This window comes from Methyloglobulus sp. (assembly GCF_964779595.1).
Genome location: NZ_CBAROL010000020.1, coordinates 1 through 41,029, shown reverse-complemented (window position 1 = coordinate 41,029; position 41,029 = coordinate 1). Strand labels below are relative to the sequence as shown.

Here is a 41,029-nt window from a genome sequence, read left to right as displayed (position 1 = left end):
CGGTTAAGGATAGGGACGTAGACGACGCGATAATTAAGCTACGCATGAGCGACGAGTGCGCCCGCATGGAACGCAACTTGTTACAGCTCACGGCGGACAACGCCATCGAGGAAGGTAATTTGCCGTTGTTATACCAGGCTTACCTGGCCAGTTTGAAGACGCACAGTGACGCGGGGACCCTTATAACGGGCATAGATAGAATCGACATTGACTTATCGAATGTTGAAATCCCGGAACAAAAAGAGGCACTTGACGCGATACGGGCATGCTTGCAATACCCTGCTAAGGCGGAACTTATTGCGGGGCAGTCCACCACGGTGAGTATGACAGCACTAAGAAAATTGCAGCTTGGCAGACAGGCCGCCGCCTAAAATTGTTGATTAATCAGGAAAATAACAATTATGTCATTCGAGAAAGGTAAGAGCGGCAACCCCAGCGGGCGGCCGCGAGGTATAGGCATACAGGGGCAGTTCAGGGCACAGATAGTCGAAATCATGCCGTTACTTATCGAGCGGTTGAAGGACGCGGCACTGGGTGGCGACGTAATGGCCGCCAAGCTGCTTATAGACAAGGTGCTTATCAACGCAAGACCTGAGCCTGAGAAGCTCACCAAAGGCTTTAAACGTGGCGACTTGACACCCGCCGATACTGCAAAGCACATCCTTGAATCGACCATGAACGGCTTGATGACGGTAGAACAATGTCAGGCCGTTATGGGGGCCTTGGCGAATTATTGCAAAATAGTTGAGACCGACGAACTTACCCGCCGTATCGATGCGTTAGAACAAACCAACAATAATTCACAATGAGAAAGAATTAAATATGTCTGCTCCAATGCCGGGGTAATACCCGGCTTTTTTTTGCCTGAATTGTTGGCAAGTGTTGCGGGTGTTTTGTATCAGCTAACTATTGGCGGTTTGGCCGCGCCATTGAAGAAATGCGGTTACAAATTGGTTACATTTTAGAAAATATAAAACATAAAAAAGGCCTGTAAATCTGCAACCCATTGAATTAATTGGTGGGGTGTCGGGGGCTCGAACCCCGGACCTATGGATTAAGAGTCCACTGCTCTACCAACTGAGCTAACACCCCTGACGAAATTATCAGGGCGATAGTAAAGGATTTTCCACTTAAAACCAAGCTCAAAGTGAATAAGATAAACTTGGTTGTTATTGCTGTACTTGAAAAGAACGCCTAATGTATTTGAACTTACGATGTAATAGCAACAATATCGGCGTTTAACTCGAATATGCTTGGTAATGGCTAATAGGAAACAATTTAGTGGTGGTGAATATTTCCGGTATTTGGTAGTTCAGTCCTGTAAAGTTGAGACTAATTACCCGACACCTAAACGATTAATCCGGCTTTAATGCGAATTGGTTCAGAAGTTTTATTTTTCCTAGCCTTGTTAAGTCATACTCCTGGGAGTAAACATGTTCCATATTGCTCTCTTTGAGCCTCAAGTCCCGCCCAATACCGGCAACATTATTCGGCTAGTCGCCAACAATGGTTGCTGCTTGCATCTGATCGAGCCGATGGCTTTCGATTTAGAAGAAAAGAATCTCCGGCGGGCGGGTCTTGACTACCACGATCTTGCCCAGGTTTTTAAATATTCAAGCTATTTGGAATTCGCTTCGGCCATGCAGGGCAGGAGGCTTTTTGCGTGTACGACCAAAGGCGGTCAAGCCTACGATAAAATAATTTACCAGCCCGATGATGTGTTGCTTTTTGGCTCTGAAACGTCGGGTTTGCCCACTGAAATATTAAACGGCATAGCTCCTGATCGACGCTTAAGAATCCCGATGATGCCGAATAATAGGAGCATCAATCTATCAAATGCTGCCGCCATCATCAGCTACGAGGCTTGGCGTCAACAAGGGTTTTATGGTGGAAAATAATGGTCAGCGGTTCTTGCCTTATCGTTGGGCTTTTTTAGAAATAAAATCAACCGGATGCAGAGTGCTTGGTTGTAATAAGGTTCTGGATAGTCGTGGTAATTCCTCACAGATCGCCCGATTTTTAGGCTTTAACATTTCAATGTGTTGAATGAAGCCATTCGCGTCATCATGGCTGATTACCATACATTGCACTTGCCGCCAGCGGCGTACGTTTTGCACAGTGTGGGTAGCAGAGTTTGGTGCATTTTCTTGCTGCTTCTGTAACGCCTCGCGTCGATAGCGTTTGCCCACCCATTGCAATAATGACCAAGCGAAAAATGCCGCGATCATGATAACGACTGTTGAGGCATGGGCGGTTAAGGTTGCCAACAGTGCGAGGATTGAGTTAGATGCAGCGGAAGTTGCCTGCTCTGGGTGTGAACCTAAGAGCAGGGTGATCGCAGCAAACAGCGGCAACCAAAGATAAATCCAGAACCCCCAGCCCAGTCCGGTAAGCGTATTCCATAGAAAGCGTTTAAGTAGCGATTGTTGATTGTATCGATCAAGTATTAAAGTACGCATAAATATTCCTCGGTTGAAAGTAGCTTGATTATAAGTGGGTGGTAACACCGCGATCTGGACTTACCCAACGAGCCCGCATACCACGTTTGCGGAACAAGATTTTCGGTATGGCAACAATGATGGTCAGCATATTCACCAGCCAAAAGCCGAACGGATACCAGATTGTCCAGACGTAGTAGCGCATGAGTTGGTGGTCGTATTGGCAATCCAGAAGTAAGCTAATCAGCATTTGCAGTAGGCAGGTGGTGCCGATAATCACACCACTATATTCCGGCAGGAGTGAAGTCAGTGAATCAACTGAAGTTGCTGCGATGGCTGGTGTTGCTGAAGCTATATGATAAATAAAGGTGATTAAATCAAGGCAATAACTGGCTAACACCACCGTAACAGAACACGCCCAGAGTACGCTCAGGATATGCTCAAAAAACAGCGGCCAAACCGGATAAGTGCGCCAATCACAGAAGATGCCCTTGTACTTGCTGATGATTTGTAAACCACCCATTGCCCAGCGCAGCCGCTGATCCCAAAGCCCCCTCATCGTTTCCGGCATTAGAATCCATGCCAATGCCCGTGGCTCAAACCGGATATCCCAGCCGCGTAACTGAAGCTTCCAGGTAATATCCATATCTTCGGTCAGCATGTCCTGACTCCAGTAATCGACATCCCGAAGAGCACTACGACGGAAGGCGGTAATCACCCCGGATGCGGTGAAAAGTTGCCGATAAAATACCCGTTGGGCGCGTTTAATCAAACCCACCAGGGAGGAAAACTCACCGACTTGAAGTCTACCCAGCAATGTTGAACGGGTGCGGATACGCGGATTACCGGTTACGGCACCGACCTGTGGCCCTGTGAGAAAATGGTGTAGAAACCAGGGAATGGCATCATGATCGAGGAGCGCATCACCATCTATGCCGATAATATAATCGCTATCTGCCAGATAAGCGGCGGTGTTAAGCGCAATTGACTTACCCTGATTCTTGGCTTGGTGGATCACCCGTATCCGAGGATCGTTACGCATCATTTCGTCCAAGATAGCACCGGTGTTGTCGGTGCTGCCATCGTTGACTGCGATAATCTCATAGTTTAAATAATGCATACCCAGCAAATGACCAATCACTTCCCGTGCATGATCTTCTTCATTGAAGCAAGGGACGACGATGCTAACCTTGGGGCAAGAAGTTAATTGTGCTAATTTCGGTTGTCGAAACTCGTAACGTAGATAAAACCACAAAGCGCCGATTGTCCATAAATAAGCCATAAAGAGTGGATAGTAGTAGGTGAAGCCAAGCAATAATTGGACGACATGCAATGCGTTTAGACTTAATTCTTCAATCATGGCTTTATTCCTGGATTGGTGTGCAGCGATAAGATGGGTTGAATGACAGCAAATGCTGGATGCTCATGAGTAACTTGGTCAGGGTAATAACCGAAATTACGTGCGCCATTTTGCTGTAGTAACCGTAGTTGGGTAGCAAGATGTTCGCTGGAGTTGCGCTCCGATCCTGCCGTCGTGTGAATTAAAAAAGTGGTACTGTTAAGCGCACCAGGGATTTGCGCTACTTTGTCCGTGAGAGCTTCCAGCTTATTTTCTGTTTCATCAGAACTGTCCCCAACAAGTGGTATCGAAACCGTGACAAAATCATATTGCTTAAGAAGACTAGCAAAAGCTGGTGCTACAGCTATGTCGCCTTTGTCAATGAAGGCAGGGACAAGCCGTGCAGTAAACGCATAAGGCTGATGCACTTTGAAGGCAGCAATGAGTTCCTGGGTAGATGCGGTCAGATCATTGCCTGCTAAGGCGTTTGAATTGTTATCATCACCTAATAGCAAACCACTGATACGCGGTGCATTTTTTGCTGCGTCTTCGTAAATTTCCTTAATAACCTGACGACTAGTGGTACGTCCAGAAGGTAACTCAAAGCCATTTACAGGTAGCCAAGCATAAACATAGAAAGTTTCGGTCGGATTTGCCGCACGAGTGAGTAATTGCCAAGCAACACGATTAAACAGATCGGCTCGCACGGGTAAATGGCGATTAGGGAAAAATGCAGTATCCGCATTGCCATCATGATCCAGATCAGCTAAGGCACGTAGATATACCGTATTGATTCGTAGCTGATGAATGCGCTCCATTAGATCGCCGACATTTTTCTCTTGCTTCACCGGATTGGGATCATAAAGCCTATCGAGATCAATCGCGACTATGCGAGAAAGCGGTTGTTCAATACCATCATAGCTAGCAGGCTGAAGTAAATCCCGTTTGAGATCGCTAACCTTATCGTGGAAAACCAGCATATTGCGACGTACTCGCGTTAACGGTTGATCTGGCGTATTCGAGCCAGCTTCCAAGGTCATTACGATTGGCATCCCTTCTGCTTGAGCAGCTTGAACCACCAGCATGTTATAGGCACCGTAAGGCCAGATCATGGCGCGTGGTTTTTTGCCTGTTTCGTGAGCTATTAATTCAGAATTTTTGGCAAGATCGGCGCGTAGGCGAGCCACATACTCCGCATCGGTTTCATAATGTTTGGTTTGGGGATTATAAATTCGGGTAATTGCCGAAGAAGGCAAACTGCCTTGCGGATTACTTATTTCGCCTTTATGCAGGCTGTGCGAATGCGATGCCACCTCAACCAAACCTGAAGCTGCCATTTCCCGCACTTGCGGCCAGGTAACAAAATTGCTGCGCGGTATCCAGTGGTTGCCGTAAAAAACCTTACCTTCTTTCGATTCTTCCAGCCATTCGCCCACTAAACCGATAACCGCTGGGTAATTAAATAGCTTTAGCAGCGGGAAAACCCGTGTGTACATGCTGAGATAACCATCATCAAACGTCAGCAATACTGGCTTGGACGGCAACCTAGCACCACCGTTACGGGCGGCGAGAATGGCATCCAGACTGACCATGTGATAGCCGTTTTCCCGCAGCCACTCGAATTGTTCTATTAATGTAGAGGTCTCTAATGCCCAGCGTTCCGGCCAAGTTTGGAAACTATCCCGTAAATTGTCACGGGCATCGTGGTAACACAGCACCCTAAAACTTTGCCCATCATCGGCGTAAGGATCTTCTGGAAATGCGGTTTTAAGTGCGAAATCCAACGATAGTTTGGCAGGGCAGGGCAGACTAAACACGGAGAGTAGCGCTAACAATACGAAACAGGATGATCGAGGTGGTTTTATGATTAACATCATTAACTGCTTCATAAGTGCCAGGTCAGATTAAGAAATACTGATGTGGTTTCATTAGTTACCCCATCGTAAGGATGCCTTTCATACGCAACGCCATAGCTCACGGTACGAATCGGATCAAGATTCCATTCATGTTCGTAGCGCATAACGCTTGTCATCCCTGACGCGAATCCCTGTTGCCAGTATTCTCCTGCGCCCAACACAAGTCGATTTTTGAAGCTGCGTTGGTAGTCCCGCCATAATGTCCATTCATTGTTGATTTGGGCTTCAACGGAATAATCACGACGCGGGTTAAAATACACAGCGTTAGCGAAAGAATTATCAGACGAGAAAACGCCGACTGTAGTATCCAGTTTGTAAATTGGGTCACTCCACCAACGTTCCTGCCAATTCGCGCCAACTTCAACACGCCGATTACTATCGCTTAACCAGGAGTAACCCACGCTTGCATTCAGGCTGCGAGCTTCGTTATGGATATAATTTATGCCTAGCTTTATCGACTTCATAGAAATGCCAACGGCACTGGCTTGCAAAGGAATATTGTTACTGTTGGATTCAAACTCCAGATCAAGCCCCCAGTGGTCGTTCGGCAACCACGATGTATTCAGGCTGAAACCGTAATTATCCAGTTGAGTCTGATCCTGGTTGATTTCTCCGCTAATACGCCAGGCAGGTGAGCGGTAATCCGCGCCAATACCCGCACGACGACGAATTCCAGTGGCATCACCGAAATCCGCTTCTGCATTAAAGGTATGGGTAAACACCCGCCATTGCTGATTGAGCAGCGGAGAATGCAACATCGTATCAACCTGCCAATTCTGATTACCGCGATTACCGCCACCAGTCGGGCTTTTTCCCCAGCCTGAAATCACCGTGAGCAGCGGCTGGCGATAGGCATCAAATAATTTTTGAAGACGCTGAACTTCACGATTTTCTGGATAATACTGAGTTAATGTACTTAATTGATGTTCAGCGGTTGCGCCATCATTTAAGGTAATAGCGGCTTCTGCGATACCCGCAGCGGCGGAACTATTGCTCGTATCATCAACGAGAACACTGGCATATTGACGCAGGGCGGCACGGGGTTGTTCACGAAGCTGCAAAAGATCACCATACGCAAGCCGCGCACCTGTACTAAAAGGCGCAGTTTCTAGTGTCTTATCTAGCAAAGACTGTCCTTCCTCGTATTGGTCAGCATTAATCCGTGCATTCACCTGATTGATTCGTGCTTCTTCATAAACCTCATTGTCAATTTCAACGCCGCGCAAACCCTTGTTCAAAACGGGTGGAATATCAGCCACGAGTTGGTCGATAAGTTCACGAGCGGCATCAAAGTCATTCGCGTCGATATAAGCATTAAAAAGGTTTAGTTGCCATTCCCGATTGGGGTAGTCCCGATCATGTTTGCTCAAATTTAATGCCTGCAAGTACAGGTCACGCGCCAGTTTCGGTTGGCGCTGGTATAGATAGGCATCTGCCACCGCTACGAGTGCGTAAGCAGGAATGTCAATCTGCCGTTGCTTGAGGTTTTGATACAAGGCAATGGCTTCTTGCGTCCTCGCCCGATCCCGCAAGGCAACTATGCGGTCAAATTCGGTGTAACGACCCGATGGGCTATCGCTTTTGTGGTCTCGCGCATGGTAGTTTCGTACCGTATCATTTCGTAGTAGTGCCTTATCCGTGGTTTGAAATCTTTGCTGCCCAATTCCAGCCTTTTCTTCCACAGCCCCCCATTTGACACTTCTCCCTGCGCTAGCCTGGTGAAAATCCAGCAATTCAGCCTGAGAAAAAACGTCGGGATGTTGTTCGGCATATTTGACCGCCAAATGCGGCGCACCCATACGTAATGTCGCAAAGGCACGACCACGCAAAGCGACCCTATCGTTCGGAATTAGTTGCAAAATCTGATGATACGTCTCAGCCACATCGACAAAATTGTTTTTGCGCTGGTAAAGTTCAGCTCGCACACGAAGTAAGGGCAATGATTCCTTTCCATACGGCCAGTGCAGATGCTGATTCAATAACACCTCTGCCTGCTCAAATTGACCGTGTTCAGCTAGACCAAGCACACGTTCCGCGACTTGATGGTGTGTTATTGAACTCGCCTTATTCATTTTAACCTTGGCTTTATCTGTCGTTAACGACATAGCGTCAGTGGCAATAAATAGCGTACAGAGAATCATCAAATATCCCCTCATAAAGCCAAATGTAATGAGCTTGCCAAAGATTTTTTCTTAAGTTTTGAATACATAAGATATAGTCTTATCCGTTTGCGAGGTTATTGGTTTTTGTGTTGCTACCTGATACTGGTTTCTGCTTCTTCACCGAACCCCTCAGGTATGAATTCGGACATGCAGTTAAGCTGGTTTGAACGTATATCCCAAAATAACAGGGAAAGGTTCATTCTGGACTGTGCATAATTACCATTAAGCTGTCTTTATGGTAAAGTGTAAACATCAAAGCTAGTTGATTTATATGATTAGTTTCTATTAAACGAAGCCGGATATTATTTCCAATTAATTTCAATAGTACAATGACACTACTGTTGAAAAAACAACGGACATCCTTATGAAAGTAACAATTTTTTTAATTTTACTGTGTTTTTTTTCTACCATCGAAGCCCAAACTGATGCCCGTGCTTGGACAAAGGTCGAGAAACCAACGACAGCCAGAATCGCCCAAAGTATCGGTAAATACACATCGGGTTGCTTAAGAGGGGCGGCCACATTACCCCAGAATGGCAACGGCTACCAAGTGATGCGATTGTCCAGGACACGTTATTACGGTCATCCTGATCTCGTTCAGTTTATTCAAAAAATGGGGCAGACTGCACAAAATCAACATTTAGGAACCTTGCTTATTGGCGATATGGGGCAAGCACGAGGTGGGCCAACTCTGACGGGACATCGTAGTCATCAGACAGGTCTTGATGTCGATATCTGGTATCTGCTCGCCAAAGAAGCCGAAAAAAGGGAACTCAGTTTTAACGAGCGCGAGTCTTGGGGAGCGCCTTCGGTTTTGACTGTCAGTGCAAATGCTGTCAATCCTGTCCAATGGTCGTCAGCCAACGAACAAATTCTTGAGGCGGCTGCACGGTTGCCCGAAGTTGACCGCATTTTTGTTAACGCACGCATTAAACAAACACTGTGCGAACGTAAAACAGCCCACGACTGGCTACAAAAAATCCGTCCTTGGTTTGCCCATGCTGATCACTTTCACGTCAGGCTAAAATGTCCTGCCGGAGATATTCACTGTGAAAAACAAGAACCTGTTCCTGCGGGTGATGGCTGCGGTGCTGATCTTGCTTGGTGGTTTTCGGTTGAGGCTCAAATGCCATCCAAAAAGCTCCCCGCAAAAAAGATACTGCTACCCGCAGCTTGTGATGCGGTACTGAATGAGGAGTAAATAAGCAATAAAAAGGGGTCGTTAGACCCCTTTTTGCTGTAGCTTATTAGAATCGAGAAGATAAAACTATTCTTTATCGACTTCTTTCATGCTTAATCTAACACGACCTTGGCGGTCGATTTCCAGTACTTTAACCCGGACGACATCGCCTTCGGTGAGTTTGTCGCTGACTTTGTCCACATGGTCATCGGAGATTTGCGAGATATGTACGAGGCCGTCTTTGCCTGGCAGGATGGTGACAAACGCACCAAAATCCATCAGTCTTGCGACTTTGCCTTCGTAGATCTTACCTACTTCGACTTCTTCGGTAATTTCTTCAATCAAGCGGCGTGCTTCTTCACCAGCAGCCTTATCGACGGATGCAATCTTGACTACGCCATCGTCGGTGAGGTCAATGCTGACCCCGGTTTGCTCGGTGATGCCACGGATCGTCGCACCGCCTTTGCCGATGACTTCGCGGATTTTGGCTGGGTCGATCTTGAAGCTTATGATGCGTGGGGCAAAGTCAGACATCTGGTCGCGGGTTGCGGACAAGGCCTTGTTCATTTCGCCCAAGATATGCAGACGGCCTGTTTTGGCTTGGTTTAGCGCTGTTTTCATGATTTCAGCGGTGATGCCGTCAATTTTGATGTCCATTTGCAGGGCGGTAATGCCGTCTGCTGAACCAGCCACTTTGAAATCCATGTCGCCCAGGTGATCTTCATCGCCCATGATGTCAGATAGCACAGCAAATTTGTCGCCTTCTTTGATAAGTCCCATAGCAATACCAGCTACGGGGGTTTTAATAGGCACACCTGCGTCCATTAAGGCGAGACTGGTGCCGCACACGGAAGCCATCGAGCTTGAGCCATTGGATTCGGTAACTTCTGATACCACGCGTAGCACATAAGGGAATTCTTCCATATTGGGCAGAACAGCTAACACTCCCCGCTTGGCTAAACGACCATGCCCAATTTCGCGGCGTTTTGGTGATCCGACCATGCCGGTTTCACCTACGCTATACGGAGGGAAGTTGTAGTGCAGCATAAACGGGTCTTTATATTCGCCTTTTAAGGCATCAATAATTTGTGCATCACGTTGCGTACCCAAAGTTGCCACGACTAAGGCTTGGGTTTCACCGCGTGTAAACAGGGCGGAACCGTGGGTTCTAGGCAATACGCCAGTGCGGACGGAAATAGGTCTGATAGAATCCAGAGCGCGACCATCGATGCGTTTGCTGTCGTTCAGGATTGCGCCACGGACGATTTTATATTCCAGGTTTTCGATGATTACCCGAATGTCTTTTTCGCCATATTCGCCGGTAGCGGTCAGTTTTTCCACGACTGCTGACCTAATTTCTTTCAGCTTATCTTGTCTGATGAGTTTTTCAGCAATTTGGTAAGCTGCTTTGATGTCAGCTTCGACGTGGCTTGCGACTTGTTTTTCAAGTTCGGCATTGGCGACTGATGCTGACCATTCGACTTTTCCTGTACCTGCGGTCTTAGCAAATTCATTGATAGCGTTAATCGCGGTCTGCATTTGCTCGTGACCGAATAACACTGAACCTAACATGATTTCTTCTGATAAGCCTGCGGCTTCGGATTCAACCATGAGTACGGCTTGGGCTGTTCCTGCAACTACTAGGTTTAATTGAGATTCTTTTAAAATAGCAGGGGAGGGGTTAAGTAGATATTCACCATCTTTGTAACCCACACAGGCCGCACCAATCGGACCGTTAAACGGTAATCCAGAAACCGCCAAGGCGGCAGAAGCACCTAATAAAGCAACCACTTCGGTGTCTACTTCAGGATTAAGAGACATCACCGTAGCGACTATCTGGGTTTCGTTGGTGTAACCTTCAGGGAAAAGTGGACGTATAGGACGGTCTATCAAACGGGAAATGAGGGTTTCCTGTTCGCTAGGACGACCTTCGCGCTTGAAAAAACCACCGGGAATTTTACCCGCCGCATAAGCTTTTTCCATATAGTTGACGGTAAGCGGGAAAAAATCACCGCCACTTGGCTCTTTTTTACCAACGACTGTCACCAACAGCGTTGTGCCTTCAACATCAATAATGACAGCACCATCGGCTTGACGGGCTATTTCACCCGTTTCTATGGTAACGGTGCGGTCGCCGTATTGGAATTGTTTCCTGATTGGATTCACTACAAGATTCCTTATGTGTTTAAAGAATTAATTAAGGGCGTTCACTACAAAAAGTGAATCGGAAACGGCCTGTTTGCTGGATTTAACAAAAAGCGCAATCAAGCCGTTCCAGGCATGAACTCTACAACGATTTATTTACGTAAGCCGAGGCGTTCAATCAATGAGCGGTAACGCGTAATATCTTTATTTTTAAGGTAATCCAGCAGTTTGCGGCGTTGATTAACCATACGCAACAACCCCCGACGGGAATGGTTATCTTTTTTATGTGCGGCAAAGTGCGGTGTTAACTGTACGATGTGTGCGGTCAATAACGCGACTTGCACTTCAGGTGAGCCAGTATCTGTTTCTGATAAACGGTAGGCTTCGACAACGGCTTTCTTTTCTTCTGTGGAGAATGACATTAAGTAATCCCTATTAAGATTAATAAAAAATAAAGCACTTGCTTGAATGTTGATAAATAGCAAGAGCCAGTAACAAACAGTTCCACGATAGGGTGTAGAAATGTTTAGAGTGGTTCATTTATTGAACCTAATCGTTCATATTGAACAATTTTTTCGGTGCTAGTTTACCATCCAAACGCATTTCTCCCAACCCTAAAAACTCAGTTGCATGGTACATGCGTACCGGGCCCAATAAGTTTTCGGCAAGGATTAATGATTGTCCCTGTTTGGTGCTAGCGGCTTGCTGGTTATTAAGATGCACAGCAGGCAAGTTTTGTAAGGGCGTATCAACAGCAATGAGGGCTGCCAGCAATTGTTGTTCGTCCAGTTTTTGTAATTGCTCTAGCGACACGGCTTGTTCTATGTGGAACTGTCCTGCTTGTAATCGGCGTAATTCCTTAACAGTTGCACCACAACCTATTTCTTCACCTATATCTTCGGTAAGCGAGCGGATATAAGTGCCTTTTGAGCAGTAAACTTCAAGCTCCAAGGTATCCTTTTGGACAGCCAACAACTTCAATTCAAAGATCGTAATGTGCCTAGCTTTTCGCTCAACGGTTATTCCGTTTCTAGCCAATTCATACAGCTTTTTGCCATTTTGTTTTAATGCTGAATACATGGGTGGAATCTGGTCGATTTCACCGGTAAATTTTTCCAATATGGCTTTTATACCCTTAATGGTAAATTCGGGGACAGTCCGCGTTGCAATAACACTGCCTTCCAAGTCCCCAGTATCAGTCTTAATGCCAAGCTGGACAGTAACCTGATAGCGCTTATTGTCATCCAGCATCATCCCAGATACTTTGGTGGCCTCACCAAAACATAGCGGTAATAAACCCGTAGCTAAAGGATCTAAGCTGCCTGTATGTCCTGCTTTATTGGCATTGAACAAGCGTTTTACTTCCTGTAATGCCCGGTTTGACGAGACTCCCAAGCGTTTATCCAGTAGCAATATTCCGTGGACATTGCGTTTGGGATGGCTTTGAATCATTGGCTTTCGTTCTCACCTTTTTCCGTCGGAACGGTTTTGTTCACTTCGCTTAGTAGCTCTGCAACCCGCATGCCGGTATCAAATGAATCATCATAGAGAAACTTTAGTTCGGATATGTGCCGTAATTGCATTTTCTTAGCCAGGAGATGCCGAATCATAGGTGCTAACTCATTTAGCCATTTAATATGATTTTTCTTGTTTAGATCATCAGAGTTAAGCACGGTAAAATAGATTTTGGCAGACGCTAAATCTTTACTCAGCACAACTTCGTTGATGGTGATAAAACCGAATCTGGAATCATCAATGTCGCGTTGCAGAATTAACGCAAGTTCTTTCTGCATTTGTGACGACACACGGGCGCTACGACCAAATTCTTTAGGCATCAGCTTTATAAAACACGTTTGATTTCAGTGCGTTCAAATACTTCGATTTGATCGCCCGGTTTGACATCGTTGTAATTTTTTACGCCGATACCACATTCCATACCCATTTTGACTTCGGCGGCATCGTCTTTAAAGCGGCGTAAAGACTCTAGTTGCCCTTCGTAGATCACCACATTGTTCCGCAATACACGGATTGGCAGGTTACGTTTGACAAAGCCGTCAACGACCATACAGCCAGCAATGGCACCAAATTTTGGCGATTTGAACACATCACGCACTTCGGCAAGACCAACAATTGTTTCCTTAATTTCAGGTGCTAACATGCCGCTGATTGATTTCTTGACTTCATCAATAGCATCGTAAATGACACTGTAATAATGCAGGTCAACGCCTTTTTCTTCGATAATTCTTCTGGATGTCGCATCTGCTCTTACGTTGAAGCCCATCAAAATTGCCCCAGAGGCCAGGGCAAGGTTAACGTCACCCTCATTGATGCCGCCAACGCCGCCAAAGATAACTTTGACTTCCACTTCCTCGTTCGACAAATCAATTAAGGAGCCACGTAAGGCTTCCAAACTGCCTTGAACATCGGTTTTGAGAACCAAATTGACGCTGGCAATTTCACCGGTAGCCATTCGTGAGAACACTTCATCCAGTTTTGAAGCACTTTGGGCAGCATGTTTAGTCGAGCGTTTGCGGTCTTCACGGTGTTTTGCCAAGTCTTTGGCAACGCGCTCGTTTTGAACCACCAGGAATTCATCACCCGCAAAGGGTGTTCCAGACAAACCAAGAATTTCGACTGGAACGCAAGGCCCAGCTTCTTTAATGGGTTTCCCGTTTTCATTGAACATGGCGCGAACCCGTCCGAACTCATGTCCACATAAGACCATCTGACCGTTCTCCAATGTACCTTTCTGGATCAATACCGTAGCCACCGCACCACGACCTTTATCCAGCCTGGATTCGATGACGATACCGGACGCTGCGCCTTCGATTGGCGCTTTTAATTCCAGGATTTCAGTTTGGACAATCAACGCTTCGATAAGCTCATCAATGCCTTCTCCCGTTTTGGCGGAGATTTTGAGGAATTGGACATCGCCGCCCCATTCTTCGGGAACAACGTTGATATTAGACAATTCTTGCATGACTTTATCAGGGTTGGCATCGGCTTTATCGATTTTGTTCATGGCGACGATAATCGGCACATTTGCCGCTCTGGCGTGTTCTACCGCTTCTTTGGTCTGCGGCATTACGCCATCATCTGCTGCCACCACGACGATAACTACGTCAGTGACATCAGCACCACGGGCACGCATTGCCGTAAATGCGGCATGGCCTGGGGTATCGAGGAAAGTGACCGAGCCGTGGTCGGTTTTTACCTGATAAGCACCGATATGCTGGGTAATACCGCCCGCTTCACCCGCAGCAACACGGGTTTTGCGGATGTAATCCAGCAACGAGGTTTTACCGTGATCGACATGACCCATGATGGTAACAATCGGCGCTCTCGGTACAGGAATACGGTTATCTTCTTGTTGCGCTTCGACGAGCATATCTTGTTCAAAATCATCATCGTTCTGCATGATGGCTTTGTGACCCAGTTCTTCCACCAGAATGGCGGCGGTGTCTTGGTCGATGCTTTGATTTATAGTTGCCATGATGCCTAGCTTCATCAAATGCTTGATGACTAACGCCGCTTTTAAGCTCATTTTTTGGGCGAGATCAGAAACAATAATCGTTTCCGGTATCGTCACTTCCTTTACCATCGGGGCAACTGGCATTTCGAATTGATGTTTGCCGTCAGATTGGTTAGATCCGCGTGTCGGTGTCTTGGGTTTCTTTTTGCCCTTTCTAGCATAATTGACTGATCGACCATCGTCGTCAGTCTTTTTTCTGTGCAGCGTTTCTTTTTTGCCTTCTGCTTGTTGCTTTACTCTCTCGGAATTTCTTTTAATGGATTCTTCCAGACGACGTTCTTTTTCGTCCATCTTCTTTTTGGGAGCTTCTACTTCCTTGGTTTTTAGTGACTTTTCTTGCTTATCCGATTTTGCTTTCGTATCATCTGGTTTTGCATCCACGGCCGATTCGACCACTGTGTTTGCAGTCGTATGTTCTGGTATTTGTGATGATGGCTCGATAGCCGTTAGCTCAGGTGTTGGTGAAGCTGATGCTTTTGGCTCGTGTTCGGCTGATTTCGTAGCATCTTTGGCAATTGCTTGTGGTTCGGGTTGTGCGATTATTTCAGGAGTAGGTGCTTGTTCAATCTGTTCAGGTTGAGCCGTTTCTTGCTCTTCCTTATGTTTGATATTGACATAGTTTTTCGATTTACGGAATTCGACATTGATGGTTTTGGTGGTGCTTCCGGGTAAAGCTGGCTGTTTTATCTCAATGTGCTTTGTTCGCACTAGCGTGACGCGTTGTTTTTCGGGTTCTCCAGCGGGTTTTCCGTGTCGGCTACGCAAGTGGGTCAGTAATTTGGTCTGGTCATCATCACTAATCACCTCATCAGCCGTGCTGACAGACAGCCCTGCTTCCTTAAGCTGCTCTAATAATCGCTCGAGAGGGATTTTTACTACCTCGGCTAATTCACGTACTGTTTTATCGCTCATATACTACTCCTTCCTATTCACCTGAGGCTTCAGCAAACCACGGCTCGCGGGCTTTCATGATTAATTGTGCAGCCCGTTCTTCAGTTATGCCTTTAATACCCAGCAAATCGTCAACCGACTGTTCCGCTAAATCTTCCATGGTGATAATGCCTAAGCCTGCCATTTCATAAGCTAATTCTTTGTCCATGCCTTCCATTTCGAGCAAGTCATCAGCAGGTTCGGCCGATTCAATTTTTTCTTCCGCCGCAAGAGCTCTGATGAGTAGGGCATCTTTAGCTCGACTACGCAGCTCATTGACCAAGGCTTCGTCAAAGCCTTCGATTTCAAGCATTTCGCTGGCGGGAACATACGCAATTTCTTCGACGGTATTGAAGCCTTCTTCTACTAGAATAAGGGCAATATCTTCATCGACATCCAGTTGGTCAACAAATAGCTGCTTGATTTTAGCACCCTCGGCTTCGCTTTTTTCTTCTGCTTTGGTGGCATCAAGTACATTTAATTCCCATCCCGTTAGCTGGGTAGCCAAGCGCACGTTCTGGCCGCCTCGGCCTATAGCTTGAGACAGGTTTTCAGAGCTGACCGCCAAGTCCATGCTGTGTTTGTCCTCATCCACCACGATGGACTGGATTTCCGCAGGTGCCATAGCGTTGATAACAAACTGCGCCTCACTGGGATTCCAGAGGATAATATCGACACGTTCGCCCGCCAGTTCATTGGTGACTGATTGGACTCTTGAGCCACGCATACCAACGCAAGCACCGACAGGATCAAGCCTGGGGTCGTTGCCTTTGACGGCTATTTTCGCCCGTGAGCCGGGGTCGCGTGCAGCACCCATAATCGAGATCATGCCTTCATTGACTTCAGGCACTTCCAAGCGGAACAAGGCAATCAACAGCTCTGGTGCGGTACGGCTTATAAATAGTTGGGGTCCACGCGCTTCTGAACGGACATCTTTCAAATAACCACGAATCCGGTCACCAATGCGGACAGCTTCCCTGGGAATCATGTCCTCTTTGGCGATAAAGGCTTCTACATGACCGCCTAAGTCTAAATAAATATTGCCTTTTTCAATGCGTTTGACGATGCCTGTGATGAGTTCACCAACTCGGCTTTGGTAAGCTTCAACTATTTTTTGGCGTTCGGCTTCTCGTACTTTGTGGATAATGACTTGTTTGGCGGTTTGCGCGGCAATGCGGCCAAAGTCAACGGAGTCAATTTCTTCCTGGACTATATCGCCGACCTGAGCATCTTTGTCGTCTAAACGGGCGACTTCCAATAATATTTGCGAGACAGGGAATTCTACATCACCATCAATATCTGGGTTGGCATCCACCACATCCCACTGCCGATAGGTGGTGTAATCGCCAGTTTTTCTGTCGATGACGACACGAACCTTGATTTGATTGGTATGGCGTTTTATCGTTGCCGCTTCTAAGGCGGACTCAATAGCTTCAAAGACAATTTCCTTATCAATCTCTTTTTCATTAGAAAATACCTCGGCTACTAATAAGATCTCTTTATTTGCCATGTTGTCCTCCTTTTTTGTGTAAATAGTCAGGCACCAAACGCGCTTTGCTCATTGCGTCGAATGGCACCTCAAAAATCTGCTCTGCTTCACGCAGTGTGATAATGTCGTCTACAACTTTTTCAATTACGCCGGTAATTTTTTTCCGTCCGGCGATAGTTTGGTATACATTCACCAAGACCGTGCTACCAATAAATTGTTCAAACTGGTGTACATGGAAGAAGGGTCTTTCTGTGCCTGGCGAAGAAACTTCCAATTGGTAGTTGTCTGAAATAGGATCTTCAACATCGAGTACGCCGCTGATTTGGTGGCTGACTTTAGAGCAATCATCCACCAAAATACCATTAGGGCTGTCGATGTAAATCCTGAGCAAGCCATGTTTGGGGTGCGGATTATAGTCGATGCCGACGCATTCATATCCTAAACCTTCAACAATTGGTTCGATTAAATTCACCAAATGCACAGGAGCTTGCTTCATTGTTTCCTCATCAAATCTTCGCACATAAAAAAAGAGCCAGCGGCTCTTCCATTAAAACCATAGTAAGCTTTTAAGTCCAAAGCCCCTAAAATAAAAAACCCCAAACTGGGGCTTCCTTGTAACTGGTAGCGGGGGCAGGATTTGAACCTACGACCTTCGGGTTATGAGCCCGACGAGCTACCAAGCTGCTCCACCCCGCGATTAAGACCGCCAATTATAATGCTTCTGGAAAAATTAGCAATGGTTTTATTAATCAAAAGCTAAAGGAAGAGGGTTTTAAGTTGATGACCTAAATTAGGATTAAGTAATTTGTACTGCCTGACAACATAGCAGACTTAATAATACTTAAGTTATGATGCGATTAAATGACAGTTAAAAATCACCAGCTACCAGCTAAAAAAACCAGCGACAATTGATTTTAATGCGGGTCACTGTATCTTAGTAGATAGGATTTGGCAGAGTAGCTGTTCCAAAAACAGCTAGCAGAATAAATTCTATTTAAGCATAACGACACAAATACATAGCAATGGGCATCATATTCAGGGAATACGGACGGGTCGTCTGGCAGAAGAAGTGGTATTTTATCCTGGCGTTACTGTCGCTTGCGGGTGCGACTGGGCTAGATTTGCTTGCACCGACGTATTACAAAAACATCGCTAATGGACTTGCCGCACCTTATTCTGAAGCGGTCTTAGCATCGTTAAATGACAATTTAAAGCAACTCGGTCTCGTCTTTGCTGGTATTTGGGTTTCGTGGCGTTTACTTGAGCTGGCGATTGTGCCTTTGGATGGCGGCGGCGTTAATCTCCTGGAAAAACGCTGCTTTGATGTGTTGAAAAAGCAGAAAACCACTTTTTTTGAGAATAATTTTTCGGGCAGTCTAATCAAGCAGGCCAATCGTTTTTCGCGGTCTTTTGAAATCATTATGGACTGGTTTTTATTCCAGTTTTATATGAATCTGCTGGCGGTTTCCATTTCATTCAGTATTTTCTACCAGCATCAACGCCAGTTTGCATTGTACTTTCTCGCTTGGGTTGCCTTACTCATTGCCTGGAATATTGGTTTTTCAATGTGGAAAATGCGCTTTGATAAGGCCGTCGCAGAAGGTGACAGTAAAGTCGGCGGCGTTGTCTCGGATGCCATCAGCAATATTTTCATTGTGAAAACCTTTGCGTTGGAAGATAACGAACAAAACCGGGTAAATAGTGCGTCAAACGAGGTTTATCGCCGGAAAAAAATCGCTTGGCTGATGACCTTCATTTCCTTTGCCGTGCAAGGGGTGATGACGTTCGGGATGGAGTTGCTGCTGATCTATTTGATGATAGAGAAATGGAAAGCAGGGCATTTTGAGGTAGGTGAGTTTGTCTTATTCCAATCCATCATGATTATGCTGATCCAGCGCTTATGGGAATTTGGCCGCAATTTCAGGAATTTTTTTACTGCACTTGCCGATGCCTCTGAAATGGCGGAGATATTTCGCCAGGACGACCTGGAACGGGATGCTCCCAATGCCAAATCCATCCAAATAACGCAAGGAGCAATCCGATTGCACCATCTTGGTTTTACTTACAATGAAACCAATCCGCAGCAAACGCGGTTGTTTGAGAATTTTAATCTGGATATTAAAGCTGGCGAAAAAATTGCCCTGGTCGGGCAATCCGGCTCAGGTAAATCGACCTTAACCAAGCTGTTGTTCCGGTTTCTCGATCCTCAACAAGGTTACGTTACTTATGATGGAGCTGATGCCAAGTCTTTTACCTTAGAATCGTTAAGACGGCAAATTTCCATGGTTCCCCAGCAGCCCGATTTATTCCATCGTTCCGTGCGGGACAATATCGCGCTGGGCGAAGACATTTCTGATGCCGAGTTAATTGAAGTGGCAAAAAAATCATGCAGCCTGGATTTTATCAATGACTTACCGGAACAATTCGACACCATGGTGGGTGAGCGTGGAGTCAAGCTGTCTGGCGGCGAAAAGCAGCGCATTGCCATTGCTAGGGCATTCCTTGAAGACGCGCCCATCGTGGTGCTGGACGAAGCGACCAGCGCGTTAGATTCACTCACCGAACAGCAAATCCAGGTCGCCATTTTCAATCTCATCAAGGACAAGACCGCCATCGTAATTGCACACCGTCTCTCAACTATCTTGAAAATGGATCGTATCGTCGTGCTGGAATACGGCAAAATCATTGAAGAAGGCACGCATCAACAATTGCTGGATAAACAAGGGAAATACTTCGCTATGTGGCAGCACCAAAGCGGGGGGTTTTTGCTTGATTGATTTTGATCGAGACCTGCATCCGATTAAAAATAACCGTCGCGTTAGCGACACATTATTCAAATATCTACGCAACAGCTATCACAAAAATCCAGTAACTAACTGAACAAAAACCATAATTTCAACCCTCCACAATAATCTTTCCTAAAAAACAAATAATTCCCCACAAACACAATATATTGTGCTAATATTTCATAAAACCACAATATGTCGTAACAAACTAAGTTAGCCCTATTACGTTATCGCTTGTTTTACCAAGAATTTTACGTAAACAGCAAAGCTCAGGCGATATCAAAAGCATCGTCAAATCATTAGATGTACAAAACATAAGTGTCCTAACACCTTATAACGCTCACAACCGGGGAGATCATCCATGCCAGCACAACTCCATGTCATCGCCAATAATGTCACTGAAATTCCGTTTCAGGATGCTTCAATGGACATTTGGGACACCAAATACCGCCTGAAATCCAAGGACGGCGTTGCACTCGATGCAAACATTGATGAAACCTATCAACGTGTTGCCAAAGCCCTATCCGACGTGGAAAAAGGTAAAGCGCAGCAGGAACTGTGTTACAAGGATTTTTTATGGGCATTACGCCAGGGTGTTATTCCCGCAGGGCGCATTATCTCGAATGCTGGCGCACTGGAACATAAACCCGCCACTTCCACTATCAACTGTACGGTGTCCGGCACGATTGTCGATTCGATGGACGACATCTTGGGCAAAGTGCATGAGGCCGGCTTGACGCTGAAAGCGGGCTGCGGTATCGGCTACGAATTTTCCACCTTACGCCCTAAAGACGCTTATGTATCTGGGGCAGGGGCTTACACATCCGGTCCCTTATCGTTCATGGACATCTACGACAAGATGTGTTTTACCGTCTCATCTGCTGGCGGCAGGCGCGGCGCGCAAATGGCGACATTCGATATTGGGCATCCTGATGTAGTCGAATTTATCCGCGCTAAACGCGAAAATGGCCGCTTGCGCCAGTTCAACCTGTCCTTGCTCATCACCACCGAATTTATGGATGCGGTCAAGAACAACCAATCGTGGTCGTTTTCGTTTCCCGTCACCGAAAAAGAAGCCAAAGTTGACCAGCTTAATCTCACCAATAACGAACAAATTGTCTGGCGCGAATTTCCGGTGCATACAGGTTATGTGGTCAATGCAGACGGCCTGGTCGCCTGTAAAATATCAAAAACTATGCCTGCTCGTCGCTTGTGGGACATCATCATGAGTTCCACCTACGACTACGCCGAACCGGGCTTTATCCTGATCGACAAGGTCAACGAGATGAACAACAATTGGTTTTGCGAAACCATCCGCGCCACCAACCCGTGCGGCGAACAACCTTTACCGCCGTATGGTAGCTGTTTGTTAGGTTCAGTCAACCTCACCCGTTTCATCAAAAAACCATTCACGGCAGATGCCCAGTTTGATTGGGAAACCTACCGCAAAACCATCCGCATCTTTACCCGCATGTTGGACAATGTCGTCGAAATCAATGGCTTGCCGCTGCAAAAACAACGCGATGAAATTACCAGCAAACGCCGCCACGGCATGGGTTATCTGGGCTTAGGTTCAACCGTGACCATGCTGGGTATGAAATACGGCGATGATGCCTCCGTAAAATTTACTGAAGAAGTCACCAAAGTCATGGCAGTCGAAGGCTGGAAAGCCGCCTTGTCGCTCGCCAAAGAAAAAGGCGCTGCGCCGATCATGGAACAACTGTTCACCGTGACGGGTGAAATGTTGCGTAAACGTCCAGGAATGGCGGCAGATGGTTATAAGGTCGGCGACCAGGTGGCAGGAAAAATCCTCCACGCCAAATACAGCCGCTACATGCAGCAAGTGGCGAAAATCGAGCCGGAACTGGTTGCCGAACTGATGGAAACCGGTGCGCGCTTCACCCACCACAGTTCCATTGCGCCCACGGGCACGATTTCCCTGTCGCTCGCCAACAACGCCAGCAACGGCATCGAACCCAGCTTTGCCCACCATTATTCGCGCAACGTCATCCGTGCGGGAAAAAAATCCAAAGAAAAAATCGATGTTTTCTCCTTTGAATTACTGGCTTACCGCGAACTGGTCAACCACAACGCCATGCCTTACAGCGACAAACCGGAACAGCAACTGCCGGACTGCTTTATTTCCGCCGAAGATGTTACACCTAAGCAGCATGTGGACATCCAGGCTGCCGCGCAGATTTGGATCGATTCCTCCATCTCCAAAACTGCCAACGTGCCGACTGATTACCCGTATGAAGATTTCAAATCCATCTACGAATACGCCTACGACAAAGGTTTAAAAGGCTGCACCACCTTCCGCTTCAACCCCGAAGTGTTCCAGGGCGTACTGGTTAAGGATAAGGATTTAGAAAACACCACCTACCAGTTCACTCTGGAAGATGGCAGCATCGTCGAGTTTAAGGGCAATGAAGAGATTGAATACGATGGGGAAATCCATAGTGCGGCGAATCTTTTTGATGCGCTGAAAGAGGGTTATTACGGGAAGTTTTGAGTTGTTGTTTTATATATGTTGGGGTTCGTAAACTCAACGGTACTTTGGAATAAATATGAGTGTAATTGATAAGATAGATAAAAAAAATTCGGACGATGTTAAAGTGACTTTTCTTAATATCATGAATAAATATCTGAATCCTGCATTTGGATCAATGTCAAAAAGAGATTTTGATATTTTTCTATTTATGGAGTTACAAAAATTGGGCGTGATTGAAACAAACCCAAATATTTATAATCTAGTGTCAGAACTTAAAGTAACTCGATCTAAAGCAAGAAGTTTACTTTATGAAGCAAAATTAAGGATTTCTTCCGAAAATGACCTTAATGAAGAACTTAAAAATTTATTGCAAAATCCAGTTTTCCTAAAAGACAATGACAAAATTGGTATTGAAATAGATAATCCTTATTTAATTGATTTTCTTCGGTTTAAATTAAAAAATCTTAATTACATAACTGATGGTTCGTTTTCTCCAGAACTTGTTAAGTTATCTGTTGATGCTTATTTATCGGTTTTTGAAACATATCTTTCAGATAGCGATAAAAGTAAGGTAGTTGATAGCTTAGTTAAATTAGGGGCAAAAGGAGACAACAGCTTCAAGGGGGTAATGAAAGCAGCCCTAAAAAAACTGGGAACAAAAGTTGCTGATAATGCGGGTGGAGAAGTAGCCGAATCTGTGTCTGATTATTTAGGGCCATTGCTAAATGGTGGGATCGATGAAGTAAAAGACAAAATTAAGACCCTATTGGACTGAACTGCAACAATCAAGAACGCGATCAATGCGCCTCGTTCCTTGGCAGATCCTGCTTAAAGCGCATCTTACGAGTTAAGTTCAAATTATCCGAGAGAGATATGAAACCAGAATTGTCGATTGAAATATTACAAGAAGAAGCGGCAAAATTTGCAGAAATTGAGACAACTTACGATGAGCCGTCTCTCTATGGCATTACTGACGGGAAAGCAGTAGGCACCTATCTTGAACACAAATTTACTACATTTCTGGCGGGTGCATATAATTATAGGCAAGGCAATTCAGCTACGGGCATTGATATTCCTGGTCTTGGGGTAGATATAAAAGTAACCAGTGTTAAACAACCTCAGTCATCATGTCCTTTTAAGTCGGCATCCCAGAAAGTTTTTGGCCTGGACTATCACTTATTGGTATTTGTTTACGATAAGTATGATGACCATGAAAATAAGACAGCAAGATTAAATATGCAACACACAATTTTTGTTGATAAGCAACGTACCGCTGATTTTCAAACAACAAAAGGGTTGTTGGAAATTCTTGATAGAGATGGGAATCTCGACGATATCATCGCCTTCATTGCCGAGAGAAATCTTCCTGTTGATGAAATAGGCGCATATCAGCTGGCCGAGAAAATTATACAAACGCCGCCTTTGCAAGGCTACCTAACAATTTCAAATGCCCTCCAATGGCGGCTTCAATATGGCCGAGTTATCCAAATGGCTGGAGAAATTACTGGCATATTCAGAGTTCGCTAACATGGCAATCAAATCTATTGACAAGTGGCAATACGGTGACTTTCAAACACCTGATATATTGGCTCATGCCGTAATAAAAACTCTTAAGCAAAATCATAAGCTTACACCATCAGTTATTATTGAGCCAAGCTGTGGTAAAGGTGCGTTTATTAGAGCATCCATAGATGGGTTTGATGGTGCAAAAGTATTAGGTTTTGATATAAATGATAGTTATATCAGTGAAGCCAAATTATCTTTGATCAAGCACCGTGATACAAACCAAGTATTTCTTGAAACAGCAGATTTTTTTGCTGTAGATTGGGAAACAATAATTTCTGATCAATCTGGATTTGTTCTTGTCATTGGAAATCCACCGTGGGTTACAAGTAGTGAACTTAGCGTCCTCAATAGCGAAAATACTCCAGACAAATCAAATTTTCAAAATCGTCGAGGTATTGAGGCTATCACAGGCTCAGGAAACTTTGATATTTCAGAGTGGATGTTATTGCGTCATGTTGATTGGCTTTCAAAAAGAAAAGGCGCAATAGCAGTTTTATGCAAGTATGCTGTTGCGCGTAAAGTGATGCGCCAAATAATGAGTAGTTATAAACCATTATACTTTGGTCATATTTATCCGATTGACGCGAAAGCATACTTTAATGCTTCTGTAGAAGCGTGCCTTTTTGTGTTAATTACAGGTAGTGGAAATGCTGATTGCGATATTTACAAAGGATTAGATTCAAAAATACCTTCCCGTGTTATAGGAGCAAGAGCTGGCTTTATCGTAAATGATATAGTGGCGTACGAACAATCGAAACATTTGTCAGGACAAGATCATAAATATATTTGGCGCTCAGGTATCAAACATGATTGCTCTAAGGTTATGGAATTAGAGCGGATTGATAATGGATTCAAAAACGGTCTTGGTGAGTGTGTTGATCTTGAAGATGTTTACATATATCCGCTATTAAAAAGCTCAGATATTGGAAATGGAAGAACTGATTTTTATCGAAAAGTAGTTTTAATCACTCAAAAATCTGTCGGAGAGGACACATCCGTTATTCAGACAATAGCACCAAAAACATGGAAATACCTTTGTGAGCACAAAGAGTTTCTAAAAAATAGGCAAAGCTCTATTTATAAAAATAAGCCGCTATACTCGATTTTTGGTGTAGGGGGCTATACATTTAAAAAATGGAAAATTGCCATATCTGCTCTTTATAAGAAATTAAATTTTAATCTTATTGGTCCGCTAGATGGGCAAATAGTAGTATTTGATGACACTGTTAATTTTTTATCTTTTGACAAGGAAGATGAAGCAAGATTTGTTTTTTCATTGCTTACGTCAACTTCATCATTGAAGTTTCTTAATGCAATAATTTTTTGGGATGAAAAAAGACCAATTACGATAGATATTTTAAGGCGTTTATCATTAAAGGCTGTTGCAGAAGAGCTTGGATTGAAAGATACATATTTATATTGGGCAAATTCAAATCAGCTTTCTGAAAATGGTCAGTTAGCACTTGAAATAGCGGAAGTTAGATCGCATTACAAAACCAAGGTTAACGCGTAACACATAAAAGCTGTACGGTGATACATAAAATGCAGTAGCCATGTCCACCCCATTCCCGTTATGCCGCGCCGAGCACTGGCGGTTTTATAGGGATTATCCCGAAGGGGTGCGGCAGGGATGCCGCACTTTGCTGGAGGAGCAGGAGTCCCTTCCAGCAAACCTCGATAAAATCGACGGCGCGCAGGAAGCAAGCGGTATCGGGCGGATTTCTTTTGGATACTTTTCTTTGACGGAAAATTGCTCCTGCATTTTCCGCATTCGCCACATCCATGTGGCTTTCCGAGCAAAGAAAAGTATCTCGTCCGTGGGTACGAGAACCCATATTCAAACAACCGTCGCGTTAGCGACACCTTATATATCCCTCACCCTAACCCTCTCCCACAGGAGGAGAGGGAACAAGATGGGATTCACGACGAACGGTAAAATATAAACAAATAAGCATTTACACATACATAAGCATTCCAAAAGGAGACAAACCAATGCCCCATAAACTAGACAAAAAAATCATCAGCTACAAAGTCTTGACCGAAGACGACAAAAAAGTGGCTGAAACTCAGGCTGAATATGTTGCTAAAGCCATTGATCGGGAAAGCATGCACGAAAACCTCTCGCGCCCAGAAATCTTGTACGGCTCGACGTACAAGATCAAAACGCCGCAATCGGAACATGCTTTGTATATTACCATCAACGACATGATCCTGAATGCGGACACGGAACACGAGGAACGCCGACCTTATGAGGTGTTCATCAATTCCAAGAACATGGAACACTTCCAGTGGGTGCTGGCGTTGACGCGGGTTATCTCGGCGGTGTTTCGTAAAGGCGGCGACGCTTGTTTCCTGGTGGAAGAATTGAAAGCAGTGTTCGATCCCAAAGGCGGTTATTTTAAGAAAGGCGGTGTGTTTATGCCATCACTGGTAGCCGAAATCGGCTGCGCGATTGAATCGCACATGAAACGCATCGGCATGTTGAAAGACCGGGATCTGGGCGATCATCATAAGAAATTCCTGGATGCCAAACGCAAGGAATTTGAAGCCATGCACACGGATTCTGCCGAAATCGACGAAGACGGGGCTTTTCCGGCGAAGGCTCTTTTGTGCGGCAAATGCCAGACCAAAGCCGTTGTGTTGATGGATGGCTGTATGACGTGCCTGAATTGCGGCGAGAGTAAGTGTGGTTGATGGGTAGTTGGTATCGTCTTGCAGACCTTGCCAAAAACCCTGATTGAGTCCTTCGACAGGCTCTCGGCAACTGCTGAAGTACAGGACGTACTGAATGCAGCAAACGCAGGAGCAGTTTGTCGTCCATGCGTTGCCCTACCTCCTGCATAAACCACAGGGATGTGGTGAATGCAGATATTGCAGGAGCAATATATCTGTCCATGCAGTCGAGGACGAACGGAAACTTGTTTTAAGCGTGGTTCAGGGCTTGGTTTGGAACTCACCCACACAAATAACGCTTGTTAAGCATAAAAACCTAAGAACCCTAAGCCATGCGACTTGATTTTTCTTTACACCAAATTTTGGTGGTTGCCGTGCTGTTTGTGTGGGCGGGATTTGTCCGTACTGGTTTAGGGTTTGGTGGCGCGGCATTGGGTTTGCCGTTGCTGCTGTTCGTCCATAATGATCCGCGTTTATGGTTGCCGATTATCAGTGTGCATCTGTTGTTTTTTTCCGGCTTGACCCTGCGTACTCGATTGCACAATGTTGATTGGCGGTATCTGCGGCGATCTTCGGTTTATATTATCCCACCCGCTATTATTGGCGTGTTCGGGTTGTTGAACCTGCCTGTGTTATGGCTGAATTTTTTTATCTATACGATCACCCTGTTTTACGGATTCATGTGGTTACTCAATCGTAACATTGAAAGCCAAGGCAATTGGGTCGATAAATTGCTGTTGGTCATTGGCGGTTATGTCGCGGGTACATCCCTGACTGGCGCACCGTTGATGGTGGCGGTGTATATGCGTAACGTCAGCAAGGATCAATTGCGTGACACCTTGTTTGTGTTGTGGTTTATCCTAGTCAGCATCAAAATGACGACCTTCATTGCCTTTTCGGTCGATTTGCACTTTTTGGCGGCGTTATCGCTATTGCCAATTGCCGCTGTTGGTCATGTGCTGGGCTTAAAAGCGCATCACGCCATCATGCGTAATGATTTGTTGTTTAAACGCTGGATTGGAGGTGGGTTGGTTATTGTCAGCGGCCTGGGCTTGTGGGGCATTAGGCAAGGGATTTCTGAAGTCGTTGTGGCTGGTTTGCTTGCATTCGATGTAAAGTTCCCATAACGTAAGCAAAAATCAGGGTTTACAGGAATCTCCCTCAGGATATACTGCAAACTTTGTTGGATTAATTCAGTAACTCACTTTTGTATGAATATGAATAAAACTTTAATGACGCTAGTGTCGATTGCTGCCATTTTACTTTTGTTGTGCGGTGGTTTTTTTACGATGGGCGGACTTGTCAATAGCAGCTCTACGGTTCCAACCGGTTTGTATTGGAAAGTCGATGAACCGCTAACCATCGGAAAGATTGTGGTTTTTTGTCCGCCAAATAAGCCGGAATTTCAGGCGGCGCGAGATAGTGGGGCTATCAAACCCGGAAGTTGCCCAGATAATTTCGACAATATGATGCTAAAAGTAGCTGCAAAATATAAAAACAAAGTGACGATCAATGATAGCGGCGTGACGGTTAACGATGTTTTATATCTCCAAAGCAAACCGCTGGTAGAAGACAGGGAAGGGCGAATTATGCCAGCTTTGAAGTTGGATCATTATGAATTAAAAGAAAATGAAGTATTGTTAATGTCTGATTCCAACGATGATCCGTTTGATGGTCGCTATTTTGGGGTGATTGATGCGGGTCAAATTGATTCTGTTATCAGCCCGTTTATGCAGTAATGAATCGTTAAATAAGACCTTGTTCACAGTTTCACAAGCTTAAAATTTGTAGATATAGCTACCACAAACTAAACTAGTGTCAGCCTGTTATTGTTTTTGAAGTCGAATAGCAAATACAGTATTTTTTATCACAAATTTATCACAAACTAAGGCGTTAACTTAATGAGTTCACACGCGTTTAATCTGTCAAAGCCATTCCCACCCTGTCCATCTCCCAGCGATTTGCCATTACCGTTTGCCATTGATGAAATGGATTTTTCGGGATGGCTGTCCACTGTTACTAAAATGGACGATATGGCAAAATGTCAGCAGATTTTACAGGTGTTACAAACCCTGAATAACGCTTATCCACCTGAACGACAACTCATTCCTGGCAGGACACGATTGTTTTTTCTGGAAAAAATGGCTTCAGTACTCACGTCGGCTACGGTAATGTTGACCGTTTTTCCCAATATTTCCGATTCGACCTCCGAATCAACGGTCGATGAATCGGCGAGAAGTGAAATTTCGGTCTGGAGCAGTCTGGAATTGGGCAATGCTTATTCCCTATTAAGCCAGGAAGATTGGTTTAAGGAAGACCTATACTATTCTCTACAAGAGAAATCGTTGATTTTGTGTAACGGCATCCAGGCGATGAGCAGGGGCTTGTTATATATTTTCCAAACCTATACCAAACCGTATGTTTATTTTTGGCATAAATGCTTTCAATTTTATCGACTTGCCCAACTTTATCGACTAACCGAGAGTGAATTCAACCCCGATGCAAAAGCGATTGAAAACGCCTTTAAACGCGTACTGGTGTTTGCACTAAGCAATACCAATCAGTTTTCACCTCAGGAAATGCGTACTATTCATGACTTATTAGGGCATTACGCGCCGTATACCAGTCTCTTAAAGGCCGTGCCAAAGAAAAAATTCAAAGGCATACCCTCAATTCACCTGAAAGGTAACGGAGCGCCAGGCATTTCTGATGATGATTCGGATATTCAAGATCCAGACCGTTTATATATCGCCACCGTTGCCGTCGCCAGTAAAATTCTCGAAGCAACTTACGATAAACGTGCGCGTCACATGCCTACAGATCGCCTGATGATGTTGCGTTTGGCGAAAACCTTAACCCTTAGCGAACAAAGAAAAGATCCCAGGGAACCCGCCCAAGGTTATCCATTTGGTACGATGGGTTTTAATAATATTGTCGAGTTGTTACGTGGCAAGGAAATCGAAAAACAGAATTTTCTTGCAGAAACTGGATCGTTCGATCCGAGCCGCCCAGGCGAATTACGTGACCTGAATTTTGACATTGCCCCGACCGATGGAAAACAGCTTGATCCAGAATCGGCTAGTACTCCTGGCACTTTACCCAGCAAGGTAACGCCACTCGCCTTCCAAGTCATTGAGTTTACAGATCCCTCTGAAATATGGAAAACCAGTCAGCAACCCTATTATGAAACCAATATGCGCTTGGTGGATAAAAGTGCAAAAGGTTACGGATTATTATGGACGGACGACCATATAAGACCCAAAGTGGGCAGCATAATCGGAGTGATGCACAAAACCTTGTCCATCGGTTTGATTCGATGGCTGGCACAGTCCAAAGAAACCGGCATGTTTATGGGGGTGGAATTGTTGGGAGATAGCGCCACCGTGGTTAAAGTTTCCAATCCGGGCTATCCAGATATTGAGGTCACTGCCATCTATTTGCCAGGTGGAGAAGCAGCTAAACAACCCAGTAGTTTAATCTTCATGAATAAAAGCTTTCAGCCTAGCGAATTTATTTTTATCCACAAAAATCATCGAAACGTTCGCTACCGCTTAACTAAACAGCTACACCTGACCTCATTTATCAACCATGTTGAAGTGGTTCGTTCGCATTAATCGATTGAATATGATCAAGAATATTTTTTAGCACCGACTTTTTCCAGTCCTGCAAACAGCCCGAACGCAATATGTGAAAGACCTGTGTACAGAAAAAATATCGGAAGATTATTATCGATGGGAACACTGTTGATTTTGCCATAAAATTCCAACGAACCCAACATCATAATCAGAAAATAACCCACAAAACCCATCATCTTAGGCTGGTTAGTAACCAGGCAATACAAGCAAATCACCACTTCTGTCATCGCGAGATAAAGTAACGCCATGCGTAAATTGTTGTGCATGATGCCAAACAGCTCTTCATTGAATTCAAAAATACTGTAGTGTTCTGTTAACGCGGTAAACCCGCCATAAACCAGAACGAGGACAGAAATATAAAAATTGGCATCAGTAAAAAACTTAGCCACCTTCATTGCTCTTTCATTCAGTGAATTCATTTAGTGTGTGCCGATAAAAAAAGCACCTCCCACACGAGTTGAGAGGGCTATAGAGGAGGATATTAGAACAAAAGGCTTTACAAAAACCTTTTACCTCATTTGTTATCTGATAATTGACGTGTTTGCTCCGAATATCAAGCAATCAGATAATTAAATAAGATAAAATCTTGTTGATTAACTTACTGCTCAACCCTCGTATTGTCAAATTATATTTGTACAATACATGAACAACAACGTCAGTTTAGACAACGCTTTTATAACGGGCTTTTGCTAATTGGCTTTCATGAGCATGATCGACCATAGGTGCAGGGTAAGTCGTACCCGAATGTTTACTGTGCCACTTATGGATAATTGCTGCTGGAATTCCATTAAGTTCCGGTATCCAGCGATAGATATACTGGCAATCCAAGTCAAATTTCTGCTGTTGCAACCAGGGATTGAATATCCTGAAATACGGCTGGGCATCACAGCCTGTCGAAGCTACCCATTGCCAGTTGCCATTATTCACGGCAGGATCGTAATCAACCAGGTGTTGGGCAAAATACCGTTCACCCCAGCGCCAACTGATGTGCAGATCTTTGACCAGGAATGAGGCGACGATCATTCTTACGCGGTTGTGCATAAACCCAGTTGCATTCAGCTCTCGCATACCGGCATCGACTATCGGAAAGCCTGTATTGCCCTCGCTCCAGCGTTGAAAGTAGTCTCGATTGTTATCCCAAATCAAGTGGTCATATTGCGAGTGGAACGCTTTGCCAAAAACATGCGGGTAGTGAAAGGCGATATGAGTGAAAAAATCTCGCCAATACAATTGCCGTAATAACGGATGTTCAGCACCTAATTGCTGAACAATTGCGTAATAGACTTCCCGCACTGAACACGTACCAAACTTTAAATGCGCGGATAAGTGACTGGTCGCATCTAAAAACGGGTAATCACGTTGTATTTGGTAATCGGCTTGTTTAGTAAGTTGTCCAAGTATGGTAAGTGCTTGTATGCGTCCTCCTGGAGAACTGTTTACGATGTTTTCAGTTTGCGGGAAAATCGATTTACCAATATCCGAATCGCCATCGAGCTTTATAAACCTTGGCTTTTCCAGTGCATTAGGAAGAGGGACGGGGAATTGACGGGCATTGTTATAGAAAGCTGTAAATACCTTATAAGGTGTGCGATCACTTTTAAGTGCTTGTTCTGGCTCAGTCAGTAAACAATCGGGGAGGGAATGGAAGTCAATGCGTAAGTCCTCACAGACCTGCGCCAATTCGACATCACGAGTCCGGCTGAACGGTGTGTAATCCCGATTAACAAACACGGCCTGGATGGAATGTTGTAGAAATACCTGCTTTATCACATCAGCAGGTAGTTCATTATAAAGCGCAAGCTCGGAGTCGATGGCTTGAAACGCCTGTTGCAGATCAGCCAGAGACTGCATCATAAATTGCAACGCAGGCTGGCTTTGGTAAGGATGCTTTTTTATCTGTCTGGGATCAAAGATAAAGCAGGGCAAGACCTGATCTGAAGCACTTATTGCTAGATTGAGTGCGGAGTTATCTTGAATTCTTAGATCACGACGGAAGATGAATAACGAGGTTCTGTATTGGCAACTAACCATTGTTGTTGAACAATCAGCCGCTTAAGCGAACTATTTTTCTAAAAAATGTAATTTTCTTAGCTGTAATCTGAATTTTTCCATGCGTTTGCGATTAACACCAAAATCGCTGTGTCCTATTCGTGATGCAGAACGAATGTGGATCAATCCTGCATCCGCATCAAGTATTGCATCTATGTCATCCACAAAATGCAATACCAGACTGTTAGCTTCAGCATGAAGCGTATCTTCTGTTTCGTGGGTAATTATCATCCGGTCATGCGCCATAATCATCCTTTTTAGCTCTGCCCAAGCAAGTTTAGGATCACCGGAAATTTTAAATGGCAAAATGTAATGCGGTTTGTCTGAGGCTTGGCTGGAGACACAGTTCGGTGTATCGAGACAGGGCGGCAATTTCTTTTTAGTAGCTGTGTCAGCGTATGTTGTCATGCTAATCGTCATAATGATAAAAAACAGGCTAAATTTCATAGGAAGGTGTATCACGGCTGATTGATTGGAAATCTATTGACGGTTTTTTGATTTATTTCAACGGTAAATCAATTGCTTATAATTATTTATATATTTCAGTATCGGCGATTACTTTTACTAAAGCAACACCGCTCAAGTTAATGATATAAACCACCAATTTGCCATAAATACCAGTAAGGTCAAACCTTTAGTGTAAATTTTCTTGTTATTTGGGCATTCGATGGTAGATTTTAACCTGACAGTTAGCTAAATCATAATGATGAAAAAAATTCCAGTCGGTATCAGCAGTTGTTTACTTGGTCAGCCCGTTCGTTACGATGGCGGCCATAAACGTGATTCGTATATTGCCGGTACCTTAGCGCAATATTTTGATTTTCTGCCCTTTTGCCCAGAAGTGGCTATTGGTATGGGTACGCCACGACCGACGATCCAATTAGTCAAAATAGATAAGGAAATACGCAGTTTAGGTGTAAAAAATCCTGATTGGGATGTCACCGCACCATTGCGTGCTTATGCCAATCAGCAAAAGTCGGTACATGCTGATTTGTGTGGCTATATCTTAAAAAAAGATTCCCCCAGTTGCGGCATGGAGCGCGTTAAAGTTTACATGAATGGTCAACCGCAAAAGCTGGGTGTGGGTATTTATGCCGAAGCGATGATACGTAATAACCCGCTTTTACCGGTTGAAGAAGAAGGACGGCTCGGCGATCCTAGGTTGCGTGAAAACTTTATCCAACGGGTTTATGTGCTGCATCGGTGGCAGCAGCTTATGGCGGAAGGATTGACGGCTAGCAGCTTGACCCGCTTTCATGCGCGGCACAAGCTCATTATTATGAGCCACGAAAATTATGCCGACTTAGGGCAATTATTAGCGACAGTGAGCAAAGCCAATATCAATGAAGTCGCAAACCGCTATATTGCTCAGTTGATGACAGCATTAAAAAAGGTCGCCAGCCGGAAAAGCCATGTCAATGTGCTACAGCATATTCAAGGCTATTTAAAAAAAGAACTGGATGCAGAAGATAAAGCCGAACTTTGCGAAGTCATCGAGCGTTACAGGCAAGGTGAAGTGCCGCTTATCGTGCCATTGACCTTGCTAAAACACCATTTCAGGAAAAATCCTGATCCTTACATAGAAGATTCTTACTATATGTCGCCTTATCCGCAAGAATTACAGCTCATTAACGGAATATAAGCAATGGCAAAGATACTGATAGTGGGTTGTGGCGCAATAGGTTATGAGTTAGCCAACACCTTGGTGGAGGCGGGGCATGATGTGACTGGGCTAAAACGTAACCCGCCGCTTGCAAACCAGGAAAAGTTTACGTTTGTGCGAGCAGACATTACCTCGGTTGCAGATTTAGATGCGCTAGATATGGACTTTGAACACATTTTCTTTATCGTTTCCGCCGATAGCCGTAACGAAAACAGCTATCACGACATCTACGAAACCGGTATCGACAACTTACTTAACCGATTAGCACAAACCGGTTCAAAAGCACCATTGATATTTGTGTCATCTACCAGTGTTTATGGTCAGAACCAGGGTGAATGGGTTGATGAAGACTCAGTTACTGCGCCGACTAAAAACACCAGCCTTAAAATCGTCAATGCAGAACGCAAACTAATGGCACACAATCGCGCTAATGTTGTCGTGCGCTTCTCGGGCATTTATGGTCCAGGTCGTGAATATCTACTTAGAACGGCGAAACAAACGCCGTCAATACAGCAAAATCCAAGCTATTTCACTAATCGAATTCATCAGCGTGATTGTGTAGGCGTATTGGCATTCTTGCTAGAGCAACGTATTGCAGGCGTAAGTCTGGAGCAGTGTTATTTAGCCAGTGATGACGATCCTACGTCGTTATGGGAGGTGATGACATGGATGACGGAAAAGCTGCATTGCAATCCACCCATCGCCAAAATAACCGAAAATAATGCCGACATGAATAAGCGTTGCCGTAATGACCGACTTAAAAAACTGGGCTACAACTTCATCTATACAGATTACAAAACCGGCTATTTGGTGTTAATTCAGTCGGGTAAATAAATTGAATGTCTGTCTGTCAAGCTATTGTCATACCAGTAACGTTGATAAAATCAGCCGAGCAACTGCCGCAACAGACGGATTTCTCATTTGACAGCCTTGTAAACAGCCTTATACTAATTGAGAACGATTACTAAATAAAGAGTTGCACATTTGTCCATGTTTTGTAAAACTCATGGTAGAATCTGTACCAATGGCCTTTGTGCTTACTAAATACGACCAGTGTCTAAACTATGGATAATTCAGCACAATATTTAATTAGCACGGTATCTAAAAGATCAGGCGTTAAATCTGACTTGGTTAGGGCGTGGGAACGCCGCTATCAAGCGGTCAAGCCTACGCGTACTGAAGGTGGTCATCGCGTTTATACCGATTTGGATATCGCCCGTCTTAAACTGCTAAACCAAGCAACAAATGATGGACATAGCATCAGCCAAATAGCACAGCTTTCCCTGGACGACCTAAAAACCCTGCTGAAGAAGGAAAGTGAAGCAATAGTACAGGTGATAGAGCAGTCCGTGCCAGTTAACGGCAACAGGCTACATATTGCCGAAGACTACATACAAAAATGTTATGCCGCAGTGTTGGCTTTTGATGCTCATGCGTTAGAGTCGCATTTCGAAAATGCCATCGTAGAGCTTGGTACAGAAGTCTTTATTGAGAGATTACTAAACCCATTGCTAACGCTCATTGGTGACCGATGGCGGTCTGGTGAACTTAGACCAGTCCATGAACACATGGCATCGTCTATCGTGCGCTCGCTAACCTATATTTTGCGAAACAACAATCCGTGTTCGCCTAATGCACCAAGAATGATAGTTTGTACGCCTATCAATCAGTTACATGAGCTAGGTGCGTTGCTTGCGGGCATTATCGCGGAACTTAAAGGCTGGAAAGTGACTTATCTAGGTGCAAACCTACCAGCAGAAGAAATTGCGGCGGCGGTTAAATTTACTAATGCGTCGGCAGTCACTATCAGCATTAGTTTTAAGACCGACGATCATGTGATTTCAAAAGAATTAAGACGATTAAGGAAGTTGTTAGGTAAAGATGTTGCGTTAATCGTGGGCGGAAGAGCAGCTATACATTACGAAGCTGTTTTAGATGAAGTTGGCGTATTAAAAATTAAAAACTACGAACATTTCAGGCAAATACTTCAGGATTTAGCTGATCAAAATCCTAACTTGTCTTCTGATCGAGTTCTGCAAAGCTAACCAAGCTGACAACTTGATAAAGCGTATCAAGTTACCTATGCCAAGTTCTTAGTTCACCTGTGTCTAGGTGGACAAAGTTTGACTGCGGATAAAAACCAATACCACCGTTTTGTACCATAAGAGCTGCTTTCCTGATTGTATTAGCACTCATACCTTCCATTCTAATATCGACTGCCCGACCTTCCATGTGCAAGCTTTGTCTAGCAACACCACGACTGTGCCTACGTAAACTGGCATTGGTTTCAGGTGAACGATATGCAGAAACAATATGAAAAGGCTTGTTTACGCCCAATAACAATTTGACATCGTACAATTGATCCAATAAAGCCGGATCAATGGAATGCACCGCACCGTTATGGTAGTCCCGCATGAAATAGCTGATTTCGTCCAAAGCACCGTGAATATAACGCCCTTGCTCATAATAAGTAAGGGTTAAGTTTTCGCCGGTATGGTGATGTGCTAAAGAGAGGTTTTTGTGTGCGGTAAAGCCTGAAAAAGCCGCCTGAACGATGTTAGGTGATCCCATCGCCAGTAAAGAACCACAAGCTAAACGCTTCAGGAAACGCCTTCTTGACACCTTATTTGTACCGTCAGCAACGGCAGTTTCTTCCAATGTAGGCGAATTCATAATGCCATGCTTCCCAATCGTACTAATTTAACAAAGGGCGATTGTGATGGTCATTTCTTAAATGTTCCTTAAATAAGCATACAAAAGTGCGAATTCAGTGGGAAGTTTGACTGTTGATCTGAACAAGTCACTGCTGTTGGACAGATTCCTTAGTCCTTAACTATCAAGCTAATGCAGGGAACAGTCCTTTTAATCCACCTGCAATAAACTCCACCGCAAGTGCCAATAAAATCAAACCCATTAGCCGGATCACAACATTGATTCCGGTCTGGCTCAAGCGTTGAGTCAACCACGGCGTAGCTCTTAATACGCACCATAAAATAACAGCTACGGCAAAAATATCTGCGCTAATCATCAAGTAATGGTTAACACCGTTGCCTTTTTGGGCATAAAGTATCACTGTACTGATGGCACCTGGTCCTGCTAATAAAGGAATTGATAAAGGCACCACAGCATTTTGCTTATCTTCTTCTTTGGCTTCTTCTTTATTGCGTACGGTTTCGCTGATTTTGCCCTGCAACATTGAAAACGACATCAACATCAGCAGGATTCCGCCACCCACCCGAAACGAGTTGATACTGATGCCAAAGAAAACCAGAACCTCTTGACCGGCGTATAGTGCGATAAGCAATACTGTAGTTACAGTCAGTACCACAGTTCTAGCTATCACTTTAAGTTCAGATGCGTCATCTCGCGCTGTCATAGAGACGATAACAGGCATCGCTACCAACGGATCGACAACGGCCAGCAAAGCAATAAATATTTTTAGATAATCGGTGTATTCAAGCATAATTGCATCGTGTTGTGTTCTGGATTGAGCGCAAGAAAATCTTGAACACATTGATGTTATTCAAGGTTTTATATGTTACTACAGTAACAAAATCAATGCTTTATCATTCATTTTAAGCTTATTGAAAGACGTAAGCAGTGCTTCCTTAAGTATCATGCCCGAAGCAGATAACGCAATAGTGAAAATGTAACACATTCAGGCGCAACTTAACGTAGATAAGCAATTGACGACCATCAACTTTCTTTTATGACCGACAAGCTAACACACAAACCTTTGCTAGGCTGGCGCGAATGGGTAGCATTACCTGAGTTTGGCATCGCTCAGATTAAAGCTAAAATTGATACTGGCGCACGTTCGTCCGCCTTACATGCAGTAACTATCGAACCTTACCTAAAAAACGGTGAAAACTGGTTGATGTTTACTGTGCAACCCATCCAAAAACGCGGTGATCTTCTGGTAGAATGCCACGCGCCCATCAAAGACCACCGTGCAGTTTCCGATTCTGGCGGACATAAGCAACGCCGTTACGTCATAGAAACCCAGCTACTGTTTGGTCAGCAACTTATTCAAGCTGAAATAACACTGACTAACCGCGATTCCATGCGTTTTCGTATGTTATTAGGTAGAACTGCAATGAATAAGCACTTCATTATCGACCCGAATGCCTCTTATTTACTGGGAAAACCTGATGCGCTCAGTTACAGCACATTATTAACAAGCAGCACGGATGAAACCTAGTGCAATTTGGAAAAATAGGGGTGTCGCCATAGTGTGCTTATGAAAGCATGAACGTATTCAAGCTTCCCAAAAATTGACGACACCAGCACGATTAGAAACAAACGTTATAAAATCCTCCCGCCCTTTGGTAAGGGCTAGGCGAGTGGAATGCTCTGGAGTCAGATGATTTAAAATACTTTCATAATTCCGCCTAGCACTTGGTAGTCGTAAGGCTGAGGATTAGTGACGGGGACTTCTACAGCACCCAGCAGATACCAGTTCTGCCCAAGATGGGTACGAAAACCGGGTGTTAATGATACAAAAGTACCGCTGTTTTGAGAGCGATTGTCAATTGCTTGGCTAACGTTGGTCGATAGATACCAGACCATATCGCCAAACGGCGTGAAATCATGTGGGGTGAAGTAATAGCCCACCGCCAAATTAGCATCAAACGTGGTTCGCGCACCCGACTTGGAAATATCACCACTGTACGGAATGGTAAAGCCTGCACCACCGCGCACCACCAAGCCCTTCCATGCGTTAGTCCAGAACTGATATTGCGGGGTTATAGCTGCCACATTGTTACCGTTAAAGCTGTTTCCGGTAGGTGTACGAAAGGTCACGTTAAAAGACTGAGTTACATCTTTAGATTCGGAAAGAATCACCCGAGGTGTGATCCTAAAGTCACCGAAATTCGTCTGCGAATCAATTCCTGGGCCACCGCCATTCGAGACCATCGGAATATCAGTTTGAATCTCGAAGCGTTGATTAAGTGGCGTATAGTTAATCAGGTTTCCGGTATACCCATCGCCGCTAAGTCCATGCTGCCAACCGAAAACTGCGATGCCTAAGCGGTAGAAAACACCATCATAAGCGTTTAACCAACCTTGACGTGGTGCGCCTCCACTGCCGTTAGGTGGGCTTGCCCACGGTTTATCCCAGCCTTCGCTGAACAAGTTGCTGTAGGAAAGATCTTGCCACTTCGAGGGATCAGAATAAACATCTCCTGTTACCGACTCGACGACGGCTTCTGAAAAGCTGTAGGCTTGTTCAGTTTGAACAGGTATCGCCTGCGCTTCGAGCGTGTCTTGCGCACAAACTTCCCCATTGACTACGAATAGAGCGAGCAGGCACAAAACCGTGGAAAAATTGTGTTGTGTAGTTTTTATTATTTGTTCTTTTATCATGACTTCTCCCCCCCTGCGTCAGAATAGTTGTCGTCTCAAATTTTTAAAGAAAATAAAATTTGAGCTTAGAGATGAAAACGTATACAAGGTATTCTGAAGACTTTAAAGAGCAAGCGCTGGCAAAGGTTTACAACCGTGGAAATGATCAATCGATCCAGGATGTCGCGAACGACTTGAACATCTGTTTACAAACTTTAAAAACATGGATGAAAAAAACCCAATTGGATATCCCCCGTGGCCAACAATCGAAATCGATGCGTCCTCAGGATTGGCGTCCTGAAGAACGCCTGGCAGCGTTACAGAAATCTTATGGCTTGGTCGGTGAGGACCTGAATGCCTGGTGCCGTGGACAAGGGCTATTTGTCCATCAACTGGAACAGTGGAAAGCTGGTTTCTGTAGCCAGGGGATCGTATCTGAAAAACGTGAAGTTCATACCCTTAAAGCGGAAATTCATGCCCTGGAACGTGAATTGTTACGCAAAGACAAAGCCTTGGCAGAGGCCGCCGCCCTGTTGGTCCTGCAAAAAAAGTTCCGGGCGCTCTTGGGGGGAGAGGTCGAATGACTGCCTACGAAGAGCGCAAGCCTGTGAAGTGCTGGGCTTAAGCGAACGCACCTTGCAACGCTGGCAGGCGGGTGAGGCTGTCCAGTGCGACCGACGCCCCTTACGCGACTACCAGCCGCCGCACAAGCTCACAGGAATTGAGCGGGCCAAGGTGTTGGCGGTCGCTAATTCAGGCGAGTTTGGACATCTGCCGCCGAGCCAGATCGTACCTCGGCTGGCTGACCAAGGTCGCTATTTGGCTTCTGAATCGACTTTCTATCGCATACTCCAAGCAGAAAACCAACTGGCGCACCGTCGCAGTGAACGCCCTGCCCAATCCCGCACTAAGCCCCGTGCGATCTGTGCCACAGCGCCCAATCAACTCTATAGCTGGGATATTACCTACCTGCCGTCGGCTATCCGCGGGCAGTTTTTCTATCTTTACCTGTTTATGGATATTTTTAGCCGAAAGATTGTGGGTTGGCAGGTGTATGCAGAGGAAAGCAGCGCCTTGGCAGGCGAACTGTTACGCGACCTGTGCCATCGTGAAGGCATACAGTCAAACCAACTAATACTGCACTCCGATAACGGTGGCCCAATGAAAGGCGCCACCATGCTGGCCACCTTGCAACAACTTGGCGTGATGCCCTCGTTGAGTCGGCCTTCGGTCAGCAACGACAACCCTTACTCAGAATCGCTCTTTAAGACCTTAAAATATCGCCCCAACTATCCATTAAAGCCATTTGCAAAGGTAACGGATGCGCGTGATTGGGTGACGGGCTTGGTGGAATGGTACAACAACGAGCATCGCCACAGCGCCATCCGGTTCGTCACGCCAACACAACGCCATGATGGCTTGGATGAAAACCTACTGGTTAAGCGTAAAGCGGTCTATGAGACGGCTCGTGCTCGACATCCACGTCGATGGAGCGGTGACACCCGTTGTGGCAAAGAATCCAAGCAGTCCACCTGAATCCTGACAAGACTGAAGCTGACCAAAAACCTAACACAGAGGAAGTAATCCAGATCAAAAAAACCGCTTAAGATTTAACCGTCGAGGCGACAACTACTCTGAAAATTTCCGGGCTCGAGTGTAACAAGTTTGTAAACCACTATCTTGACCTTG

Annotated in this window: 35 protein-coding genes, 2 tRNA genes and 1 pseudogene; 19 read left to right on the top strand and 19 right to left on the bottom strand. The window is 45.0% G+C overall.

Annotation, left to right across the window (positions count from 1 at the left end; all coding sequences use genetic code 11):
• Both AC1YY3_RS08630 and AC1YY3_RS08625 read left to right on the top strand, forming a co-directional pair.
• A partial coding sequence (locus AC1YY3_RS08630) for a hypothetical protein (protein ID WP_482194413.1) occupies window positions 1-371 on the top strand: 371 nt, incomplete at its 5' end.
• Between the two features lie 30 nt (window positions 372-401).
• The gene (locus AC1YY3_RS08625; protein WP_482194412.1) at window positions 402-809 is read left to right on the top strand and encodes a DUF5681 domain-containing protein; all 408 of its coding nucleotides are present in this window, start codon (window positions 402-404) and stop codon (window positions 807-809) included.
• Window positions 810-1,016: 207 nt separating this feature from the next.
• Here the strand turns inward: AC1YY3_RS08625 and AC1YY3_RS08620 are convergent.
• Window positions 1,017-1,092, bottom strand: a tRNA-Lys gene (locus AC1YY3_RS08620).
• Window positions 1,093-1,433: 341 nt separating this feature from the next.
• Between AC1YY3_RS08620 and AC1YY3_RS08615 the strand changes: the two genes are divergently transcribed.
• Complete coding sequence (locus AC1YY3_RS08615) at window positions 1,434-1,898, top strand: tRNA (cytidine(34)-2'-O)-methyltransferase (RefSeq protein WP_481824428.1); 465 nt, start codon at window positions 1,434-1,436, stop codon at window positions 1,896-1,898.
• Between the two features lie 18 nt (window positions 1,899-1,916).
• Here the strand turns inward: AC1YY3_RS08615 and pgaD are convergent, their stop codons facing one another.
• From pgaD to pgaA, 4 genes are read right to left on the bottom strand one after another with little or no spacing between them, the layout of a single operon-like run.
• The gene (pgaD, locus tag AC1YY3_RS08610; protein WP_481824427.1) at window positions 1,917-2,459 is read right to left on the bottom strand and encodes a poly-beta-1,6-N-acetyl-D-glucosamine biosynthesis protein PgaD; all 543 of its coding nucleotides are present in this window, start codon (window positions 2,457-2,459) and stop codon (window positions 1,917-1,919) included.
• A 28-nt stretch (window positions 2,460-2,487) separates the two neighbouring features.
• Window positions 2,488-3,798 (bottom strand): poly-beta-1,6-N-acetyl-D-glucosamine synthase, encoded by a 1,311-nt coding sequence (gene pgaC, locus AC1YY3_RS08605; RefSeq protein ID WP_481824426.1) that lies wholly within the window; start codon window positions 3,796-3,798, stop codon window positions 2,488-2,490.
• Window positions 3,795-5,654, bottom strand: a complete 1,860-nt coding sequence (pgaB, locus tag AC1YY3_RS08600; RefSeq protein WP_482194411.1) for a poly-beta-1,6-N-acetyl-D-glucosamine N-deacetylase PgaB — start codon at window positions 5,652-5,654, stop codon at window positions 3,795-3,797. The genes pgaC and pgaB overlap by 4 nt, the downstream gene beginning before the upstream one ends.
• An 8-nt stretch (window positions 5,655-5,662) precedes the next feature.
• The gene (gene pgaA / locus AC1YY3_RS08595; RefSeq protein WP_481824434.1) at window positions 5,663-7,834 is read right to left on the bottom strand and encodes a poly-beta-1,6 N-acetyl-D-glucosamine export porin PgaA; all 2,172 of its coding nucleotides are present in this window, start codon (window positions 7,832-7,834) and stop codon (window positions 5,663-5,665) included.
• Window positions 7,835-8,219: 385 nt separating this feature from the next.
• On the opposite strand from pgaA, the gene mepA reads away from it, so the two are divergent.
• Complete coding sequence (gene mepA / locus AC1YY3_RS08590; RefSeq protein WP_481824424.1) at window positions 8,220-9,056, top strand: penicillin-insensitive murein endopeptidase; 837 nt, start codon at window positions 8,220-8,222, stop codon at window positions 9,054-9,056.
• Window positions 9,057-9,122: 66 nt separating this feature from the next.
• Here the strand turns inward: mepA and pnp are convergent, their stop codons facing one another.
• The 8 genes from pnp to AC1YY3_RS08550 all read right to left on the bottom strand — a co-directional run bounded on the left by pnp (window position 9,123) and on the right by AC1YY3_RS08550 (window position 17,827).
• A complete protein-coding gene (pnp, locus tag AC1YY3_RS08585; RefSeq protein ID WP_481824423.1) occupies window positions 9,123-11,201 on the bottom strand; it encodes a polyribonucleotide nucleotidyltransferase in 2,079 nt (692 codons plus the stop codon).
• A gap of 131 nt (window positions 11,202-11,332) precedes the next feature.
• Window positions 11,333-11,602 (bottom strand): 30S ribosomal protein S15, encoded by a 270-nt coding sequence (gene rpsO / locus AC1YY3_RS08580; RefSeq protein ID WP_349027107.1) that lies wholly within the window; start codon window positions 11,600-11,602, stop codon window positions 11,333-11,335.
• A gap of 127 nt (window positions 11,603-11,729) precedes the next feature.
• Complete coding sequence (gene truB, locus AC1YY3_RS08575) at window positions 11,730-12,632, bottom strand: tRNA pseudouridine(55) synthase TruB (protein ID WP_481824422.1); 903 nt, start codon at window positions 12,630-12,632, stop codon at window positions 11,730-11,732.
• Window positions 12,629-13,015, bottom strand: coding sequence for a 30S ribosome-binding factor RbfA (rbfA, locus tag AC1YY3_RS08570; protein WP_481824421.1), 387 nt, complete (start codon window positions 13,013-13,015; stop codon window positions 12,629-12,631). The genes truB and rbfA overlap by 4 nt, the downstream gene beginning before the upstream one ends.
• A gap of 5 nt (window positions 13,016-13,020) precedes the next feature.
• The gene (gene infB, locus AC1YY3_RS08565; protein WP_481824420.1) at window positions 13,021-15,624 is read right to left on the bottom strand and encodes a translation initiation factor IF-2; all 2,604 of its coding nucleotides are present in this window, start codon (window positions 15,622-15,624) and stop codon (window positions 13,021-13,023) included.
• A gap of 13 nt (window positions 15,625-15,637) precedes the next feature.
• Window positions 15,638-17,152, bottom strand: coding sequence for a transcription termination factor NusA (nusA, locus tag AC1YY3_RS08560; protein ID WP_481824419.1), 1,515 nt, complete (start codon window positions 17,150-17,152; stop codon window positions 15,638-15,640).
• Window positions 17,142-17,627: a ribosome maturation factor RimP gene (gene rimP, locus AC1YY3_RS08555; protein ID WP_481824418.1), complete on the bottom strand. Its 486-nt coding sequence runs from the start codon at window positions 17,625-17,627 to the stop codon at window positions 17,142-17,144. Before rimP ends, nusA begins: the two co-directional genes overlap by 11 nt.
• A 123-nt stretch (window positions 17,628-17,750) precedes the next feature.
• Window positions 17,751-17,827, bottom strand: a tRNA-Met gene (locus AC1YY3_RS08550).
• Window positions 17,828-18,153: 326 nt separating this feature from the next.
• Between AC1YY3_RS08550 and AC1YY3_RS08545 the strand changes: the two genes are divergently transcribed.
• The 10 genes from AC1YY3_RS08545 to AC1YY3_RS08500 all read left to right on the top strand — a co-directional run bounded on the left by AC1YY3_RS08545 (window position 18,154) and on the right by AC1YY3_RS08500 (window position 30,261).
• Window positions 18,154-19,908, top strand: a complete 1,755-nt coding sequence (locus AC1YY3_RS08545; protein ID WP_481824417.1) for an ABC transporter ATP-binding protein — start codon at window positions 18,154-18,156, stop codon at window positions 19,906-19,908.
• 370 nt (window positions 19,909-20,278) lie between these two features.
• A complete protein-coding gene (locus AC1YY3_RS08540; protein WP_481824416.1) occupies window positions 20,279-22,429 on the top strand; it encodes an adenosylcobalamin-dependent ribonucleoside-diphosphate reductase in 2,151 nt (716 codons plus the stop codon).
• 55 nt (window positions 22,430-22,484) lie between these two features.
• Window positions 22,485-23,183 carry a hypothetical protein gene (locus AC1YY3_RS08535; protein ID WP_481824415.1) on the top strand — a complete coding sequence of 233 codons (699 nt, stop codon included), beginning with the start codon at window positions 22,485-22,487 and terminating at the stop codon, window positions 23,181-23,183.
• Window positions 23,184-23,281: 98 nt separating this feature from the next.
• On the top strand, window positions 23,282-23,935 hold the full coding sequence (locus AC1YY3_RS08530) for a type II restriction-modification system restriction endonuclease (protein WP_481824414.1): 654 nt from the start codon (window positions 23,282-23,284) through the stop codon (window positions 23,933-23,935).
• Window position 23,936: 1 nt separating this feature from the next.
• Window positions 23,937-25,487, top strand: a complete 1,551-nt coding sequence (locus tag AC1YY3_RS08525; protein WP_482194410.1) for an SAM-dependent methyltransferase — start codon at window positions 23,937-23,939, stop codon at window positions 25,485-25,487.
• A gap of 40 nt (window positions 25,488-25,527) precedes the next feature.
• On the top strand, window positions 25,528-25,917 hold the full coding sequence (locus AC1YY3_RS08520) for a hypothetical protein (RefSeq protein ID WP_482194409.1): 390 nt from the start codon (window positions 25,528-25,530) through the stop codon (window positions 25,915-25,917).
• 49 nt (window positions 25,918-25,966) lie between these two features.
• Entirely contained in the window at window positions 25,967-26,668 is a 702-nt protein-coding gene (locus AC1YY3_RS08515) for a TSCPD domain-containing protein (protein ID WP_481824411.1), read from the top strand.
• 311 nt (window positions 26,669-26,979) lie between these two features.
• A complete protein-coding gene (locus AC1YY3_RS08510) occupies window positions 26,980-27,774 on the top strand; it encodes a sulfite exporter TauE/SafE family protein (protein ID WP_481824410.1) in 795 nt (264 codons plus the stop codon).
• A 90-nt stretch (window positions 27,775-27,864) separates the two neighbouring features.
• Complete coding sequence (gene traF / locus AC1YY3_RS08505; RefSeq protein ID WP_481824409.1) at window positions 27,865-28,386, top strand: conjugative transfer signal peptidase TraF; 522 nt, start codon at window positions 27,865-27,867, stop codon at window positions 28,384-28,386.
• A 162-nt stretch (window positions 28,387-28,548) separates the two neighbouring features.
• Complete coding sequence (locus AC1YY3_RS08500; RefSeq protein WP_481824408.1) at window positions 28,549-30,261, top strand: hypothetical protein; 1,713 nt, start codon at window positions 28,549-28,551, stop codon at window positions 30,259-30,261.
• A gap of 14 nt (window positions 30,262-30,275) precedes the next feature.
• Here the strand turns inward: AC1YY3_RS08500 and AC1YY3_RS08495 are convergent, their stop codons facing one another.
• The 3 genes from AC1YY3_RS08495 to AC1YY3_RS08485 form a co-directional block, all read right to left on the bottom strand.
• Complete coding sequence (locus tag AC1YY3_RS08495; protein WP_481824407.1) at window positions 30,276-30,701, bottom strand: hypothetical protein; 426 nt, start codon at window positions 30,699-30,701, stop codon at window positions 30,276-30,278.
• A 241-nt stretch (window positions 30,702-30,942) separates the two neighbouring features.
• Entirely contained in the window at window positions 30,943-32,313 is a 1,371-nt protein-coding gene (locus AC1YY3_RS08490; RefSeq protein ID WP_481824406.1) for a cryptochrome/photolyase family protein, read from the bottom strand.
• Window positions 32,314-32,343: 30 nt separating this feature from the next.
• Window positions 32,344-32,739, bottom strand: a complete 396-nt coding sequence (locus AC1YY3_RS08485; RefSeq protein ID WP_481824405.1) for a DUF1499 domain-containing protein — start codon at window positions 32,737-32,739, stop codon at window positions 32,344-32,346.
• Window positions 32,740-33,037: 298 nt separating this feature from the next.
• Here AC1YY3_RS08485 and AC1YY3_RS08480 point away from each other — a divergent pair, with 298 nt between their 5' ends.
• The 3 genes from AC1YY3_RS08480 to AC1YY3_RS08470 all read left to right on the top strand — a co-directional run bounded on the left by AC1YY3_RS08480 (window position 33,038) and on the right by AC1YY3_RS08470 (window position 36,039).
• Window positions 33,038-33,973, top strand: a complete 936-nt coding sequence (locus AC1YY3_RS08480) for a YbgA family protein (RefSeq protein WP_481824404.1) — start codon at window positions 33,038-33,040, stop codon at window positions 33,971-33,973.
• Window positions 33,974-33,976: 3 nt separating this feature from the next.
• Window positions 33,977-34,828, top strand: coding sequence for an SDR family oxidoreductase (locus tag AC1YY3_RS08475; protein ID WP_481824403.1), 852 nt, complete (start codon window positions 33,977-33,979; stop codon window positions 34,826-34,828).
• A 230-nt stretch (window positions 34,829-35,058) separates the two neighbouring features.
• Complete coding sequence (locus AC1YY3_RS08470) at window positions 35,059-36,039, top strand: MerR family transcriptional regulator (RefSeq protein WP_481824402.1); 981 nt, start codon at window positions 35,059-35,061, stop codon at window positions 36,037-36,039.
• Window positions 36,040-36,070: 31 nt separating this feature from the next.
• Here AC1YY3_RS08470 and mepK read toward each other — a convergent pair whose 3' ends face one another.
• Both mepK and AC1YY3_RS08460 read right to left on the bottom strand, forming a co-directional pair.
• Window positions 36,071-36,667, bottom strand: a complete 597-nt coding sequence (gene mepK / locus AC1YY3_RS08465) for a peptidoglycan L,D-endopeptidase MepK (protein WP_481824401.1) — start codon at window positions 36,665-36,667, stop codon at window positions 36,071-36,073.
• A gap of 163 nt (window positions 36,668-36,830) precedes the next feature.
• Window positions 36,831-37,457, bottom strand: coding sequence for a YchE family NAAT transporter (locus tag AC1YY3_RS08460; RefSeq protein WP_481824400.1), 627 nt, complete (start codon window positions 37,455-37,457; stop codon window positions 36,831-36,833).
• 246 nt (window positions 37,458-37,703) lie between these two features.
• Here AC1YY3_RS08460 and AC1YY3_RS08455 point away from each other — a divergent pair, with 246 nt between their 5' ends.
• Entirely contained in the window at window positions 37,704-38,195 is a 492-nt protein-coding gene (locus AC1YY3_RS08455) for an ATP-dependent zinc protease family protein (protein WP_481824399.1), read from the top strand.
• A gap of 167 nt (window positions 38,196-38,362) precedes the next feature.
• Here the strand turns inward: AC1YY3_RS08455 and AC1YY3_RS08450 are convergent, their stop codons facing one another.
• Window positions 38,363-39,361: a transporter family protein gene (locus tag AC1YY3_RS08450; protein WP_482194408.1), complete on the bottom strand. Its 999-nt coding sequence runs from the start codon at window positions 39,359-39,361 to the stop codon at window positions 38,363-38,365.
• A 71-nt stretch (window positions 39,362-39,432) separates the two neighbouring features.
• Between AC1YY3_RS08450 and AC1YY3_RS08445 the strand changes: the two are divergent.
• Window positions 39,433-40,947 (top strand): annotated as a pseudogene (locus tag AC1YY3_RS08445) (IS3 family transposase).
• Window positions 40,948-41,029: the final 82 nt, after the last annotated feature.

Bases quoted from the DNA above. Each gene is read 5' to 3' on its own strand.
- pgaD (WP_481824427.1), bottom strand. From the start codon at position 2,459: ATGCGTACTTTAATACTTGATCGATACAATCAACAATCGCTACTTAAA.
- AC1YY3_RS08470 (WP_481824402.1), top strand. From the start codon at position 35,059: ATGGATAATTCAGCACAATATTTAATTAGCACGGTATCTAAAAGATCA.
- AC1YY3_RS08500 (WP_481824408.1), top strand. From the start codon at position 28,549: ATGAGTTCACACGCGTTTAATCTGTCAAAGCCATTCCCACCCTGTCCA.
- AC1YY3_RS08490 (WP_481824406.1), bottom strand. From the start codon at position 32,313: ATGGTTAGTTGCCAATACAGAACCTCGTTATTCATCTTCCGTCGTGAT.
- pgaA (WP_481824434.1), bottom strand. From the start codon at position 7,834: ATGATTCTCTGTACGCTATTTATTGCCACTGACGCTATGTCGTTAACG.
- AC1YY3_RS08480 (WP_481824404.1), top strand. From the start codon at position 33,038: ATGAAAAAAATTCCAGTCGGTATCAGCAGTTGTTTACTTGGTCAGCCC.
- infB (WP_481824420.1), bottom strand. From the start codon at position 15,624: ATGAGCGATAAAACAGTACGTGAATTAGCCGAGGTAGTAAAAATCCCT.
- AC1YY3_RS08515 (WP_481824411.1), top strand. From the start codon at position 25,967: ATGCCCCATAAACTAGACAAAAAAATCATCAGCTACAAAGTCTTGACC.
- AC1YY3_RS08535 (WP_481824415.1), top strand. From the start codon at position 22,485: ATGAGTGTAATTGATAAGATAGATAAAAAAAATTCGGACGATGTTAAA.
- rpsO (WP_349027107.1), bottom strand. From the start codon at position 11,602: ATGTCATTCTCCACAGAAGAAAAGAAAGCCGTTGTCGAAGCCTACCGT.
- traF (WP_481824409.1), top strand. From the start codon at position 27,865: ATGAATAAAACTTTAATGACGCTAGTGTCGATTGCTGCCATTTTACTT.
- AC1YY3_RS08455 (WP_481824399.1), top strand. From the start codon at position 37,704: ATGACCGACAAGCTAACACACAAACCTTTGCTAGGCTGGCGCGAATGG.
- AC1YY3_RS08510 (WP_481824410.1), top strand. From the start codon at position 26,980: ATGCGACTTGATTTTTCTTTACACCAAATTTTGGTGGTTGCCGTGCTG.
- AC1YY3_RS08525 (WP_482194410.1), top strand. From the start codon at position 23,937: ATGGCAATCAAATCTATTGACAAGTGGCAATACGGTGACTTTCAAACA.
- truB (WP_481824422.1), bottom strand. From the start codon at position 12,632: ATGATTCAAAGCCATCCCAAACGCAATGTCCACGGAATATTGCTACTG.
- AC1YY3_RS08475 (WP_481824403.1), top strand. From the start codon at position 33,977: ATGGCAAAGATACTGATAGTGGGTTGTGGCGCAATAGGTTATGAGTTA.
- AC1YY3_RS08540 (WP_481824416.1), top strand. From the start codon at position 20,279: ATGCCAGCACAACTCCATGTCATCGCCAATAATGTCACTGAAATTCCG.
- AC1YY3_RS08530 (WP_481824414.1), top strand. From the start codon at position 23,282: ATGAAACCAGAATTGTCGATTGAAATATTACAAGAAGAAGCGGCAAAA.
- AC1YY3_RS08520 (WP_482194409.1), top strand. From the start codon at position 25,528: ATGTCCACCCCATTCCCGTTATGCCGCGCCGAGCACTGGCGGTTTTAT.
- AC1YY3_RS08495 (WP_481824407.1), bottom strand. From the start codon at position 30,701: ATGAATTCACTGAATGAAAGAGCAATGAAGGTGGCTAAGTTTTTTACT.
- AC1YY3_RS08545 (WP_481824417.1), top strand. From the start codon at position 18,154: ATGGGCATCATATTCAGGGAATACGGACGGGTCGTCTGGCAGAAGAAG.
- AC1YY3_RS08460 (WP_481824400.1), bottom strand. From the start codon at position 37,457: ATGCTTGAATACACCGATTATCTAAAAATATTTATTGCTTTGCTGGCC.
- pgaB (WP_482194411.1), bottom strand. From the start codon at position 5,654: ATGATGTTAATCATAAAACCACCTCGATCATCCTGTTTCGTATTGTTA.
- nusA (WP_481824419.1), bottom strand. From the start codon at position 17,152: ATGGCAAATAAAGAGATCTTATTAGTAGCCGAGGTATTTTCTAATGAA.
- AC1YY3_RS08625 (WP_482194412.1), top strand. From the start codon at position 402: ATGTCATTCGAGAAAGGTAAGAGCGGCAACCCCAGCGGGCGGCCGCGA.
- mepA (WP_481824424.1), top strand. From the start codon at position 8,220: ATGAAAGTAACAATTTTTTTAATTTTACTGTGTTTTTTTTCTACCATC.
- mepK (WP_481824401.1), bottom strand. From the start codon at position 36,667: ATGAATTCGCCTACATTGGAAGAAACTGCCGTTGCTGACGGTACAAAT.
- AC1YY3_RS08615 (WP_481824428.1), top strand. From the start codon at position 1,434: ATGTTCCATATTGCTCTCTTTGAGCCTCAAGTCCCGCCCAATACCGGC.
- AC1YY3_RS08485 (WP_481824405.1), bottom strand. From the start codon at position 32,739: ATGACAACATACGCTGACACAGCTACTAAAAAGAAATTGCCGCCCTGT.
- AC1YY3_RS08450 (WP_482194408.1), bottom strand. From the start codon at position 39,361: ATGATAAAAGAACAAATAATAAAAACTACACAACACAATTTTTCCACG.
- rbfA (WP_481824421.1), bottom strand. From the start codon at position 13,015: ATGCCTAAAGAATTTGGTCGTAGCGCCCGTGTGTCGTCACAAATGCAG.
- rimP (WP_481824418.1), bottom strand. From the start codon at position 17,627: ATGAAGCAAGCTCCTGTGCATTTGGTGAATTTAATCGAACCAATTGTT.
- pgaC (WP_481824426.1), bottom strand. From the start codon at position 3,798: ATGATTGAAGAATTAAGTCTAAACGCATTGCATGTCGTCCAATTATTG.